Here is a 57,671-nt window from a genome sequence, read left to right on the forward strand (position 1 = left end):
ACCAACTAGTCTGTTCGCCTGAACATCCGGTCGCACGACCGTATTCTTCCTGCTTCTTTAAACGGGGCGGGGAGCTCGCAAGAGAAATCTTGCCAGCTTCCCGCCCCGTTTTTCTTAGTTATTTTTCATGTCAGTGCAACAATCGGGTAGGGTTTGTAAAAAGCCTCTAAAGCGCTTTTGAACCAAGGTTCGTCGTCTATTCACCCGGATGCGAGGCTGGCAGATAGTGTTTTCAAGCGTAACCATGATGTCAATCATGTTCATGATTATCGGTGCGATGTTGATCGTCGGCGGGGTCCTTGCCCTGTGGCGTTTCGCCAGCCTGCATGCAAAAGGTACTCCTGTTATTGCTCGTCGCCTTCCTGCAGGTGATGGCAGTCATTGGCGCCATGGTGTCATTGTTTATTCCGAGTCGACGTTGAAGATGTACAAGCTACGTTCGCTGCGTCCTGGCTGTGATGCCGAATTTGCCCGTCACGATGTCACTATTGTGGATCGCCGAGATCCGACTGACATCGAGGCGGGTTTTTTCGCGCCCGGGCTTCGGGTAGTCAGGATTAAAACGGGGAAAAATACCGAATGGGAGTTTGCCGTGGACTCGTCCTCGGACACTGCGCTGGTGGCGTGGGTGGAGTCGAAGCCGTCGTCACGCCAGACTCGTGAGTTTCCTACAGACATTGAGCGCCGTTTCCGTTCGGCTTATAACCGTGGCCGAGGAAGTCAGTATTAGCCTCGGACGACAGGCTATTGCTAAGGCTCTAGTGGGTATTGTTTTCTCCCGCGCGGCAGTCACGTTAGGGTAGGGGAATGCGCCTTGTGATTGCTGAATGCACCGTTGACTATGTCGGTCGCTTGAATGCCCATCTGCCTCATGCCCCGCGCTTGCTGTTGGTGAAAGCTGACGGTTCTGTTTCTGTGCATGCCGACGACCGTGCATATAAGCCTCTGAACTGGATGACACCGCCGTGCACGCTGACGGAGAAGGATATTCTCGACGAGTCGGGTGAAGACACTGGTGAAAAGCTCTGGGTCGTCGAGAATAAGAAGGGCGAGCAGCTTCGTATAACTATCGGCAAGGTGCTGGCTGATAGCACGTACGAACTGGGAGAGGACCCTGGCCTTGAGAAAGACGGGGTAGAAGCGCATCTACAGGAACTGCTTGCAGATCAGTTCACAACGTTTGGCGAGGGCTACACCCTGATTAGGCGCGAATACCCAACCCCGATCGGACCGGTGGATCTGCTTGGCCGCGATGAAAACGGCGCCACCGTTGCAGTCGAGGTTAAGCGTCGGGGCGGTATCGATGGTGTTGAGCAGCTAACCCGTTACTTGGAGATGCTGAACCGCGATGAGCTGCTGGCACCGGTGGAAGGGATTTTTGCTGCCCAGGAGATTAAGCCACAGGCCAAGACTCTGGCAGAGGATCGTGGGATTCGCTGTGTGACCGTGGATTACGACGCCCTGCGTGGCCTGGAGTCCAATGAGTTGCGGTTGTTCTAGCCATGCCTAGGCGAAACCACAAGCGGCGCGGTAATCAACGAGGTAATCAACGCGGCGGGCGTAATAACCACGGCCAGAATCGCGGCAGCCTGCCCGCATTTGGCAGTTCTTTCCAAAACACTCGCACTGAATCTGGGCCTGCCGGTTGGCAGGACGTGGACTTTGCGGTGCGTAACATCAGCGCTGGCCAGTCGAACAAGGTTTATCGCTGTCCGGGGTGCGACCAGGAAATCATGCCCGGGACCTCGCACATCGTGGCATGGCCGCAGGATTATGGTGCAGGCGCCGATGACCGGCGCCATTGGCACACCAACTGCTGGCGCAATAGAGCTCACCGCACTATCACGCGCCGCTGGGGATAGATTTACTTAGCCGGCTCAACGAGCTCCAGCAGGACGCCACCGGCATCCTTCGGGTGGATGAAGTTGATGCGCGAGCCTGCGGTGCCGATCTTCGGCTCCGGGTACAGCACGCGGGTGCCCTGCTCCTTCAGGTGCGCCATCAGCGCTTCCAGGTCAGTGACGCGAACGGCGTACTGCTGGATTCCTGGCCCCTTCTTGTCCAGGTACTTTGCAATCGTGGACTGGTCATTCAGCGGCGCGAGAATCTGAACGAGAGTGCCACCTTCAACCTTGTCAGCCGGGCCGACCATGGCCTCGTGGACACCCTGCTCTTCATTGACTTCATCGTGGTAGTTGATGAAACCAAGGTTTGCGCGGTACCACTCAATAGCGGCATCAAAATCCGGGACTGCGACGCCGACGTGATCAACAGCGACTACGTACTTATGGGGAACGGGAATCTGTGTCTCACTCATAGTTCCCAGGGTACTCGCTATTATCGGCGCCATGATTGTCGCATTTTCTGTTGCCCCCACTTTCTCCGATCCTGAGCAGGGAATGGCTGAGGCTGTTGCTGAAGCCGTGCGTGTTGTGCGCGAATCTGGCCTGCCCAACGAGACCAATGCCATGTTCACCCTTGTTGAAGGCGAATGGGATGAGGTGATGGATGTCATTAAGCGAGCCACGGAAGCAGTCAGCCGTGTCAGTCCGCGTACTTCTCTGGTCATCAAAGCGGACATTCGCAACGGATATACCGGGCAGCTGCGTGCGAAAGTGGATGCGGTCGAGGATGCGCTGAAAGCCACCGACTAGTCTCTTGTTCGGATTGGACACGTAGGCTCTACATAGGTCTTTACATAGGCTTTACGACGACACTGGAGAGGAACCCCTTTGACGATGCCAGCTGGACATGGTCACGCACATGGCCATTCTCATGGTCACTCGCATGGAGCACACGGTCACCGCGAGTGCTCGACTCCGCCGCCACCACCCGGCACGGTTGATTTGGAGCAGCTCCACCAGCGCGCCGAAGCCGAACGTAAGCGCCGAGAGGAGATCGAGCGGGCAACCAGTGATCAGGGAAATGGGCTTCCTCCTGTAGTTGAGATTGTCCCGCAGACCCTTGAGGCAGAAGTCGTTCTGCGCTCGGAGCAGGTCCCGGTTATTGTCTTGATCGGCATGGCTGGAGCAGCTGATTCGTTGCGTCTTCGGGCTGAGCTAGAAGGCATGGCCCGTGAGGCTAACTTGAACTGGATCCTGGCGTGGGCAGATGCTGAGGAGCATCCGCAGCTGGCCCAGGCATTCGGTGTGCAGGCAGTGCCGACAGTCACGGCTGTGGCTATGGGCAGTCCCATTGGCATGTTTGTCGGCGAGAAAACCAGGGATTGGCTGGAGCAGTGGCTGGCGCAGGTTATGGAGGCCACTCGGGGTCGTCTCAAGGGGTTGCCGGCGGGAACTCGTATGGCTGGGGAGGGCAGCGGGCCGGAGGCTCCGGAGCCGACTGACTTCTTCGGCAATCCCGTACCCACCGATGACCCGCGTTTGGAGCAGGCTGAAGAGTTGCTCGAGGAGGGCGATTTCGACGGAGCGTTGGAGCTGTATGACGCTATGCTGCAGTCCGAGCCCGCAAATCAGGGGCTGAAGCGCGCTCACGCGAATGTGTCCTTCTTCGCCCGCGCTGCCAAAATCGATCGCAGCGCAGATCCAATTGCAAAGGCCGACGCTGCGCCGAAGGACGTCGCGCTCGCCCTCGATGCCGCGGATGTCACGATGCTTGTCGACGATCCAGCGAAGGCGCTCGATCGTTTGTTGAAGTTGCTCCCGCAGGTGTTTGGCGATGACCGTGAGGCCATCAAGTCGCGTCTACTAGAGCTGCTTGTGCTATTCGATACCGCAGATCCAGTGGCATTGGATGCACGCCGGAGGATGGCTAGCGCACTGTACTAGGAGTACTGGACTAGGGGCACTGTACTAGGAGCCTGGAAAGCGCTCAGGCTCCTAGCTTGAAGCGTCGGTGTATGGCCAGTCATCCGGAGCCATGAAGTAGTAGACGCTGCCCATTACAGCGGCCATAAACGCCATTAGCAACAGGAAAAGTGTTGCTTTCATTGCCACATGACGCTCCGCATACCAGGCGTAAAAGGCGTCCAATTTTGCTGCCAACCAGATGTTCAGGCGACGTGTCGGCGGATGCACCAACGAGAGAATTCCCAGTGCAACAAAGATGCAGAGCCATCCGGGAGCAGGAGTTGGCAAAATGATAATGCCAACAATGAGCAATACGAAGCCTGCGACGAGAAGAACCGGGGAGAGTACCGGCCCATACCAGGTGTTGCGCATATGGGCATGGCGAATCTGCATGCGGTCCATCAAGCGATGTACCTTTTCCTTCATTGCGATTCACTTCCTCCGATTTTCGGTGCCGTGCGCTATTTCTAGCAGCGGTCTCGGACGAGGCATCGTTGAAGCATTAAGCATCAAATGTGCAGCTCAACTGCCTGGGTGCACCGTTGGACATTGATTCTTTTAATCATGTCTATATTTAATCCATTGTTGCACAAAAGCTGCGCCCCAGTGCAACGAGATTTTTCGGAAGGTGGTAATCTTCCAACAGTTCTCAGTGGTTTACAGCAGTTACCACTGCATCTCATCCACCTGTTCACCTCAGACAGTTCATACTGCGCTAGGTGCCTTTGGTCTTCAGTTTTCTGCAGCCAGGAGTTTTGCATGCGACTTCGCCCCAAAGCCCTTCGCGCTACTTCCGCCTCGGTCATTGTTGCGCTTTCGGCCTCGACTCTGTTGGCAGGGTGCACCATCGATGTCCCAAGCACCACCGGGTCCAAGGCCACCACTGCTACCACAAAACCTAATGCTCCAGATAACGGTTGGGATGCTTCCGAGGAAGTCACCTGGTCTGATGCACAGGACGTCCTCGATACTGCGGCTAAGAGTTTCTCCGACAACTATGGCATTGATTTAGGTGTCTATTTGCGTGTCATTGACGGTCCATACAAAGGGCTCACGGCGTCGGTAGGCGAGGATACGAAGGAGTACTCCGCATCGACCATCAAGGCTCCGTTAGTGGTTACTGCGCTGAAGAAATTCGGCGATGACCTAGACAAGACGGTGACGGTCGATTGGGACAATGGTGTTGGCGGAAGCGTGATTGGCCCTGGCCAATACACGCTCGACGGGCTGTTGCAGTACGTGATGCGGTATTCGGACAACACCGCGGCGAATGGGTTGATTGACGCTGTCGGTGGTTTCGACGAGGTCAACAAAACCATCAAGGAAGCCGGTGTTGATGACAAGCGCTACCACCTGGGCAACAAGTTCAACATCCCCAATCCCAGCGGTGATCGGTCCTGGTTTACTCCCTCTCAAGCTGCGCTGTTCATGGCACGTCTCCAGGAAGTGGCCGATGGCACCTCAAAGCACAACTTCATTACCAAGGACACGGCACAAACTGCATTGACCTACCTCACTTACGGTGGTTCGCAGAAGTTTGTGATGTACGTCGGCTCCGCGGTCCAGAAGACCGGTGACACTGCCGAGGGCGTTAATGACCACGGTATTTTGTACACCGCAGCCGGACCCATCGCTTACGCCATTACGACGCGCTTTGATGAGGTGCCGCTCAATGAGCTTACCGACGGACTGCTCGGCCAGCTGGGTTCCCAAATAGCCCCGCTTCTGCCGGATTACAATCGCCTTGGTAAGGATGGCAAGCCACTGACTGCCAAGCAGGCTGCGACGTGGAGCGCGGATGAGGATGGCGACGGCATTCCGGATCGTATCGGAACCGACAGCATGGATGGATCCGCGTACACCGATGATTCAGATTCTGCGAATTACAACGAATCTTTGGAACCTGACTGGTTCAATCCGTTCCGAGGATAGGACCTGGATACGCTCCCTAAAACAAAATTGCCCGTGAGTCAGGTTTTCAGGCCGAAACTCAGATCACTGAAAACCGTGCAGCACGGGCAATTCCTATGAGATTGTCTTTTGTTTGGCTTGATTCGGGACTAGCCCTGCCACTTCAGCCAAACGGCGGTGTTGGCCGGCAGCACCAAATCAATCGAGTGAGCCTGGCCGTTCCAACCGTGCTCAACCGCGGTCACAGTACCGTTTTCACCGTAGCCGGAGCCCTCGTAACGCGATGCGTTTGTGTTCAGGATCTCCGTCCATTGACCACCGCGCGGTACGCCAATCTTGTAGATTTCCTGCGTGGTTCCCGACAGGTTATAGACACAGGCGACGACCGATCCATCGGTGCCGTAACGGACAAAGGACACAACATTGTTTGTGGAATCATCCGCGTTAATCCACTGGAAGCCCTCTGGGCGGTCATCCTGGGTGTAGAACGCCGGGTTTTCCTTGTAGATGGCGTTGATGTCCTTAACCAGCAGCTGAATGCCGCGGTGGAATTCGCCGCTCCAACCTTCGAGGTTGTCCCAAGCCACGGACTCATCGTGGTTCCACTCGTGGTTCTGGCCAAGATCCTGACCCTGGAATAGAAGCTGCTTGCCCGGGTGTGCCCACATGAAGGTCAGGAAAGTACGTAGGCCTGCGGCCTTATCCCAATCGCCGCCCGGCATGCGCTCCCACAGCGAGCCCTTGCCGTGCACGACCTCGTCGTGGCTAATCGGCAGAATGAACTCTTCCGAGTAGGCGTAGACCATAGCGAAAGTGAGCTCATGGTGGTGGTAGGAGCGGTAAATCGGCTCCTTGCTGAAGTACTCCAGCGTGTCATTCATCCAGCCCATGTTCCACTTCATAGAGAAGCCCAAGCCACCGTGCTCGGTAGGTGCGGTCACACCCGGCCAAGAAGTGGATTCTTCGGCCACGGTGAGGAAGCCCGGGTTGTGCTTGTGTACCGTGGCGTTGAATTCCTGCAGGAACTGAACAGCATCGAGGTTTTCACGGCCACCGTACTGGTTCGGCAGCCACTCGCCTTCATTGCGGGAGTAGTCTAGGTACAGCATGGAAGCCACTGCGTCGACGCGCAGACCGTCGATGTGGAACTCTTCCGCCCAGTACAGTGCGTTGGCGTAGAGGAAGTTGCGTACCTCGTTGCGGCCGAAGTCGAAAACGTAGGTGCCCCAGTCGCGCTGCTCGCCGCGGCGCCAGTCCGGGTGCTCGTAGCAAGCCGTGCCATCGAAGCGGGCAAGTGCGAACTCGTCCTTCGGGAAGTGCCCCGGAACCCAGTCCATGATGACACCGATGCCAGCGGCGTGGAAGGCATCAACTAGACCGCGGAACTGATCTGGGGTGCCGAAGCGGCTGGTCGGAGCGTAGTAGCCGGAAACCTGATAACCCCAGGAACCGGTGAACGGGTGCTCACATACCGGCATGAACTCCACGTGGGTGTAGCCCATGTCGACCACGTAGCGCACCAGCTTCTCCGCCATAACTTCGTAGCTCAGGCCCTGCTTCCAGGAACCCAAGTGGACCTCGTAGATAGAGATGGGCTCTTCGGTCCAGTCAGTGTTGGCGCGCTTTTCCATCCACGCTTGGTCACCCCAGGCGTAGTCAGAGGTCGCAACAATCGACCCGGTAGCCGGTGGGAGCTCAGCAGCACGCGCCATAGGGTCGGCCTTATCGCGGCGCTGTCCCTCCGGTGTCGTGATCGCGAACTTGTAGATTTCGCCCTCACCCACACCCGGGATGAACAGCTCCCAGATACCTGCGCCACCCATAGAGCGCATTGGGTACTGCGCGCCGTTCCACATACAGAAGTCACCGACCACGGCGACGCCGCGTGCGTTCGGAGCCCAGACCGTAAACGAGGTGCCTTCGACCGTACCCAGCTCTGTGTCGTAACTGCGAAGGTGAGCACCGAGAACCTTCCACAGTTCCTCATGACGTCCCTCGCCGATTAGGTGTAGGTCACCAGCGCCGATAGTGGGGAGGAAACGGTAGCCGTCGGCACGCTCTACGGTCTCGCCGGAGTCCCACGTAATGCGCAGACGGTAGTCGAAGTCATCGCCGCCGGGGACGAGGGCGGTGAAGAAACCGTCGCCCAGGTTCTCCGCTTCAAACTCGCCGCGCGTGCTGACGACAGTAACTGCCTGAGCGCCGAAGACCCTCGTGCGAATAACCGTGTCACCGTCCACGACGTGTGCGCCGTAGATGCTGTGCGGATCGTGATGGGTGCAGTAGCGCAGGCGATCCATATCGCCGGAATCAATTGCGAGGCGGGGATCTGTGTGGGCTCCCATGGAAGGTCCTTCCGAAGCGTTTCTAGGTAGGTGAATGTGAAGTTGTTGAGTTCAGTTCTAAAGAATTAGAGGGAGGTAGGGGACAGTGGGCTGCTAACTCACCCGCCAGCCTAACGACGAATCGTTGCGACAGTGGTCAGGTCAGCGGCCCACTAACCCCGAAAGTTCCCAGCAAGCGTTCTAGCCCTCGTAGTCGGGTACGTCGCGCCAAGCCAACTTGTGGCGGAGCTTGACGTCGATTTCCGGCAGCTTGATGATGTGCGCAACGTTTTCCCACGGTGCCAGGCGGACGTAGTTGTCCTTGCCCCAGTTGAACTGGTTGCCGGTAATCAGGTCAGTGACATCCATGCGGTCGTGGTTGCGGAGCCCGATGCAATCCATGTCGAGGTGCACGGTAGCTTCCTGGGCATTCCACGGATCGAGGTTGAGAACAACGAGGATGGCATCGCCGGTGACCGGATCGAGCTTCGAGTAAGCCAGCAGGTTGTCATTGTCGATGTCGTGGAAGTGCAGGTTGCGCAGCTGCTGCAGAGCAGGGTGCTCCCGACGAATCTTGTTCAGCGTCGCAATGAACGGCTCCAGCGAGTTGCCGGTGGCCAGTGCCTGGTCGTAATCGCGGCTGCGGAGCTGGTACTTCTCGCTGTCGAGGTACTCCTCGGAGCCCTCCTTGACCGGAACGTTTTCAAACAGCTCGAAGCCGGAGTACATGCCCCACAGCGGAGACAGGGTTGAAGCCAGCGCGGCGCGGATGGCGAAGGCGCCACGGCCGCCCTTGACCAGGAAGTCATGCAGAATATCGGGGGTATTGACCCATAGGGATGGGCGAGCGATGTCCGCATGGCGGGTAATCTCCTTGCCGAATTCGGTCAGCTCTTCCTTCGTAGTCTTCCACGGGAAGTAGATGTAGGACTGAGTGAAGCCAGCCTTGGCCAGGCCGTAGAGGCGGGCCGGGGCGGTGAAGGCCTCGGCGAGGAAGATGACCTCCGGGTTGGTTTCGTGAACGGTTTCAATCAGCCATTCCCAGAAGTTGCCCGGCTTGGTGTGGGGGTTATCCACGCGGAAGACCTTGACTCCACGCTTGACCCAAAACTTCACTACACGCAGAACCTCTGCGTACAGGCCCTTGGCATCGTTGTCGAAGTTCAGCGGGTAGATGTCCTGGTACTTCTTCGGCGGATTCTCGGCGTAGGCAATGGTGCCGTCCGGCAGCACGGTGAACCACTCCGGGTGAGCCTTAGCCCAGGGGTGGTCCGGTGCACACTGGAGCGCTAGGTCGATAGCGACCTCGAGGTCGCGCTCCTTAGCAGCCTTGATGAATTCCTTGAAGTCCTTTTCGTCACCGAGGCTCGGGTGGATGGCGTCGTGGCCACCTTCTGCGGAGCCGATAGCCCACGGAGATCCGACATCGCCCGGTTCCGGGGTCAGGGTGTTGTTGCGACCCTTGCGATTGATTTCACCGATTGGGTGAATCGGGGGCAGATAGACCGTGTCGAAGCCCATGCGCTGAGCGCGATCAAGCTGTGCAACCGCAGTCTTGAATGTGCCGTGCAGCAGCTCGCCATTTTCGCCGTAACCACCGTTGGAACGGGGGAAGAACTCATACCAAGAGGAGTACAGGGCTTCGCGGCGGTCAACCTTGATCTTGCGGGTCTTTCCGCGGGTCAAAAGGTCGCGCACCGGGTGCGCCTGCAAAATGGCGCGGGTCTCGTCGGAAAGCGCGGCTGCAATGCGGGCGCGAAGATCGCCGTCGCCGCGCAGACCTGCGGCGATGGAGCGTAGGTGGTTGCGGTGGATAGCAGCGGCACCAGCGGCGGCGCGGTCGAAGAGAGCGGCGCCAATTTCTAGATCATTAGCGAGTTCAGCTTCGCTCTGACCGGCCTCGAACTTCTTGGTGATAGCGTTGCGCCACGTTGCCATCGGGTCGGACCAGGCATCAATGCGAATGGTCCACAGCCCCGGAACGTCTGGGACGAAGGTGGCATTGACCTGATTTGGATCATGGTCAGAAAAGTGCATTGGAATGCGCTGTGAGCGGGAAGCAAAAGCTGATTCCTTCGGCCCCTTGACGTTGAGCGTGGCGTTCATCGCGTCATGGCCTTCTCGCCAAATGACGGCAAAGGTTGGGACGACTTCACCCACTACGGCCTTCGATGGAGTTGCACCACCGTTGATTTGAGGACGGATGTCATCAATACCGATTCGACCAGTCATAAAAGACGTTCTCCTAATTGTCGGCGAGCTAGGTGAAAATCGAAGCAAAACCATCTCGAGTGAACTCGATTTGCTCTCTACCGAGGATAGATGAGAATGTCCAAGCGCACATTTGGGCAAAGTTAGGGCACCATGGATGTGTGGCTGAATTGGAAGAAGACTTTAACGAAGATTTGCTACTCGACTTTCGCGACGTAAACCTCATCCGTGGTGGCCGTACGCTGGTCGGGCCGGTCGATTGGCAAGTAGAACTTGACGAACGCTGGGTCATCATGGGGCCGAACGGTGCAGGCAAAACTTCTTTGATGCGCATTGCTGCAGCGGAGGAGTTCCCGTCTTCAGGGGTGGCCCATGTGATGGGCGAGCAGATTGGGCGCACCGACATGCGTGATCTGCGCACCATGATTGGTTTGACATCATCGTCGTTTGCTCACCGCATTCCCAATGACGAAAAGGTCGCGGACCTTGTTATTTCCGCCAGTTACTCCGTCCTGGGGCGCTGGCGTGAGACCTATGAAGAGATGGATTTCGAACAGCTCTCCGAGATTCTCGAGCGCATGGGTGCTGAGCATCTTGCAGACCGCACCTGGGGCACTCTCAGTGAGGGAGAGCGCAAGCGCGTGCTCATCGCACGAGCCATGATGGTCAACCCCGAATTGCTGCTTCTCGACGAGCCGGGAGCCGGACTCGACCTCGGCGGTCGCGAGGACCTCGTCGGTTACTTAGGCGAACTCGCACTCGACCCGGATGCGCCGGCGATGGTGATGATTACGCACCACCCGGAAGAAATTCCGTACGGCTTCACCCATGCGATGCTCCTCGACGAAGGCAATGTCATCGCACAGGGGCTTATTGACGACGTCCTGACCAGTGAGAACCTGACCAAGGCTTTCCACCAGGAAATCGTCGTCGATCGCATCGATGATCGCTACTTTGCGCGCCGGGCACGGCCTGCTGGAAAGCACCGGAAGAAGTAGACGCTCATGGCGGTTCCGACACCTGAAACCCCGAATACGCCCGCGTCGCCGAAACTGGCAGCGACCGTGTTGCTGCTCCGCGACACCCACTGCGGGCTCGAGGTCTACGTTCAAGAACGCGTATCCTCAATGCGCTTTGCGGCCAACATGACCGTGTTTCCTGGCGGTGGAGTAGACCGGCGTGATTTCCGAGCTGTCGCGAATGAGGTCATGGCCGTGACCGGACCGTCGGAAGCCGACCCCGAGTCGCGGATCGCGCAGGCTTTTAACGTCGGTCGCGCGCGGGCGCACGCGCTCACCTGCGCGGCCGTGCGTGAGACCTTTGAGGAAACAGGCACTCTGCTGGTTCGCGATGCTGGCGGTGAGATTGTCGCAGATGGCCACCGCTTCCACCGTCAGCGACGACAGTTGGAAGCCCACGAGTTGTCGTTGACGGATTTCCTTAGCAATGAAAATCTGGCGCTCGATGCCGAACTCGTCAGTCCTTGGGCTAACTGGGTGACACCCGAATCCAACCCCATTCGTTACGACACCTATTTCTTCCTCGCCGCGCTTCCCGACGGTCAAAGGGCCGACGGTGACACCTCTGAGGCATCATCTTCAGGTTGGTTCCGACCGACTACGATTTTGGATGGATGGCGCCGTGGGCTACTTGGCCTCATGCCTCCGACCTGGGCGCAACTGACTCGCTTGGACCGTGTCAGTACTGTGGCGGAGGCTCTCGAGGCGGCCAGAAACACTCCGGTGCGACGCACAAGTAGTGACTTCCTCGGGGAACCTTTTATGGATGAGTACTTTGCCGTTGCCACCCACATGGGGCATTTGCGCAAAGGTATGAATCGTTAGCCGACTACTCACCCCCCCGTTAACCGGCTGATCCCTAGTTGGAAGGAGATAACGAGTGTCCCTGTCCGCTGCAGAGGTGGCCGCTGTTGCTGCTCATCCGGAGTGGCTAGATGAGGCCGACCAGCTCGCGCTCACTAAAAAGTCTCTGATTGCAGACTCCGCGCATCTACGCCAACACTGTGGCGAGTTTGGTCGCGCGGTCATTGAAGTCGCGGCAGCTCGGCGTTCTGCGGTCAGCAAACTGCCAGGGGACTGGATCTTCTCTTCCGAAGCAGCGCAACAGGCCACGCCCTTTGTCGTCGCGCTGGCTCGCGCTCGTAGGCTTGCGCATCTCGGTGTCGAAGCAGTGGCCGATGTGACCTGCTCCATCGGTACTGAGGTGGCAGCAATTGACCACGAGGGCCTGACCGTTGTCGGGTCTGATCTCGACCTTGCGCGGCTGGCCATGGCGCGGCATAACGTCGGCAAGAACATTTTCGCGCAGGCCGATGCTTTGCAACCGGCCTTTGACGCACCCGTCATTGTCGCTGACCCTGCACGCCGCGCCGGTGGTCGCAGGATCACCAACCCGGAGGACTTGCTCCCGTCGCTGCCGGCGCTCATAGCCGCCTGGCCCGACAAAGAACTAGCTATCAAATGTGCGCCGGGCCTCGACTTCAGCGAGTGGAGCGGGGAAGTGGCTGTCACTTCGGTGGACGGTGCGGTCAAGGAGGCATGTCTATATACGCCGGGGCTGGTCGGAGTTACCGATGGGCAATCCGTAACGCGATCGGCGATGGTTATCCAGACCGTCGATAAGCACAGGCCGTTAGAGTTGTCGGCGGTGGACGTGCAGACATACGACGACACCATGCCTGACGACGTCGATGTGCGCGCTGCCGGCCGGTACATCATTGATCCGGATGGGGCGATTGTGCGCGCCGGGCTGGTGCGGCATTTTGCGGCGGCGCATGGGCTCTGGCAGCTCGATGAGCGGATTGCGCACGTCAGTGGCGATGTTTTGCCGCAGGGGATTGCCGGGTTCGAAGTTATTGAGCAAGTGGGGTTGAAGCAGGTTCGCAAGGCACTGGCAGCGTTGGATTGCGGATCGGTGGAGATTCTCGTGCGCGGCGTAGACGTCAACCCCGACGCGTTGCGCAAGCAGTGGAAACTTAAGGGCTCCAGGGCATTGGCGGTGGTTGTCACGCGCATCGGACGGAGCGCGACGGCGTTTATCTGTCAGCCCCGGGAGATCGGTTAAGGACCGCTTTACGACGGAAAACTGGTGGGGGTAGCCCGTTGGGGATCGGTGTTTGCTGTCGGCGAATACTGCGGAGACAGCTGCAGTTGATTGCGTACTATTAACGTCTGACATGCGGAAATGGCATGTTGGCGGGCAGGCTGTGCTCGTGGTGTAGAAAAAAATTTAAAAAAATAACGACATTGTTATCTGGATCACCTTCGCATTGGCGATAGGTTCTGTTATCTTCAACACAGACGACCTAGAGCGTGGCCTGGTTCACTTTATTGTGAGGCGGCTTGCGAAGTAAGGTCAGATAAACGTTCACCAGTAATCAACCAGTAAGGACGACAGAAAAATGCCGAACATCGTGGTTCTGGTCAAGCAGGTTCCGGACACCTGGTCCGAGCGTAAGCTCACCGATGACAAGTTTGTCCTCGATCGTGAGTCTGCAGACGCAGTTCTCGACGAAATTAATGAGAACGCTGTTGAGGCTGCCCTGCAGCTGAAGGAAGAGCACGGCGGAAACGTTACCGTCGCAACTGTTGGCCCGGATCGTGCCATCGAGGCACTGCGCAAGGCTCTGTCCATGGGTGCAGACGACGCCGTCATTCTTTCGGACGACGCACTTGAAGGTTCCGACGCTGTTCAGACCGCATGGGCTCTGTCCAACGTCATCGACACTCTCGAGGATGTTGACCTCATCGTCACCGGCAATGCCTCCACTGACGGTGGCACCGGCTCCGTCCCGGCTATCCTCGGTGTCTACCGCGACCTGCCGGTTCTGACTCACCTGCGCTCTGTCGCTATCGAAGGTGACTCCATCACCGGTGAGCGTGAGGTCGAAGACGGCATCTACCAGCTCAAGGCATCCCTGCCGGCAGTCGTCTCCGTCACTGAGAAGGCTAATAGCCCGCGCTTCGCATCCTTCAAGGGCATCATGGCCGCTAAGAAGAAGCCGGTCACCGAGCTGACTCTGGACGATGTTGCTGCTGAGGCAGAGCAGGTTGGTCTCGAAAACGCTGCTACCGGTGTCACTGGCTCCACTCCGAAGCCGGCTAAGACCGCTGGTGAGCGCATTAACGATGAGGGAGACGGCGGCGCCAAGCTGGCCGAGTACCTCAAGGCTCAGAAGTTCATCTAAGGCGCTTGACGCGAATAGAAGACAAATAGAGATACAAGTAGGAGAAAGATCACTATGACCGACGTCCTCGTTCTCGTCGAGCACGCAAATGGCGAGCTGAAGAACACCACCGCTGAACTGCTGACCGCTGCTTCCGCATTCGGCACCCCGGCCGCAGTTGTCGTGGGTACCCCGGGTACCGCTGCTGGCTTCGCAGACACCCTGGCCTCCTACGGCGCTGGCGAGATTCTCGCTGCTGAGTCCGACGATGCCGACAAGTACCTGATCACCCCTGAGGTTGACGTTCTCGTCGGCCTGGCCTCCGAGCGTGAGGTTCCGGTGCTGGTTTCCGCTTCCGCAACCGGCAAGGAAATCGCTGGCCGCGTCGCTGCGCTGACCGGTTCCGGTCTGCTGTCCGACGTTGTTGCTATCAACGATGACGCTTCCGTTAAGTACTCCATCTTCGGTGGCGAGTACATCGTTGACGGTGTCGGCTACGGCGCATCCCCGGTCTACGCTCTGCGTCCGGGCTCCGTTGACCCGGAGGAGAAGTCCGGTTCCGCTGACGTTACCGAGATTGCATTCCCAGAGATCGGCAACAACGCTGTCGAGATCGTTTCCTTCGCACCGGCTGAGGGCGGCGACCGTCCGGAGCTGACCGAGGCTAAGCTGGTTGTTTCCGGTGGCCGCGGTGTCGCATCCGAGGATGGCTTCAAGAACGTTGTTGAGCCGCTGGCAGACGTTCTCGGCGCAGCTGTTGGTGCTTCCCGTGCTGCTGTTGACGCTGGCTACTACCCGGGTCAGTTCCAGGTTGGCCAGACCGGTAAGACCGTTTCCCCGGACCTCTACGTTGCTCTGGGTATTTCCGGTGCTATCCAGCACAAGGCAGGTATGCAGACCTCCAAGACCATCGTTGTGGTCAACAAGGACGAAGAGGCTCCGCTGTTCGAGATTGCTGACTTCGGTGTCGTCGGTGACCTGTTCGACGTTGTCCCGCAGGCTATCGAGAACCTGAAGTAATACGCACTTGCCTTAAGGCTGCTAGTTGCGTAAGGCTGCTGGCCGAGAGTCAACTCGGCTAGCAACTACCCGCTCGGGGTGGGCACAGATTTCCTGTCTGTTCCCGCCCCGAGCATTTTTTTGGTCCTACTCATCTGTTCGTGCAGACAGTGAGGTTTAACTATGGCGGATAGTGAGCATAAGGCGCACGCAGCGTTATACTGCCTGCATGCTTAATGACCACATCGTTGCCGCTCCGGACGAGAAGAGTGAAATGAAGTCTGCTGCGAAGACCCGTTACTTTGTGGATCATGCCGCGACTACACCATTGCGCCCAGAAGCGCGCACGGCAATGGTCGAGAACCTAGGTCTGGCCAACCCCTCGGGGCAGTACGCCACCGCACGCATTGCGAAAAAGGTTCTGGAAGAGTCCCGAGAAGAAATTGCAGAGCTGCTCAGTGCCGATCCCATCGAGGTAGTTTTTACTTCCGGTGGAACTGAGGCCGACAATCTAGCGATTTCAGGCCTGTACTTCAAGGCCTCTGGCTCGGACATTGTGGTTCCACCAATCGAGCACGATGCAGTGTTGAAGACATGTCACCATCTGGAAAAGGAACACTGGGCCAAGATTGTTGAGGCTCCTGTAGGTGCTGATGGTCGCGTTGACATGGTGCAGTTCCCGGAGATTAGTCGGCAGAACACCGCGCTGGTGACGTGCATGTGGGCGAACAATGAGACCGGCACCATCCAGCCGGTGGAGGAGATTGCCAAGCGGGCGAAGGAGGCTCGCGTGCCTTTCCATATCGATGCTGTGCAGGCAGCCGGACATCTGCCAATTGATTTCCACGCAAGTGGCGCCACTACAATGGCCATCTCCGCGCACAAGTTCGGCGGTCCCCGTGGGATTGGGGCGCTGCTTGTTCGTCGTGAAGCGAAACTTACCCCGCATAACAACGGCGGCGGGCAGGAACGCGGACTGCGTTCGGGCACGCAGGACGTGGCGTCGGCGGCGGGCATGGCGGCAGGACTGCGCGCGGCGGTGGACGCGATGGCGGCGGACAATGAACGAATCCGCGGTCTGACGCAGCAGCTCATCAGGGCAATCGCGCACATCGACGGTGCGATTATCCACACCAGCGAGCTCGCTTTGCCGGGGCACGTCTACGCCAGCTTCCCGGGCGCGGAGGCCGATAGTTTGATCATGCTGTTCGATGCGGCGGGAATTGACTGCTCTACGGGATCGGCATGTAGCGCGGGCGTTAACCGTCCCTCGCACGTGCTGATGGCGATGGGCGTTTCGGAGCCGGAAGCGCGGTCGTCGATTCGTTTTACGCTGGGGTACACCTCGACGCAGGCGGATGTCGACGCCGTCATTTCGGCGCTGCCGGAAACGGTCGAGCGGGCGCGGCGTGCGGGCATGGCTTAGTTTTTGCCCCGTGGTGGTACGGTGACACGTGCACAAAATCTAGAGGGGAAAGGTTGCAACGCAATGCGAGTTCTTGCAGCAATGAGCGGTGGTGTGGATTCTTCCGTGGCTGCGGCGCGTGCATTGGCCGCAGGTCACGAGGTCGTCGGCGTGCACTTGGCGCTGTCGAAAGATCCGCAGTCCGTTCGCGCCGGATCCCGCGGCTGCTGTTCGCTAGAGGACTCCGGCGATGCCCGCCGCGTCTGCGATGAGCTGGGCATTCCTTTCTACGTCTGGGATTTCTCCGAGCGCTTCAAGGAAGAGGTCATGGATGACTTCTACGACTCCTACGAGCGCGGCGAGACGCCGAACCCATGCCTGCGCTGCAATGAACGCATCAAGTTCGCCGCTCTACTAGAGCGCGGCATCGCGCTCGGCTTCGACGCTGTGGTCACGGGGCACTACGCTTTGCTTGGCGACGACGGCCTGTTGCGCCGCGGCCGCGATGCGAAGAAGGACCAGTCCTATGTCCTGGGCGTGCTGGATCGCAAGCAGCTGCAGCGCTCGATGTTCCCGGTAGGAAACACCGAGAAGCCAGAGATTCGTGAAGAAGCCCGCGGGATGGGACTAGGCACCGCCAACAAGCCGGACTCTTACGACATCTGTTTCATCCCGGATGGCAATACCAAGGCGTTCCTGGGCGCGAAGATTGGCCGTCGCCCGGGCACCATTGTGGATAAGGAAACTGGCGACACCGTCGCTGAGCACGACGGTGTCTACGGTTTCACCATTGGTCAGCGCAAGGGGATTGGCCTGGCGGGGCCGATGCCGGATGGCAAGCCGCGCTATGTCACCGGCATTGATGCAGAGACCGGCACGGTGACAATCGGCACGGCTGCGGACTTGAATGTCAACGTGCTCGAGGCCGACCGTGCCATCTGGCTGGCCAACCCGGATGAGGTACTCGCTGCCTCGGAGGCCGGCAAGCTGCAGGTGCAGGTGCGTGCGCACGGTCGCCCCATCGACTGCCGCGTTGAAGTGCTGGCAGGACCTGACGATGACGTCACCGGACGCGGTGGCGCCTTCCGGCTGCACCTGAGCGGTCCGCTTCGTGGTGTCGCTCCTGGTCAGGCCGCTGTTTTGTACCACACTGACACCGCGGGCGACTACGTGCTGGGCTCCGGCACGATTGTCTCGACCGCCCGTGAAGAGGACTTGTCGTGACCTCCTTTGTCGGCCTTGGCCCGATGCCGGGCCGCAATCCACACGAGGCGGCAGAGATTATCATTGGCGAATGCCTGGAAGGCCACGTCACGCTACCGACGTTGCCCGCCCGTGGGTTCGGCGCCGATGCCGTCGGTCGCACGGCCGCCCTCATGGCTGACCTCGTCGTCGACAGGGGAGCGCGCTCCTGGAAAGTCGCCGACCGTCGTGGTCGCGCGAGTGCCTTGGCCACTGATTATCTCCACCGAGACATCGACGCGTGCGAGGAAGCGTGGGGACGCACCCCGCAGAAAATTCGCCTGACCGCTCTCGGCCCATGGACGATGGCGACTTCGGTGGAAAATGCCGCAGGCCATCTCATCGCCGTTGACCGCGGCGCCGTGAAGTACTTCGCGCAGTCGTTGGCCGCGGGATTGGCTTCCCACATCGCCGATGTCCGTCGGCGTTTCGACAGCGACATCGAAGTACTTCTGGCAGAACCCGCACTCGGCGCAGTCGTACAGGGCAAAATCAAGGCCCCGTCCATGCTGATGGGCAACGCGGGTTATCTCCCCGCCCAGGGGCACCGCGAGATCGCGGAGATCTTCCTTGAAGTCACAGGGCCGCTGCGTGACGACGAAATCGAAGTGACCATCGCGCTGTCGAGCCCCGATGGCCTGGCTGTTCAGGCCTTGGCGGATTCCGGTGCGGCCGGAGTGTGGCTACCTCGCAAAGAACTGACCACCACGCAGCAACTGGATTTTGCGGCTGCCGTGGTCGGTGCCGATATGTCCCTGGAGCTGGGTATTGTGCCAGTGACGGTCACGGAGCGAGAAGAGCACACGGGCGTCCCGGTGGCGACACCGGCTCGAGCACTCGCTGAGCAAGCAGCGCTGTTCTGGGATGAGCTGGGCTATTCGCGCCTACAGATTGCTGAGAGCCTGAATCTGGCGCCGATGGGCGGCTTTGCTGCCAGCTCCAATGAAGAAGCACAGGCGCAACTCGGCGCAGGCCGTAATGCCACGGAACTTCTTCGTCGGGCAGCCGGTGACTTGGCTCGCGACGAATAGCGACCTTATTCCACCAGCGTATTGAGGTAGTCGGCGAAGTAGGGAAGTGTGAATTCCACGTATCCCGTCGACGCTGACACAATCAACTCGCGGTAAATCAGGTCATGGCGAAGCTGTGAGATGCCAGAGAGTTTGCGTCCCATGGTCTCTGCGATGGCGCTCGTGGCCACGGGCTTTCCATTGGGGGAGAGGCGCGCCATCGCTTTGAGAAAATCAATCTGGCGAGGTGGCACTTTCCGCAGGCTGGGCGCATGAACTTGCAGCCCGATGCGGCGGATGGATTCCGCTGCGGCATCCGAGACATGCTGAGCGGTAATGGTGTCCGAGTGGGCCAACCTGGCCTTAGCCCAAGCGACTGAGCCAATGGTCTGTATGAGATACGGGTAGCCGTGGCTGAGTTCAGCGGCCAGCTCGACGGCATCCTCGGTCATCGCGCGTTCGCCGAGTTCTGCAGTTCTGCGAATGATGTCCTTGGTGGTCTCCAAGTCCAATCGGCCCAGAGACACGCGCTCGGCACGGCGTAAGAATGTTGCGCCCTCTAGCTGGAGCAAGTCTTCGATACCGCTGGGCAGCCCGGCTGCGACAAAGGCAATCTCCGCATCGTCGCGATTTAGGTCCTGGATTGCATGGGCAATTTCGTTGAGCTGTGCGGGGTCTGCACTTTGAACCTCGTCGAGAGTGAGCAAGATGCCGGATCCCTGTGGCATGAGGAGAGCCGAGAGATCCTGAAGTTGGCTGAGCAGATTCCTGCCGGGCTCGGGCTGAGAAGTGCTGACTTCCGTCTTAAACCCGCCAATGCCGGCGATGGACAGGCCGGTGAGGTGACGGCCCTTGCCCATCGGTGCACTGTCAATGGCACTGAAAGTGCGCGGAGTGTTGACATCGGTGAGTTCAGAAATCATTTCAGAGCCGATGTGAGCACGCAGCACAATCCATCCCAGTTGCTTTGCTGCGGCTTCAAACTCGTTGAGAAGTACCGTCTTACCGATTCCGCGGGTACCGGAAATTAGCGCGGTTCGCCAGGGATTACCGGGGCCTTCCGCCAGAGCCAGCTCAAACGAGTCCAGCTCGACATCGCGCCCACCGATGATGGCCGGGGATCGGCCGAATGTGGGGTGGAAAGGATTGCGTGGGATGGAGATGGCCTTGTCGCCGCGAGTGGTCACGCATCAATCATAGCAATGGATAATCCACATCAGCTTGGATAACTTGGATATTCCGCCGAATTTTGGATATTCGATTTCCATTGGATAATCACAAAACTCTGGATATTGGGAGAGCCGGGGAGGGTGAGGGGGCCGCTGCTCAGTCCATCGGCCACCCGAAGGTGAAGTCCGACGTATCCTTACCTTTTTCGGTCAGGTACTGCTGCAGGTTCTTCTTGTACTGGTAGTACGCGACGGCCTGCAGCTCCATCAGCTCTTCTCCCGATTTTTCGGTTAGCTCCCGGTAGTGGCGCGCCATCACCCATGCGATGCGCGCAGCCGCCAGAGCATCTTCGGTGGCATCATGTGCCCCGTCCAGGCGCACCTGATAATGGCGGGAGACATCAGTCAATGTGCGTTTTTCACGACGTTCCGGATCAAAATAGTGGTCCAGCACAAAGGGGTCGACGACGAGGCCGTCAACGGTAAAACTGGGATCCTGCGAGCGCAGTACCGTCAGATCATAAGCCGCGTTATAGGCCACTACGGTCAGACCATCGCGCCAGGCAGCTCGAAGGCCGGCAATGGTATCCGCTAGCACTTCATCGTGCGGGCGCCCCTCCGCGCGAGCTTTTTCAGTGGTGATGCCATGCACATCAGACGCAGCTTGCGGAATTTCGACACCGGGATTAGCGAGCATGATGGTGGAATCTTTGCCCTGCTCAGTCAGTCGGACCAGTGCGGAAGTGACAATCTTGCAGGTGCGAGGATCCGTGCCGGTAGTCTCCAGATCAAACGCGAGCATGCGTCGCGGATCGAAATTATGCATGTCTCAACTGTAGCGGAGAGTGCGGATTCGCTGAGGGGCAGGAACAAGGTCAAGAGAATTTCCGTGTCCCCCGGCGCATCCGGGCAATGACATAGAATGAGCGACGTGACTTCCTCGACCGATGAGAACTCCGACCTGTCAACCTCCGATTTGTCTTCGTTTTCCAGCGCCCCCGCCTCCGAGCCAGCGCCGGCGGACGTCCGGGAGAAGTGGCAAGATCTAGCAACTCGCATTCGTGAAAACGCTGCGCTGTACTACACCGCGCAGCCGGTTATCTCCGATGCTGAATACGACGAGATGTTCCGTCAACTGCAGCGGTTAGAGGAGCAGTGGCCCGATCTGGTGGTGCCGGACAGCCCCACGCAGCAGGTCGGTGCGCAGGTCGACACGCCTGCCGACGGGGAAGTGTTCGAGCCTGTTGAGCACCTCGAACGCCTTTACAGCTTGGACAATGTTTTCGATGAGCAGGAGTTGCGCGGCTGGCTGGCCCGCACCCCGGCCAGCACGTATCTGACCGAGCTGAAAATCGATGGCCTGTCTATCGATCTGGTCTATGAGAATGGCCGCCTTGTCCGGGCGGCCACCCGCGGAGACGGCCGCGTGGGGGAGAACGTCACCGCCAATGCGCGCACTATCGAAGATATTCCGCATGAAATCAGCGGCGAGAACATCCCCGACGTGCTCGAGGTGCGTGGTGAAGTCTTTATCTCGTTGGAAGAGTTCGAACGCATCAACGCCGATCGCGTCGAAGCGGGTCAGAAGCCGTTTGCCAACCCCCGTAACGCCGCCGCCGGTTCCCTGCGACAGAAGGATGTTGCAGAAGTGGCCAAGCGCCGGTTGTCCATGATTTGCCATGGAATTGGTCATATCGAGGGCTGGCGTCCACAGTCCCAGCACGAGGCATATCGTGCCTTGGACGAGTGGGGTTTCCACGTGTCGCCGTATACAAAGCAGGTTCATTCCGCGGATGACGTCGTTAAGCAGATGCAGTACTGGGGCGAGCACCGCCACGACGCCATCCACGAGATGGACGGGCTTGTGGTCAAGGTTGACTCCCTTTCCGAGCAGCGCGCGTTGGGCGCGACCTCGCGGGCGCCGCGCTGGGCGATTGCCTACAAGTATCCGCCAGAAGAGGTCACCACGGACCTGCTGGACATTCGAGTCTCCATCGGCCGAACTGGTCGTGCGACGCCATATGCCGTGATGAAGCCGGTCTTCGTGGCCGGGTCAACTGTCGAGATGGCGACGCTACACAACCCTTCCGAGGTGCACCGAAAGGGTGTGCTCATCGGGGACCGTGTGACCATCCGCAAGGCCGGTGACGTGATTCCAGAGGTACTCGGCCCCGTAGCCGATCTCCGAGATGGTAGCGAGCGAAAGTACATTTACCCGACTCTCTGCCCCGAGTGCGGTACTCGTTTGGCTCCGGCAAAGGACAGCGATGCCGATTGGCGTTGCCCCAATACCCGCTACTGTCCAGGTCAGCTGCGGCGTCGAATTGAATTCCTCGCCTCCCGCTCCGGGTTCGATATCGAAAACCTGGGGGAGAGGGGCGCTGCCGATTTGATTCATCGCGGCGTGCTTGCCGACGAGTCCCGCCTCTTCGACCTCACCGAGGAAGATTTGCTCGGCACTGAGGTCTACACTACGGCTTCGCGGAAAACCCTGAACGCCAATGGTAAGAAACTGTTGGCCAACATCGAGGCAGCTAAGGATAAAGAGCTGTGGCGCGTATTGGTCAGCCTGTCCATTCGTCATGTGGGTCCAACAGTGGCGCGGACCTTGGCACAGAAGTTCGGCTCGATGGAGGCGCTGCGCGCTGCGAGCCGCGAGGAGATTTCGGCCATCGATGGCATTGGCGAGATCATCGGCGATTCCGTGGCTGACTGGTTCGAGGTGGACTGGCACCGCGAGGTTGTCGAGCGCTGGGAAGCTGCCGGTGTGCGTATGGCCGATGAGGTCGCCGATCGTCCAGATCAGGTGCTAGAGGGATTGACCGTGGTAGTCACCGGCTCTTTGGAGGACTTCACTCGCGACAGCGCGAAGGAAGCCGTTATCTCCCGTGGCGGTAAGGCCGCAGGGTCGGTGTCGAAGAAGACCGACTACGTGGTGGTTGGCGAAAACGCCGGTTCCAAGGCCACAAAGGCCGAGGAGCTGGGCTTGCCCATCCTCGACGAGGATGGGTTCAAGCGATTGCTGGAAACTGGTCAGGCCTAGCTGGGGCTTGGCCCAGCCAGGATTTGACCCAGCCGGGGCCTAAATCTTGGTCTCTTCCAGCTTCCAGACCTCATTGGCGTAATCGCGGATGGTGCGGTCGGAGGAGAAGCGGCCCGAACGGATGATGTTCAGGAAGCACTTCTTGGCCCACGCCAGCTCGTCGCGGTAGTCCTCCGCCATGCGGTCGCGGGTTTCGCGGTAGTCAGCGAAGTCGCCGAGGACGTAGTAAACGTCGGCCGGCTCGTACCCGTTGGACTCCAGCAGCGAGAAGTGTAGGTCGTGGAACATTCCGCTGCCACCGTCAGCAAAAGTGCCGTCGACAAGCGAATCGACAGCGCGCTTGAGCCCCGGCACCGTTTCGTAAGTGCCACGCGGGCTGTAGGTGCGGCGCAGCTCCGGCAGTTCCTCTTCCAGCGCACCGAAGATGTAGGCGTTCTCTTCGCCGGCGGCGTCGACGATTTCGACGTTTGCGCCGTCCATGGTGCCCAGCGTCAGTGCGCCGTTCATCATGAACTTCATGTTCGAGGTACCCGAAGCCTCCTTACCGGCAGTGGAAATCTGCTCGGAGACGTCGGTGGCTGGGATGATGTGCTCTGCCGGGGTGACGTTGTAGTTCTCAACGAAGGCGACCTGCAGGCGACCGTCCATGTCCGGATCGTTGTTGACCTTGTCCGCGATAGCGTTGATGAACTTAATGATGGCCTTCGCGCGAACGTAGCCTGGGGCGGCCTTGGCACCGAAGATGAACACGCGCGGTGGCACGTCCAGCGCTGGGTCTTCCTTGATGCGGTAGTAGAGATCCAGGATGTAGAGCGCGTTGAGAAGCTGGCGCTTGTACTCGTGCAGACGCTTAATCTGGGTATCGAAGATGGCGTCCGGGTTCACCGAAATACCCTGGCGGTGTTCCAGCCAGGTGGCGAAGTCCTTCTTGTTCTCGTGCTTGATGTCGAGAATCTCACGCAACACGGCCTCGTCGTCAGCAAACTTTTCGAGCTCAGCGAGCTTGTCCAGGTCGGTGACCCAGGCGTCCGAACCCGACAGGCGAGTCAGCAGTGCCGACAGGCGCGGGTTGCACTGGTTGAGCCAGCGGCGCGGGGTGACTCCGTTGGTCTTGTTGTTGAAGCGCTCCGGCCAGATATCGTGCCAGTCCTTCAACGTTTCGCGCTTAATGATTTCCGTGTGCAGAGCGGCAACACCGTTGATGGAGTACGCGGCGTAGCAGGCAATCCATGCCATGTGGATACGCCCGTGGGAAATCGGCGCCATGTAGTCAATCTTGCCCTGGTCGAAGCCGCGCTCCGCGAGGTCTTCGCGGAAGCGGCGGTCGATCTCACGGGTGATCTCCAGAACGCGGCCGAAGAGACGGTCAAAAATGGAGTATTCCCAGGTCTCCAACGCTTCTGCCAGAACGGTGTGGTTGGTGTAGGCGAAGGTGTTGGACACGACGTTCCAGGCGTCGTCCCAGCTCATATCGTGCTCATCCAGGAGCAGACGCATCAGCTCTGGGATCGCGAGCACCGGGTGGGTGTCATTGAGCTGAATGGAGTTGTACTTGTGGAAATCGCGCAGGTCCTCGCCGTGATTCTCGATGTAAGAATCAATCATCGTCTGCAGCGAAGCCGAGACGAAGAAGTACTGCTGGCGAACGCGCAGGACCTTGCCGTCATAGGTCGAGTCATTCGGGTAGAGCACGCGGCACAGGTCATGGACGCGCTCCCGTTCGACAATGGCGTCGGTGAAACGCTGTGAGTTGAAGGCGTCATAGTCGAACTCACGCATTGGCTCCGAGTGCCACAGGCGCAGTGTGCCGACGTTATCGGTGCCATAGCCGGTAATTGGCATGTCATATGGAACAGCGCGCACGACCAGGTCATCAAAGGTGACAATCTTGGACAGTTCCTCGCGACGAATAACGAAGGGGTAGCCCTCTTCCATCCACGGATCCGGGTGCTCATCCTGGAAGCCGTTTTCAAAGCTCTGCTTGAACAGACCGTAGCGGTAGAGGATGCCATAACCGGTCACCGGCAGATTCTGCGTGGCACAGGAATCCAGGAAGCAGGCGGCCAGACGCCCCAGGCCACCGTTACCGAGAGCGGCGTCGTGTTCGGCCTCGAGCACGTCTGTCAGATTCTTGCCGTACTTTTCCACCGCAGCGGAGGCCTCATCCACGAGGCCTGCATTGAGCAGGTTGTTCAGCAGGGCGCGACCCATGAGGAACTCGGCGGAGAAGTAGTGCTGCTGGCGGGTAGCAGCGTATGCCTCCGTGGTGCGCTGCCAGTTGTCCGCTAGGTCATCGACAACAACCCGTGACAGACCGGACCAGAATTCCATCTCAGTGGACGACTGGGGGACACGGCCGGATTCGGCACGCACGTGGGATCCGACGAGGTCACTCAAGTTCGACATCAAAGAAGCTCCTTATTGACTGGTATCATTTCCAGACTTTACCGCTAAGCGTGAATCACTGCGCTCCATAGGGGAGGAGCCATAGGGTAAGAGCTTCGAGCAGAAGGGAGCAGCCCACAGAAGGGAGCAGCCCACTAGCCGCTGCTAGTCGATAATCGCACCGACAATCGTGCCAATACGTCCCAAGTGCTCAACCTCACTTGGCAGGAAGTCTGGCCCGCCGGGCCGGCCAATAACGAGAACGAGGCCCTTGCCCATTGGGGTAGCGGCAATGGAGGAGTCCATAACCGTCCAGTCCTCCGGAAGCCACGTTTCTTCGTCCGGATCCAGGTTTCGTGGCGAGTCAATCGGGGCTTCCGGCAGAGTCCGGCCGTTATCCTCTGGAGCAGCGGTAGAGGAAGCGCGACGTACCCACCGGCCATCGCTCTGTTCGCCGAGGACGATAGCCCAGCCGGCAGTCATAGTCTGAGGCAGGCCGTCGACGACATCTCCGAGGGCACGATCCAAATTCTTCGTGTGCTGTGAGAACTTGGCCAGCAGCGCAATCTGTCCGCGGCGGTCGACCGAGCCGGAAAAAGGCCTAATTGAATCGACTTCCACTCCGCTAATGGACTGAGCCGCCGTAATCAGTGTGTCTGGGAGCAGGCCCATGGGCAGGTCAACCACGATGTCGTCGACAACAACGCCATTAGCGCCGTAATCTACGACATCGACACTGCGAATATCACCCTCTACTTCGCCCAGGGCAGCCGCGACGTAGCCAAGTGCGCCTGGTTCGTCGGGAAGCTGGATGCGAAGGAGGTAACTCATGGCTGTGTGTACAACCTTTCGAATAATTGAGAGTGATTCTTGCGGTGTAACTATAGAAGTAGTGATTTAGGCTACAGGGTAAACCTTTGAAATGTAAGACCCTGCGGACAACTACTTGGCGACAACGACTACTGTTGGCAAGTACAGCCCGCTCGCGCGGTTCAAAATCAGTTTCAACTAAACTTCTGTGCACTAGCTTCGTACGAAGAAATGAAAGGGGTACTAGCGTGCCAGCTATCTCACGCGATGAGGTCGCACACCTAGCGCGATTGTCCCGTCTGGCTCTGACTGACGCGGAACTCGACGAGTTCGCCGGTCAGATCGACGGCATTATTAACCACGTCCAGGCCGTTCAAAAGGTGGCTGCGGATGATGTGGAACCGATGAGTCACCCCTCTTCGCTGTCCGGTGTGATGCGCGAGGACGTCGTCAAGCCGACGCTGACTGCGGAGCAGGCGCTGGACCAGGCGCCGTCGCAGGACCGCCAGCGCTTCGAAGTTCCCCAGATTCTCGGCGAGTAGGAGTACGTGGAAGAAATGATTGCAGCTAACCCGAACCTGCATGCCGCTGTTGCTGAGGACCCGATTCTGGGGCTGAGCGCTTTTGAGCTCGCACAGAAGATTCACGCTCGTGAGCTGACCTCGGTAGAGGTCACCCAGGCGTTCCTCGACCGTATCGCGGCAATTGATGAGGACATTCACGCATTCCTGCACGTCGGTGCCGAAGAGGCCCTGGCTGCAGCTCGCAAGGTCGATGAGTCGCTGGATGCTGGCGAGGAGCCAGCCTCCGCGCTGGCCGGTGTTCCGCTGGCACTGAAGGATGTCTTCACTACCACCGATGCGCCGACCACCTGCGCTTCCAAGATGCTCGAGGGCTACATGAGCCCTTACGACGCAACGGTTACTGCCAAGTTGCGTGCAGCTGGCATCCCAATCCTGGGTAAGACCAACATGGATGAGTTCGCGATGGGCTCGTCGACTGAGAACTCCGCTTACGGTCCGACTCACAACCCGTGGGATGTCGAGCGCACCGCAGGCGGTTCCGGTGGTGGCTCTTCCGCGGCGCTGGCCTCCGGTATGGCTCCGCTGGCTATTGGTACTGACACCGGTGGCTCGATTCGTCAGCCAGCAGCTCTGACCGCAACGGTCGGTGTGAAGCCGACCTACGGCACGGTATCCCGCTACGGCCTGGTCGCTTGTGCCTCCTCACTGGACCAGGGTGGCCCGACCGCGCGTACCGTTCTGGACACCGCGCTGCTGCACGAAATCATTGCTGGCCACGACGAGAACGACTCGACCTCCACGGAGCAGCCAATTGCCGATGTGGTTGCTGCTGCCAAGGAAGGTGCTACCGGTGACCTCACGGGGGTAAAGGTCGGCATCGTCAAGCAGTTTGACCGCACCGAGGGGTACCAGGCCGGCGTACTGGATAGCTTCCACGAGGCCGTCGACAAGCTTAAGGAAGCTGGCGCTGAGGTCGTCGAGGTCGATTGCCCGAACTTTGACCACGCTCTGAGCGCGTACTACCTGATTCTGCCGTGTGAGGTCAGCTCCAACCTGGCTCGTTTCGACGGCATGCGTTACGGCCAGCGTGTTGGTGATGACGGTACGCACTCCGCCGATGAGGTCATGGCTATGACCCGTGCCGCTGGTTTCGGCGATGAGGTTAAGCGACGCATCATCATTGGTACCTACGCGCTATCGGTCGGTTACTACGACGCCTACTACATCCAGGCACAGCGCGTCCGTACCCTGATTCAGCAGGACTTCGAGCGGGCCTTCGAACAGGTAGATGTCCTGATCTCGCCGACCACTCCGACCACTGCGTTTAAGTTGGGCGAGAAGGTTGACGACCCGCTGAGCATGTACATGTTCGACCTGTGTACTCTGCCGCTCAACCTGGCCGGCATGTGTGGCATGTCCGTGCCGTCGGGCCTGGCTGAAGACACGGGCCTGCCGGTAGGCCTGCAGATTATGGCTCCGCGCCACGGTGACGATCGTCTGTACAAGGTCGGCGCTGCCTACGAAAAGGTTCGCGGCTCGATTGCATAAAAGCGCTCAATAAGCGTTAGTCGGTTTTCTGCAACCGTCGTTTTCTCACTGAAGTGGGAGAGCGGCGGTTGTTGTCGCGTCACGGGAAGTTTCATGCATGCGCAGGAACGCAAACATGGAGAGAGTCAGAATTAAAAACCCACCACGATTTATGCCTTGGATCTATGGGCTGGTCATTGTCATAGCCATTGCCGTCAGTCTGGTCGCTGCGGTGGTCTTCGGCTCGGCGGATATCACCTGGTCCACCACGACACAGGTCATTTCGCATCACATCTTCGGTACTGAGCTCGATGAATCTGTGCCCGCCAGTTCGGACACCATCGTCTGGAATCTCCGCGCTCCCCGGGGTATTCTCGCAGCGATTGTAGGGGCGGGGCTAGCTGTCTCCGGTGTGGCTATGCAGACATTGGTCCGTAACCCGTTGGCAGACCCATATCTGCTAGGTATTTCCGCCGGCGCCGGTGCCGGTGCGACCGCGGTGATTATCTTTGGTGCTTTCTCCGGTAGCCCCATCGCGCCGCTGACATTCGGCGCACTCCTCGGTGCAGTCATGGCCACCCTCGCAGTCGGTGCTTTCGCCACTGCAGGCGGTGGGCTGACTCCGCTGCGCTTGGTGCTCTCTGGCGTTGTGCTCTCCGCTGCGTTTTCCGCGCTGAGTAGCTTCATGGTCTTCGCTGGGCCAGACCCGAGGGCCGCGCAGTCCGTGATGTTTTGGATGCTGGGCTCTGTTGCCGGTGCGACATGGCTGAAGACGCTGTTCCCGCTCATTGTCCTCATCGCAGTACTGTTGTTTTTCCTGGTCAAAGCCCGTCATCTGGACGCGCTGGCAACTGGTGAGAGCACCGCCGCGGCCGTAGGTATTGATGTTTCTCGGCTACGCACACAGGTATTTGTGCTCCAGGCTGTCCTCGTTGGCACGCTCGTTGCGGTCTCTGGCGGCATCGGGTTTGTCGGCCTGGTGATTCCACACTTGACCCGCATCTTGGTAGGGGCCACGCACCGCGTTGTCCTACCGGTTGCTGCACTCATGGGTGGACTGTTTCTCATCTGGGTGGACATCATCGCGCGCGTAGTGGGTGGAAGCCAGGAAATGCCGCTGGGAGTAGTCACGGGATTGGTTGGCGCACCACTTTTCCTCTACCTCATGAGCCGCTCGCACTACAGCTACGGAGGTGCCGAGTAAATGAGCGCTCTACAAAAATCTGTACTCGCCGCTAAAGATGTGCGCTGTGATATCGCTGGGCGCACGATTGTCAGCGGAGTCAACCTCAACTTCGGTGCAGAACCCATGACCGCCATCATTGGTGTTAACGGCGCGGGTAAATCCACGTTGCTGCGTGCGCTCGGTGGAATCACGAAACCGGCCACGGGCGAGGTCGAGATTAACGGCAAATCGATGAGCTCAATCAGCTCGAAGCACCGCGCCCGCGATTTGGCTTTCGTCGCGCAAAACGAGGTTCCACCCGCCGAAATGCGCGTGCGCGACTTTGTCTCCCTGGGGCGCTTGCCCTACCAGCGCCTTTTTGGTGGCAACACCGCCGAGGACAATTCCCACGTCGACCGTGCGCTGGAGCTCGTGGGGTTGGAAGCGGTTGCGCAACGCCTGTGTGGGCAACTCTCGGGTGGGCAACGTCGTCGCGTGTGTCTGGCGCGTGCCATCGCCCAGGACTCGCCAATCATGCTTCTCGACGAGCCCACTAACCACCTCGACGTGCGCCATCAACAATCCGTCCTCCGCCTGGCCCGCTCCAGCGGAGCGTGTGTCATTGCCGCGATCCACGACTTGGATCTGGTGATGAACCACTTCGACCGCGTCATCGTGGTCGCGGACGGCGGTATCGCGGCCGACGGCATTCCCGCAGAAGTGCTTACCCGCGACTTTGTCGCCCAAATCTTTCAGGTTGAATCCTGTCAGCTCAATTCCCCCGCTGGCCGCCGCCACCTCGCAATCGATAGCGAGCTGGATGCTGCCACCATCAACTAGGAGTACTCCCTTGAATAACGCACATGCTTTCCGACGTCCGCTTCGTGCCTCAGCAGCTGGTATCGCTGTGGCTGCTCTGGCATTCGGAGCCGCCGCCTGTGGCTCTGATGAGGGAACGCAGGCCTCGTCGTCAGGCCTTACCCTCACCAACTGCGGTGAAGAAGTCAGCTACCCGGGTGTAGCTAAAAAGCTGCTGATTAATGACGGCAATATTGCTTCGCTGGCGCTGGCTGTCGGTGCTGCGGATGAGATCACAGCGGTGAGCTCTATGGCCTCGCATCTGCCGGTGTTGACCGCAGCTTATGGCGATGCAATTGCGCAGAAGCCAGAAGTTGCGAAGGAATACCCGAATCTGGAGCAGGTCATTGCGGCCGAACCGGATGTGATGCTGACGGGCTGGGGCTATGGCTTTAGTGAAGACAAGGGCATTACCCCGGAATCGCTTTCCGAGCACGGTATCGGTGCCTACACCCTGACGGAATCTTGCCGTACTGGTGACGCAGCCTCGGCGGGCAAGGAAGGCAGTGGCGACCCGGGGCATACTCGTGGTCTGGTGGATCCGTGGGAAGCTGTCAAAATTGATTTGAAGAATATCGCTACCTTGACCGGACACGACGGTGAGGGCGACAAGGTTATTGCAGATATTGATAACCGACTGCAGGCCCTGGATGCCGCGCCAAAGGGAGATAAGAAGCCAGTGGGCTTCCTCTTTGATTCTGTCGGTGAAGCACCATTTACCTCGGGTTCCTTTGGCGCACCGCAGGGCATCCTGGAAAAGGCCGGTGCAATCAATGCGACCGAGTCGATTAAGGACACTTGGACTACGACCTCCTGGGAGCATGTCGCGGAGATGAATCCTGACTTCATCGCGCTTGTGGACTACCCAGGTCAGACCTTCGAAGAGAAAATCAAGGTTTTGCGCACGAATCCGGCAACGAAGGATCTCGAGGCGGTCAAGGAGAACCGCTTTATTAACCTGCCGATTGCATTGTGGACGGAGTCTCCGCTGAACGTCGATGCCGCAGAGTACGTGCGCAAGGCGCTCGAGGAATATGGTCTTGTGCCGGCGTCGGAGGTGACGACGAAGATGGAGCTACCGTCTGAGCTACCAGGGCAGGAGTACCTGCAGAAGTAGTTTCGACCAAGGCCGTCAAGCACGAACTGACTAACGCGACTAAGGTGGGCATCATGCGAATTGCGACCCTTACCTCCGGTGGAGATTGTCCCGGTCTGAATGCCGTTATCCGTGCAATTGTCCGTACCAGCTCGAGCGAGTACGGCTCAACCGTCGTCGGTTTTGAGGACGGTTGGATTGGTCTTATGGAAGACCGTAGGGTCCAGCTTTACGACGATGAGCGGATTGACCGTATGCTGCTGCGTGGCGGCACGATGCTGGGCACCGGCCGCGTGCATCCGGACATTCTCATGTCTAACCTCGACCGCATCAAGGAAAATCTCTCTGATGCGGGTATCGATGCCCTGATCCCAATCGGTGGCGAAGGTACGCTGAAGGCCGGCAAGTGGCTTTCGGACAATGGGGTGCCGGTCGTCGGTGTTCCGAAGACTATTGATAATGACGTCAACGGTACGGACTACACCTTCGGTTTCGACACGGCTGTGGCTGTTGCCACCGACGCGGTTGACCGTCTGCACACCACTGCGGAATCCCACCAGCGCGTCATGATTGTTGAGGTCATGGGTCGACACGTGGGCTGGATCGCTTTGCATGCGGGTATGGCCGGCGGTGCTCACCACATTGTCATTCCGGAAAAGCCATTCGACATCAACGAGATTGTGAAGTCGATGGAGCGCCGTTTCCAGATGGGTGAGAAGTACGGCATTATCGTCGTCGCTGAGGGCGCCACCCCGAAGCCGGGCACCATGGAGTACGAAGAGGGCGGTGTCGACCAGTTCGGCCACCAAACCTTCAACGGCATTGGTCAGGTTATTGGTGCGGAGATTAAGAAGCGCACCGGGTACGACGTTCGCACCACGGTGCTGGGTCACATTCAGCGTGGCGGTACGCCGACTGCGTACGACCGCGTGCTTGCTACCCGCTACGGTGTCCACGCCACCCGAGCAGTACACGAGGGGGACTTCGGCAAGATCGTCGCTCTGCACGGTGAGAACATCGAGCGTATCGACATCGACGATGCGGTTGCTGAGTTGAAGGTTGTGCCGGATGGCCGTTACCGCGCAGCTGCTGCGCTGTTTGGTTAAACGCGTCGGTTAAGCACGCGTTGCTAAACATTTAGGCACATCTTCGTAACAAAATAGGCTTACTGCCCGAGCTGGTGTATCAATCACCAGCTCGGGCAGTATGCTTTGTAAGGTTCCGGTTTTTGAAAAATAGACTTATATTTAGGATTTTCTCGTTATGTGGAAAAGAGCCACAACAATCGCGATGGCCTTTGTCGGCCTAACTGTCGGTGCCGGATTCGCATCCGGCCAGGAAATGATGCAGTACTTCGTGGCATTTGGCACTAACGGCTTGTGGGGCGTGGTACTTGCCTCCGTCGTGATGATTGCCAGTGGCCTGGCAGTGCTGTCAATTGCCAGCTACTTGCAGGCTGATGAGCACTCCGAGGTCTTCGACGTAATCACCCGCAGTTGGGTTTCGAAGATTTTGGATATCGCCGTGATGATCACGCTGTTCTGTACCGGCTTCGTCATGTTCGCCGGTGCCGGTGCGAACTTGAACCAGCAGTTCGGACTTGAGGTGTGGATCGGCGCCGTCATCATGGTTGCCCTGACTTTGGGTGTAGGCATGCTGGATGCCGACAAGGTCAGCCGCGTGATTGGCATGATCACTCCATTCATTATCGTGTTCCTGCTTGGAGCCGGTATCTACACTTTGTTCACCACCGACACGTCGATGTCGGAGGCCGCGCAGTACACCAATGAACTGTCGACATCGCTGCCACACTGGTCTATTTCTGCCCTGAACTATGTCGGTTTCTGTGTGATGGTGGCCGTATCGATGTCGATTGTCATCGGCGGTAGCTACCTGAATCCGCGTGAAGCTGGCATCGGTGGTCTCATGGGCGGGAGCATCTATGCAGGTCTGCTGACGCTGGTGACCTTTGCCCTCTTCTTCAAGGTCAAGGATGTTGGCCACGAAGATATGCCGACCCTGGCAATCGTCAATGACATCCACCCGGTCCTGGGTACCGTGATGGCAATCATCATCTACGCCATGATTTTTAACACGGCCATTGGCATGTTCTACGCGCTGGGCCGCCGCCTAACACGCAATACCCCGCACCGTTTCCGCCTGGTATTCATCGTGACCGTGCTGATTGGCTTTGGCCTAAGTTTCTTTGGGTTCAAGGCTCTGGTTGGCTCCATTTACCCGGCACTAGGCTATGTCGGTATCGCCCTAATCGTGATTCTGTGCGGTGCGTACCTGGCAGGACGCAACAAGCTGATGGAGGAGTCGAAGCGCCGCGGTCGTATCCGGAAGCTCGCACGCCGGAAGATGCATCCGAACAAGAAGTTCACCACCGCCGATCAGAAGAAGCTCGACCGCGCTTTGGCCAACTCCAACATTTCCAACGTCGATCTTCAGGAGAGCGTCCGCGACGACATCGTCGAGGAACTGGTCAGCGACGATAATGTTGAATTCACCGAGGATGACGCCGAGCGCATCGTAGAAAAGGATAATGAGCGCCTGGAGAAACTTTCCGAAATCGAGGAAGCCTCCGATGATGACAATCCTCGCGAGACCGCGAGGGACTCCTTCCCAGGCGAGGCCACAGCCACTGCGCCGAAGAAGCTTGCCGGACAGACTAAGAATGCATTCAAGCGCGTGGCTCACCCTAAGCCGAAGAAAGAAAAGTAACTAGCGCGACTAGGCAGCTCGAATATTTAGGCAGCTTGAAAATAGAAGGCATCGCACCGGTAGGGAAGGGCGATGCCTTCTTCGTATGTGTGCCCCAAGTGTTCGTGGAGATACCAATGCAAGTTCGCCTCCACCTTGGCGCGAGTGGCGGGCTTGGAACGAAGCCAATAGGAACGGGTTCGTGCCAGCAGCACGATGTCCTCGATGGTCAGTGTCTGCTCCCAGGCCAGACGCACCTCATCGACTAGCTCCAGCTCCGGGTCAACCTCGGGGTAGAAGCCGGGACGCAACACGTCGCCGGCGTGCATTATGCGGCTGAGCCGATGCACCCACGGTACGGAAACATCCAAGGTGTTCCACACCAACATAGCCACGCCATCCGCGCGTAGCACCCGAGTGAGTTCTTTACCTGCAGCTGTCGGGTCCACCCAGTGCCATGTCTGCGCACATGTTGCTACATCGACGCTGTTGGGCTCCAGTCCCGTGCGCTCCGCAGTGCCTTCCAGGCATTCCGCCGCTGGCACATTGTGCATCAGTGCTTGCCGCATCGCGGTGGAGGGATCGAGTGCCAGCAGGGTGGCATCGCGGTAGACGTCGGCAAGCGAGGCGGTGAGCTTCCCAGTGCCGGCGCCGATATCGGCGACTACCTGTGGGTGCGGTGCGAGACGGGTAAGCGCTTCGATGACGGTTGGAGGATATCCGGGGCGCACGCGGTGGTAGCCCGTGGCTCCGTCGGCGCTTTCCTGCAGGTCGTTGTCGAAAGTAGCGCCTGCGCGGTGGCGGTCAGCGGCGTCGCGAAACGTTGGCGTATCGCGTGCTGACGTCGGTGGAATCGGTGGGTGTTCGTTAACTCCGGGCACGACTTATACCCTAGGGCACGCGTGCGGGGCCATCGCTAGTAGACTCTACAAACATGACCGCTGCATACGCTGATGACTTGATGGACTTTGATGAGGTCCTCGAACGTTTTGACCCGGTAATGGGCATGGAGGTTCACGTCGAGCTCTCGACGAATACCAAGATGTTCTCCTCCTCCTCGGCGCACTTTGGTGCCGAGCCGAATAGCAACGTCGATCCCTGCAGCCTCGGCCTACCTGGCGCGCTGCCTGTGGTTAACCGTCAGGGCGTTGAGTGGGCCATCAAGATTGGCCTGGCGCTGAACTGCGAGATTGCTGAGTCCTCCCGCTTCGCGCGCAAGAACTACTTCTACCCGGACCAGCCGAAGAACTACCAGATTTCGCAGTACGACGAACCAATCGCCTACGACGGATATCTTGACGTTCAGCTTGACGACGGCACGGAGTTCCGTGTCGAAATCGAGCGCGCTCACATGGAAGAAGACACCGGCAAGCTGACGCACTTGGGCGGTGCCGATGGTCGTATTCACGGCGCCACGCGTTCGCTGGTGGACTGCAACCGCGCAGGTATTCCGCTGATTGAGATCGTTACTAAGCCAATTCTCGGTGCAGGGGAGCGTGCCCCAGAGGTTGCTCGTGCGTACGTTTCTGCGCTGCGTGACCTGGTGAAGTCCCTCGGTGTCTCCGATGCCCGCATGGACCAGGGCTCGATGCGTGTGGACTCCAACGTTTCCCTGCGCCCAATCGGCCAGGAGGAGTTCGGCACTCGTACTGAGACTAAGAACATCAACTCCCTGAAGTCGGTTGAACAGGCTGTTCGCTACGAGATGCAGCGCCAGGCTGCTGCGATTACTAATGGCGAGGAGATCGTTCAGGAAACCCGCCACTACCAGGAGACCGACGGCACGACCTCCAAGGGCCGCCCGAAGGAATCGCAGTCGGATTACCGCTACTTCAACGACCCGGATCTGCCACCTGTGATTGCGCCGCGTGAGTGGGTGGAGGAAATCCGCGCAACTCTGCCGGAGCTGCCGTGGGTGCGTCGTGCCCGTATTCAGGAAGAGTGGGGTCTGAAGGACGAGGAAATGCGCGACTTGGTTAACGCCGGCGCTCTCGACCTGATTGTCGACACCGTTGAGGCTGGTGCCGGCCCGGCTGAGGCTCGTTCCTGGTGGGTCGCTTACCTGGCACAGAAGGCCAACGAGGCAGGCGTGGAGCTGGCTGAGCTCGCGATTACCCCGGCACAGGTTGCACGTGTGATTGCACTGATTGAAGAGGGCAAGCTGACCAACAAGCTGGCCCGTAAGGCCGTCGACGGCGTGCTCGCAGGCGAGGGCGATGTTGATGAGGTCGTTGCTGCCCGTGGCCTGGAGGTCGTTCGCGACGACGGTGCTATTGAGAAGGCCGTCGACGATGCACTGGCTGCTAACCCGGACATCGTCGAGAAGTACCGAGCTGGCAACAAGAAGGTCGTCGGTGCCATCGTGGGGCAGGTCATGAAGGCCACCCGTGGCAAGGCAGACCCGGCTCAGGTCAACCAGCTGATTGCGAAGAAGCTGAGCTAGCCTCCCTGAAAGCTAATCCGGGGAACCGCCGGCGGCACCATCGCTCGGCAGTCTGACGACGCGTTCGTCGGACTCCGACGGTTGTGCCCCGGCGGTTTTGTTGGTCGTGGCACCCCAAACTTCAATACCCTGATTCGCTGCGACAGCCGCTACATACGAGATGTGGCCGAAGTCGCCGTCGACAAGCACTTCAGGGGAACCCTTGACCTCCCACGCCGCGTCGGGCCCACTTGACTTCGGACCCACCGGCATGGAGATGACCTTCTGCGCGTCTGGGATGGCAATGACCACGCGGTCACCCATCACTGCGCATCCACCGATGGAATCGTTCAGGTCCACACCGCCGAGGGGGTTAATCACAGGGCCGGTGAGCTGAACCAGCTGTGGGGTGCCGTCGAGAATGGCGGTTGCCAACGGCGGCATTCCGTCCGGACCATGGCAGAACTGCTGAAACTCAATGCCTGGATCTCCCACGAGCAATTTGCGCGGGGACAGGGTGTCCGAAGTTCGGTCAAAATAGATTCCGAGAATGCCAGGCTCGCTGAGGTCCGGAAGTTCGCGCACATCGGCGGTGCCGCCCTCTACGAGGGTGACGCGCGCAATGGTGTCGTCGTTACGCAAAACAAAGACCTGACGGTCCTCTTCAACCGAGGGACTGGGCAGCAGTTGTTTTGCAGGGGCGCCGAGCCGTGCGACCTCACGCGGTCTCTTACCCGGTGCGACAACGGTGAGCGCACCGTCGTCGGTGGCGACGAGAGCCTCCCCAGGGCCGGTTGAGGCTAGCGCGGTGGTAAGCGGTAGGCAGGCCGCGAGAGTGACATCGTCGAGGTCGCAGGGACCTTTGTCTTTGGCTTTGCTTTCCGTGGTCGGGACCGGGGTAGAGGGCAAATCAGGGGAGGAAAACTTCGGCATGGCAATGCCTGTCGGTTCTGACTTGTCTTCAGTAAACGGCAACTCAAGCGCGCTCGAGGCACTCATGCAGCCGGAAAGAGAGACCATCCCGACAACACCAGCAGCGAGTGCAGCACGACGATGCCGCCCGCGAGCGCGAGCCTGTGCACTGCTGGTGTGGACGAGGTGGAATCCCATAGGCATACACAATACAGTCTCGTTTCACGGCCACGCCTGCGACCAAAAGTGAGGCAGTAGTTTTAATGTGGACGATGTGAGCGACTCAGAGAAGTACCCGAACGACCGCGCCCTCGAGAATGTGGAGGACGGATTCGATGACGATCTCGACGTCCCGACCTACCGCAAGCTCGCTGAGCCAATGAACGAAGAAACAAACCGTGACGACAGCGACAACACCGCAACGCAGATTTTTCCGGGTGTGCCGGAAAAGCGCGTAGAGGAGGAGTCGGAGGCGGAGGTAGACCAAGAAAACCTGCCGCCGGAAGCCGAGACCGATAGCGGTGCTGAAGCCGAGGCGGAAACCGAGTCTGAAACAGAAACAGTGACCGAGCCGAGCCCCGAGCCGGAGCCTGAAGTTCAGGAAGCCCCGAAGAAGCGCTACGACGCCTACGCCGCTGCAGGCCGCACGGCACCTCAGGTGATTAGCCCTGCCGGTAAGCCTTCGCCACAGGATGAACAGGTCGAAACTGAATTGGCACCCGAGGCCGATAAAGAGTCGGAGGTAGCCCCGGAGTCGGAGGCGACCGAAATCTTTGAGCAGCCGGCCCGTAGCGAGCGCGTCGATTCAGATGAGGATTTCAGTCAGCCGACGCAAGCCTTCTCGGCTTCTGAAGCGGCAGCCGCGTCCGCAGCGGGAACTGCCGCAAATAAGTCGGAAGCACAGTCAGCATTCGACGATGAGGCGGAGTCAACCTATGGCTCTGCACGCAATTCCGCAGCTGAGACTCAGTATTTCGATGAATCGGATTTCGCTGAACCGGCTGCCTCTCGCGATACCGCTGGTGCCGCTGGTGTTGCAGGAGCAGGCGTAGGGGCCGCCGGGGCAACTGCTGCTACGACTACCGCCGCTGCTGACGACGATGAAGACACGGACTTTTACGACGACAACGAACCGGAGCACCGTCGCGGCACCACCGATTTCGGCCTTCTGCTGCTGCGTCTTGGATTGGGTGCGCTGTTGTTGGTCCATGGCCTGACAACGCTGCTCGGCTGGGGTAACTCCGGTGGCACCACTGCGCTGGAGACACAGTTTAGCCAGAACAACTTCGCCCTCGGCCCTGTGATGGCCACTGCCATCCCAACGGTTCAGCTCATCGCGGGTGCCCTGCTCATCTTAGGGCTTGCGACACCGCTGGCCGCAGCATTGGCGCTGGCATTGTCCGCCTACCTCAGCATGTTTGATGTGGCTACCTCTGCCAATGGCGTGAATATCGTCGGCCAAGATTCCAGCAACCTTCAGCTACAACTGTTGATGACCGCCATGGCACTTGGCTTGCAGTTCACCGGTCCGGGCCGCATTGGTATCGACTTCGGACGCGGCTGGGCTCGTCGCCCACTGGCATCGTCTTGGATCTTCGGAATTCTGTCCATCGCTGCAGCAATTGGCCTGTGGTGGCTGACGACCAGCACGCTGCCGTTTGTTGGCTAAGGCAGCTCGCAGCTACACAAACAGTCGAGCGGCCTAAACTAGGTTCTCGGTTAGGGGCGGGGTACAATGCCCCCTATGCCAAAGTCGAGACACGCACTAAAGACCACCCTCGCGGTGGTCTTTTTCATGTCTTCGATAGGCGCGACAACGTCGATCCACTCACCGTCGGCAGCTGCTGCCGACGAGCACAGTGAGGTTGCAGTCTCCGTCTCGTCGGCAAGCGTCTGGCCGACACATCAGGTGAGTCTGCCACGCATGGACCTCAACGCCGAAGGGTTGATTGAGACTGACCCACGCACGCAAATGGCGGTGAGCTACGAGCCGGTGGGCGTGGGGTACAGCAGCCAGGCATCGCAACGCCCGCTGCCGGCGCTATCCCTGATTAAGTTGTATATCGGTCAGTATGTGCTCGAACACGGCACTGCCGACGATGCCGAGCGCGTCGAAAAGATGATTTCGCGTTCCGACGACGATTTGGCAGCCGACTTCTACCGGAAGTACCCGGAATCAGTCGATTCCGTTGCGACCGAGTACGGCCTGTTCAACACCTCCGGCGGAGAAAAGTGGGGAGTATCGAGGACCACCGCGGACGATGTGGTGTCTTTTATTTCCCAGCTTCGTCTGAAGCATCCTAATTCTGAGGTGCTTGAGGCGATGCGACACTGGTCGCCGATTGCTGCCGATGGCTATCGACAGAATTTTGGTCTTGCCGGCCTGCCCGGTTCTGAAGGCGCGAAGATGGGCTGGTCCAACCGGCGTTCGTGGCACTCTTCCGTTGTTTTTGGCCCCGGATATGTAATGGCGGCCATTACCGAGGGCGGCAAATATGCACATACCGAGGACGTCGCTGAGGGGATTGCTGACGTCGAGTACCGGGATTTGGTGAAGCCCACGCGGAAGACTGGGCGCAAAGCTACCCTAGAAACGCCAAAGGCCCGTGCGGTAAGCACAGGCCTTTAAGCGGATTTGATCTAGCTAGTCGACAATGCGGACCGCGCCCTTATCCGCACTGGACGCCATCTTGGCGTATGCGCGTAGCGCCTTGGACACCTTGCGCGGACGCGGCTTGTGCGGAGTAAACGGCTTGTCGCGCTTGAGCTCCTCATCGCGGCGAGCGGCCAGCTCCTCGTCGGACACCTGAATCTCGAGGCGTCGTTCAGCGACATCGATGTACACCGGGTCGCCGTTGCGGACGAGACCGATTGCACCGCCGGCAGCGGCCTCCGGGGAAACGTGGCCGATAGACAGTCCGGAGGAACCGCCGGAGAAGCGACCATCGGTGACCAGTGCACAGACCTTACCCAGGCCAGCGCCCTTGATGAATGCGGTCGGGTGCAGCATCTCCTGCATGCCCGGGCCACCGGAAGGACCCTCGTAGATGACAAAGAGAACTTCGCCCGGCTGCAAGGTGCGGTTCAAGATGACCGAGACAGCCTCTTCCTGGCTCTCTACGACACGAGCGGTGCCTTCGAAGTGGAACTGATCCTCGCCGATACCCGCGGTCTTCAGGACAGCACCGTCTTCGGCGATGTTGCCGCGCAGGACACACAGACCGCCTTCCTTCGTGTAGGCGTGGTCGAAGTCGCGAATGCAACCATTTACGGAGTCCGTATCTAGGCTCTCCCAGCGGTTGGACGTGGAGAACGGCTCGGTGGTGCGGACACCGCCAGGGGCTGCGTGGAACAGCTCAATCGCCTCGTCAGTGGCCTTGCCGCCGCGGATATCCCAGTTGTCCAGGTGTTCCTCCAGAGATGGGGAGTGAACGGAGCGGACATTCATTTGCAGCAGGCCCGCGCGGCGCAGTTCGCCGAGGATGGCTGGAATACCGCCGGCGCGGTGGACGTCCTCCATGTAGTAGTCCGAGTTCGGTGCCACCTTGGACAGACAAGGCACGCGGCGGGAAATGGCGTCGATGTCAGAGAGATTGAAGTCGATCTCGCCCTCCTGTGCGGCAGCGAGAATGTGCAGCACGGTGTTGGTGGAACCGCCCATGGCAACGTCGAGCGTCATTGCGTTGACAAAGGCATCGCGGTTGGCGATGTTGCGCGGCAGCACGGACTCGTCACCATCGTGGTAGTAGCTCTTCGCCAAGTCCACAATCAGTTCACCGGCGCGGGTGAACAAATCGCGACGGGCCTGCTGAGTCGCCAAGGTAGAACCGTTGCCCGGCAGGGACAGGCCGAGGGCCTCGGTCAGGCAGTTCATCGAGTTTGCGGTGAACATACCCGAGCACGATCCGCAGGTCGGGCACGCCGAGCGCTCGATGTCGAGCAGATTCTTGTCATCGACCTTGTCGTTCGCGGATGCAGAAATAGCCGAGATGAGGTCAGAGCCGGGCTTGACGACGCCATCGATAACAACCGAAGATCCCGATTCCATCGGCCCGCCGGAAACGAAGACCACCGGGATATTCAGACGCAGAGCCGCATTGAGCATGCCCGGCGTGATCTTGTCACAGTTGGAAATACAGACCAATGCGTCAGCGGTGTGAGCGTTGACCATGTACTCCACAGAGTCAGCAATAATCTCACGGGACGGCAGCGAGTAGAGCATGCCGTCGTGCCCCATCGCAATTCCGTCATCGACAGCAATGGTGTTGAACTCACGGGGGACACCGCCTGCTGCGGTCACAGCTTCTGCGACGATGTCGCCAACGTCCTTCAGGTGCACGTGCCCCGGAACGAACTGAGTGTAAGAGTTTGCAATTGCGATAATCGGCTTGCCGAAGTCGCTATCGGTCATGCCAGTTGCGCGCCATAGGGAACGCGCACCTGCAGCATTACGGCCGGCAGTGGTGACTTTAGAGCGAAGGGGAATCATGGGGGCTGCCCTTCCTAGATAGGGTGCAAGGTAATTAATTATCCATATTAATCACAAAAAGCCCCTAATGTCTCATTTCGTGGTCACTAGTGTCCGCATAATGAGATTTAGGGGCTTTGTGGACTGCTTATATGTTACTCGGCAGTGGTGTCACTTTTAGGCTTGGCACCTTTGGCTTTAGCGCTTTTAGCCTTGGCATCGGCCTCAACCTCACTGACCTTCTTCATTACCGAGTAGCCATCGCGGTCGAAAACCTCGACCTTGTCATTTTCCGCCATGCGAGCCGAAGCAATCGGATCTGGAATCAGACCGCCGGTGGCTTCCTTCAACTCCGGTAGCGAATTAAAAGAGATGGCCGGCAGGGCGATGCGCTCATCGGACTTGGTCACTGCAAAGGCGCGACCGCCCTTGTTGAAGAAGATGCCCGCAAATTCGCTCCAGGGCACCGAGCGGCGCTTGGCCAATAGGTACACCGCGGTGATACCGCGTGGTCCCACAGTGGTGCGTACTCGGAAAATCCAAAGCGTATAAATCAACGGTGCCAGGAAGGTAACGGCCAGCCACGGGGCAAAACCGGTGGCAATTACACACAGCACGAGCATGAACGCAACGATGAACAGATGCGTCTTCTGTGGGCGAAATCGCTGCGTCGCAATTTTTGGCTGTGGAGTCGAGTCAGTCATGGCCTTTGATTGTAGCGGGTAGTTCGGATTCGCCAATGCACGGTGGGCGGTTGCGCGTTATTGCGTATCAGCGGAGTTCGGTTCCGCGTTGTTAGTGGAGTCTGTCGACTGTGATCCGCCAGAGCTCTCGTTGTCGGTGTTGCTCTGGTCAGAGTCCGGCTCGGTGGAGGTGGCGGTCGAAGGTGCGCGGTTCTGCGTGCTCTGAGGCTGCTGTGAAGTCTCGGACGGCTGATTCTGTGGCGTCTGAGTCTGCTGCGAAGTCTCGGTGGGCTGCACACTCTGTGTAGTGCTAGTCGGCTGGTTCGATGACTGCGGAGCTGACGACTCTTCCGGGTCCTCTTCCTGTGTCGTTACCCGATCGCTCCACCTGCTCGGTGCCAACCATCCAGATGGGCCGTCCTCAGTTTCGACTGTCATCAGGTTCAAAACGCCGAGGACAATTAGGGTTGCCAAGAGCATGATTGTCGAAACGCGAGCACGTCCACCTGCAGAGAGGATTCGCCGGATTTTCTGGCGCGTCGTGAGCGTCTTCCAGTCAGGGTGGCTAACCAGCTTGCGGATGGCGTTGTTGCTTCCGCTGTCCTCTTGCTCGCGTCGAGCATCATCGAGGTCAGCACCCGCATGCGGCAGGTCGGATCGCTCGTTCCCGTCTTGCTTATCGACGGTCTGAGTTTCCATCAGTTTGGTTTCTGCGGTATCCGGCTGGGCAGTAGTGTCCGCTACCGCTTCGACAACTTCGGTTGGAGCGCTGTCGCCGTCGTCAAGCTGTTGTTTTTTCTCTTGCTTAGCATCGGCCTGCCTGAGCTGTTCGATCATCGTGTCATCGCGGACATGACCGGTGATTTCTTCGGCGGGAGCAAACGGGGTCTGTTGGGCGCGCTCGCCGTAGTCATCCCACCAAGTGTCGATGACTGCGGCGCGGATGGCGCGCTCGATGAGCCATTGGTCGCCCGGTTTGCAGTCGACAATCAAGCGCATAGTGACGGTCCACGGCAGGCCCATAACCGTCGGCGGATTGAGCTCCGTGGAGGACTGCAGCTTGATCTCGGAGAGAACTGCATCCTTGACGGAGTCCAGTGCGATGGCACTCTTGGCGGCGGCGACAGTGCGCTCTTCCAGGTCCTTAATGGAGCCACCGGCGGTCATCGGTACGGGAACTTCAACAACAGCACGGGACCACTGTGAGGAGTAGTTGATACACATGCGTGCCTCGGAGTTCGGCACGATGATTTCCTCGCCGTTGAGGGTTCGGATCGTGGTGGCGCGCAATGTCATATTGACTACGTCACCTTGGACAGTGCCCGAAGGGGAGTGAAACTCTACCCAGTCTCCGATGCCGTACTGCTTCTCGGCGATGATGAACAGTCCGCCAAGGAAGTCGGCGATGACTCCCTGTGCGCCAAAACCAACAGCGGCGGAAACAACCGTCGCGGGGATAGCGGCGGCGGTCAGTGAGATTCCGAATTTCGACAGAATCGCGATGATTAAGACGAAGTATGCAATGACTTCGACGATGTAAACCACAGCGCCAATCAGTGCGCGCCGTCCCTTGGACTGCTCCTCTGAAGAGGAGATGTTTCCGTCCGCAATTGCCAGAACGAAACGTCGGATACGGGGAACAAGAATTAGCAGAATGGCCAGACATGCGATGGCAAGGCCGTTATTGGCCACCCATTGCCATGTCCGTAACAACATGTATTGCAAGAATTCCATGCCATCCACCGTAGGTCGTTCGCCTTAATATGCGCTGAGTTTAAAGGTAAAGAATTATGCATAAAGACGAGCTTTGGACTTGGGGCTTGCGGGGCTCGGGCGTGTAGGGCTCGGGTGTGCAGGCTTGGGTGTCCCCGGGGTCGTGGTCGGGGAGTTTCTGGGTAGAGTGATTCCCAAAGTTGGGGCGGGGTTCTCGTTGGAATCGGGTGGGTGCTCGGGGTGTGATACGGGTGGCGTGTCCAATTGACGGGATTGACTTCTCACTATGTGGACGTTAGGGTTGTAGCCAACGCCACATTCGTAGCTTCTTTGCGTGAATGTGTGTTGAGTAGTTGCCCACCATGATCCAGGAGCGAAATCGTGAACGCGCACGAGCAGCACACCCCATCGCCCGCCCAATTCGCGGCTAAGGCGCGCACCAGCGCCCCCGAGCGAATTTCTGGTGCACAAGCCATTGTCCGATCCCTTGAAGAGCTCGGCGTCGAGGTAGCCTTCGGTATTCCCGGTGGTGCAGTGCTTCCGCTCTACGATCCGATTTATGACTCGGAAAAGCTCCGCCACGTCCTGGTGCGCCACGAGCAGGGAGCTGGCCACGCTGCCACTGGTTACGCGCAGGTTTCCGGCAAGGTTGGTGTCTGTATCGCGACTTCCGGCCCGGGTGCTACTAACCTGGTGACCCCGCTCGCGGATGCTCAGATGGACTCCGTTCCGGTTGTCGCTATCACTGGTCAGGTCGGTCGCCCGCTGCTGGGTACTGACGCTTTCCAGGAGGCTGACATCCGCGGTGTGACCATGCCGATTACGAAGCACAACTTCATGGTCACCGAAGCTGAGGACATCCCGCGCGCGCTCGCTGAGGCATTCCACCTGGCTTCTTCTGGTCGTCCAGGTCCGGTTCTGGTCGATGTCCCGAAGGACCTCCAGAACACGATGATCGACTTCACCTGGCCACCGGAGATCAACCTGCCGGGTTACCGTCCGGTGACAACCCCGCACCAGCGACAGATCGACGAAGCCGCTGAGATGATTGCTGCGGCAAAGCGTCCGGTGCTCTACATCGGTGGTGGCGTCATTAAGGCCGATGCTTCCAAGGAGCTGGTCGAGTTCGCCGAGCAGACTGGGGTTCCGGTCGTGACCACGCTGATGGCTCGCGGCGCATTCCCGGACTCGCACCCGCTGCACATGGGTATGCCGGGCATGCACGGCAAGGTGTCAGCCGTCGCTGCTCTGCAGAAGTCCGACCTGCTCATCACTATCGGCGCGCGTTTCGACGACCGTGTTACCGGTGATCTGAATTCCTTCGCGCCGAACGCGAAGGTAATCCACGCCGACATTGACCCGGCAGAGATTGGCAAGCTCCGCGAAGTTGATGTTCCCATCGTCGGCGATGCCCGCGAGGTCCTTGCCGCACTTAGCGAGTCCTACACCAAGCTCGGTCTTAGTCGCCCGCAGATTGCCGACTGGCTGAAGCTTCTCGACGGTCTCCGCGACGAGTTCCCCCTCGGGTGGGAAGAGCCCGCTGATGGTGCAATCGCTCCGCAGTTTGTAATTCAGACTCTGTCCGACATCGTTGGTCCAGAGGCCATCTATGCCGCTGGCGTCGGCCAGCACCAGATGTGGGCAGCGCAGTTCGTCCAGTACGAGAACCCGCGCACCTGGCTTAACTCCGGTGGTGCCGGCACGATGGGCTACTCAATCCCGGCTGCGATGGGTGCCAAGGCGGCTGCTCCAGAAAAGGAAGTCTGGGCCATCGACGGTGATGGTTGCTTCCAGATGACCAATCAAGAGCTGACCACCTGTGCAATGGAAGGTTTTCCCATCAAGGTTGCCTTGATTAACAACGGTAATCTGGGCATGGTTCGTCAGTGGCAGACGCTGTTCTACGATCAGCGCTACTCCAACACCAAGCTGCGCCCGGAGGATAACTCCTACCTGCCGGACTTCGTCCAGCTCTCCGAGGGGCTTGGCTGCGTGGCGATCCGCGTGACCAAGAAGGAAGATGTCGCGGCGGCGATTAAGAAGGCACGCGAGATTAATGACCGACCGGTGGTTATTGACTTCATTGTCGGTGAGGATGCTCAGGTGTGGCCGATGGTGGCAGCTGGCAAGTCCAATGATGAGGTCGAATACGCCCGCGGTCTGCGCCCGCTGTTCAACGATGAGAATTCAGCAGCTGAGGCCCCGGCTGACATCCACGGCACTGTTGTGGACAACGCCGAGGACGCCGCGAAGCAGCCCGACGCTAACCACCCGTCCATGAAGACCCGCTAATCGGGATCCGAAGCAACAGGAAGTGAGTCCCAAAATGGCTGAACTGCACACTCTATCCGTGTTGACCCTCGATGAGCCGGGTATTCTGGTCCGCATTGCGGGCATGTTCACCCGTCGAGGTTTCAGCATCCAGTCGATTACCTCGGGTGAAACTGAGACCGAGGGAGTCAACCGCATCACCGTCGTGGTTGAGACGGAGACGCTGCCGATCGAACAGATCACTAAGCAGCTGAACAAGCTGGTGCCCGTGCTGAAAGTGGTCCGCCAGCCCCCAGAGACCATGGTGTCGCGCGGACTGCTGATGGTGAAGGTTTCCTGCGACAACACCAATCGTCCGCAGGTAGTCGATGCCGCCAATCTCTTCCGTGCCCGTGTGGTGGACGTTTCTCAAGAGTCTGTCATCATTGAGGCGACGGGTGAGCGCTCGAAGCTTGTAGCCCTGCTGGAGGTCCTCGAGCCGTTTGGTATCCGTGAGCTCATTCAGTCCGGTACCGTCGCAATGGCACGTGGGCCGAAGCCGATGCTCCAGGCCCGCTAACAACTAAACGCTAAGATTTTTAACGAATCCGATTCGAAAAGAGGCTAACTTTAATGGCTATTGAACTGCTGTACGACGACGATGCTGATCTGTCCATCATCCAGGGACGTAAGGTTGCCATCCTGGGCTACGGTTCCCAGGGCCACGCTCACGCTCAGAACCTGCGCGAGTCCGGTGTCGAGGTTGTTATCGGTCTGCGTGAAGGCTCCAAGTCCGCTGTGAAGGCTCGGGAAGCTGGCTTCGAGGTTAAGTCCAACGCAGATGCCGCTGCATGGGCAGACGTCATTATGGTGCTGGTTCCGGACACCACCCAGGCAAGGGTTTACAGCGAGGACATCGAGCCGAACTTGAAGGACGGCGACGCGCTGTTCTTCGGCCACGGTCTGAACATCCACTTCGACCTCATCAAGCCGGCTGACAACATCACCGTCGGTATGGTTGCTCCGAAGGGCCCGGGTCACCTGGTTCGTCGTCAGTTCGTCGATGGCAAGGGCGTTCCGTGCCTGATTGCCGTTGACCAGGACCCGAAGGGCGAGGGCCGCGACCTGGCTCTGTCCTACGCTGCAGCTATCGGTGGCGCCCGCGCTGGCGTTATCCCGACCACCTTCGAGGCAGAGACTGTGACCGACCTCTTCGGTGAGCAGGCTGTTCTCTGTGGTGGCACCGAGGAACTGGTCAAGGTCGGTTTCGAGGTTCTGGTTGAAGCTGGCTACGAGCCGGAGATGGCATACTTCGAGTGCCTGCACGAGCTGAAGCTGATTGTTGACCTGATGTTCGAGGGCGGTATTGCCAACATGAACTACTCGGTCTCCGACACCGCTGAGTTCGGTGGCTACCTGTCTGGCCCGCGCGTTATTACCGCTGATACCAAGCAGCACATGCGCGAGATTCTGTCTGACATTCAGGACGGCACCTTCACCAAGCGCCTGATTGCCAACGTCGAGGGCGGCAACAAGGAGCTCGAGGACCTGCGCGCTTCCTACAACAACCACCAGATTGAAGAGGTCGGCTCCAAGCTGCGCGACCTGATGAGCTGGGTTAAGGTCGACGCTCGCGCTGAGACTGCCTAAGTTTGTTGCTTAAGCGAATCCCTCGCTTGTTCGCGAAGTAGGGCTTCATCACTGAGCTTCACCGCCGTGATGAGGCCCTTTTCGTATCTCTCTCACTAGTATTCTTTCACTGAACCGTGTGGGGTAGACGTGTGGAATAAACGTCTGAGCCAAAAGCAACTACTGCCAAACGGGTGTAGCCCCAGTCCTATCCGGGGTTCTAATCTGGGTTGAAAGGTCTCCCTCAACAAAGACGTTCGATAGTCTAATCGTTGAAATCAAATCATTTCACGGAGGTAAATGTGCGAGTATCCGCAATGACGCGGCGCGTGACGGCAACCGTTGCCCTGACGGTCAGCCTGGCGTTGGGGTCAAGCGCCTTGGTCGCGTGTGGAAATTCCGACAGCGCTGTTTCCACGAAGAAGGTGGACGCTGAATCGACGGTGCTTAGCGACGACATCGCAGCGTCGGAAAGCCTGATCGACAGTTCGGAAGCGGTTGTCGTTTCCTCGGCAGGCTCTGCTGAGCAGCGTAGGGCGGCAGGCATCGCGGTTGCTGCTGGTCTGCCGATGCTAGTGGCTGGTTCTGCCGAAGATGCGGAAGATGACAGTACCGCCAAGAGCCCGAAGAAGGATGCTCGTGGCCGTGATACCGGCGCCGATATCGCCGATGTGGAAAAAGAGATTGACCGCCTGGGCGCAAAGACAGTCCTTACTGTGGGGGCAGTTGACCTGACTGGGGAAGAGGGCCGTCAGATCATTGCGGATCCGGGTACGACCGATGGCCTTAAGGAGCTCGTCGGTACCGAGTTTAAGGTTCTCAAGGAGACGGAGTCGAAGCCGACTCGCGCTGTCGTTGAGATGGATCCGGAGAAGCCAACTGTCGTCGAGGGCGATGCAACGAAGGATGGGGCAGCCAACCAGGAGGCTCAGGATCGCGCCAGCGATGGGCAGGACGACAAGGGACAGGAGAGCGTCACCCTGCCGAAGGGATCTCCGAAGGAGGTCAAGGACACATTGGCACTGGCCGCACCGGGTACCGGTTTGGCCTCCATTGCTACGGCCCGTGCCGCTGGCCTGAAGGTCAGTTGGTTGCCGGTGGGCGACGCGCGTGCTACCTCTGAGTCGATTTCCGCTGCTCGCGACGGCGAGTCCCTGATTGCTCTGGGTAAGGTTTTCGGCGATAAGGACAAGTTTGATCAGTCCATCGAGCTTGCCAAAGATGACAAGGTTAAGGAGCTGCCAGGTGGAGGCACACTGCTGTTCCCCGGTCGTCATCTGATTGCAACGTATGGTCACCCAGGTGTCGCTCCATTGGGCGTGATGGGCGAGGATGATCCGGAGGATGCCGTCGCACGTGCGAAGGACTACGTCAAGCAGTACGAGAAGTTCGCTGATGACCCGGTACTGCCGGCCTTCGAGATTATCGCTTCGGTCGCGCAGGCTGACCCGGGTCCACGCGGTGACTACTCCGAGCCAGCTCCGGTTGAGACTCTGAAGCCGTACGTCGAGGCCATGACCAAGGCCGGCGGCTACGTCATCATCGACCTGCAGCCGGGTAGTGCAGACTTCCTGGACCAGGCCAAGTTCTACGAAGAACTGCTGAAGATGCCAAACGTCGGTCTGGCGCTGGACCCGGAGTGGAAGATGGAACCGGGGCAGGTTCCGGCGACCCAGGTTGGTCACGTTAAGGCTGAAGAAGTCAACCGCGTTGCTGATTGGCTGGCTGAGCTAACTCGTAAGAACAACCTTCCGCAGAAGATGCTGATGCTGCACCAGTTCCAGCTACAGATGATTCGCGACCGTGAGACGCTGGATCTGTCGCACCCGGAGCTCGCATTCGTTCTGCATGCCGACGGCCATGGCACCGCGCAGGAGAAGTTTGAGACCTGGAACGTCATGCTGCAGGATTTGCAGCCGGAGATTTTCGAGGCGTGGAAGAACTTCATCGACGAGGATCAGCCGATGTTTACTCCTGAGGAGACCATGAACATCGAGCCGCGTCCGTGGTTGGTTACGTACCAGTAGGTTATAGACCAGCAGAAATAAAAATATAACGCGAAATATTTGCCGACTTGAATGTCGGGGGCAACGGCGCTTACTCCCTAAACAAAGGGTAGTAAGCGCCGTTTTGCTTAGGTAAGTCCCCCCGTGTCTCACCCCCAGAGTTTATGATGAGACGTAATGCGCGTGCACGCTTTAGTAGTTTTCTTAAGTGACACCGCACATACTGCATAAACTTTTCGAGACAAACCAGGAGATGCTTGTGAGCCAGAACGCTCGCCCCGTTGTCCTCATCGCCGACAAGCTGGCACAGTCCACTGTGGACGCATTGGGGGATTCCGTTGAGGTCCGTTGGGTAGATGGCCCGAACCGCGCTGAGCTCCTGGCTGCGGTTGGTGATGCTGACGCACTTCTCGTCCGCTCCGCTACCACCGTGGATCAGGAAGTCCTCGAGGCTGCTCCGAATCTGAAGATCGTCGGTCGCGCCGGCATTGGCCTGGATAACGTCGACATCGATACCGCTACCAAGCGCGGCGTCATGGTTGTCAACGCTCCGACCTCTAATATTCACTCTGCATGTGAGCACGCAATCGCACTGCTGCTGGCCACCGCTCGCCAGTTGCCGGCTGCGGACGCGTCCCTGCGTGAGGGAGAGTGGAAGCGCTCTTCCTTCAAGGGTGTCGAAATCTTCGGCAAGACCGTCGGTATCGTCGGTTTCGGTCACATCGGCCAGCTGTTTGCGCAGCGTCTCGCTGCTTTCGAGACCAACATCATTGCGTACGATCCGTACGCGAACCCGGCTCGTGCTGCTCAGCTCGGTGTTGAGCTGGTTGAGCTGGAAGACCTGATGGCTCGCGCTGATTTCGTGACCATCCACCTGCCGAAGACCAAGGAAACCGCTGGCATGTTCGATGCTGAGCTCCTGGGCAAGGCCAAGAAGGGCCAGATCATCATCAACGCTGCCCGCGGCGGTCTCGTCGACGAGCAGGCGCTTGCCGACGCGATCAAGGCAGGCAACATCCGCGGTGCTGGCTTCGACGTATACGCGACCGAGCCGTGCACGGATTCCCCGCTGTTTGGTCTGCCGGAAACTGTTTGTGCTCCGCACCTGGGTGCCTCCACCGTTGAGGCTCAGGACCGTGCGGGTACCGATGTCGCTAAGTCCGTGCTGCTGGCACTGGCTGGCGAGTTCGTCCCGGATGCTGTCAACGTTTCCGGTGGCGCTGTCGGTGAAGAGGTGGCCCTGTGGCTCGAGCTGGCTCGTGAGCTGGGGCTGGTTGCTGGCGGTCTGCTCGAGGGCGCTCCGGCCGCTGTTGAGGTCACCGCTCGCGGTGAGCTGCACACTGAGGACGTTAACGTTCTGGGTATGGCAGCAATCCGTGGACTGTTCTCCCTCATGGTGGAAGAGCCGGTCACTTTCGTCAACGCTCCGCGTATCGCAGAAGAGCGTGGTGTGACCTTCACTGTCGAGACCGAGCCGGAGTCCGTCTCCCACCGCTCCGTTCTCGAAGTCAAGGTCATCGGTGCTGATGGCTCCACCGCTACCGTCGTTGGTGCTCTCACTGGCCTGAACCGCGTCGAGAAGATTGTCCGTATCAATGGCCGCGGCATCGACATGCGTGCTCAGGGCCGTAACCTCTTCCTGCTGTACAAGGACGTTCCGGGCGCTCTGGGTTGCGTTGCTACCACCCTGGGTGAGTCCGGCATCAACATCGAGGCTGCTGCTCTGTCTCCGCAGGAAGCAGATCAGACTGCCATCCTGGTGCTGCGCGTTTCCAAGGAGGTTCCGGAGGAGCTCGTCGAAAAGATTACCGAGGAGATCTCCGCTACCCACGCTCTGCAGCTTGAGCTGGACTAGTTCTGAGCGCCTAGACGTTTTAGAGCTAGTCTCTAGCGCAGCTTCTACTGCATGAAAAATCCCCTCCGCATGGAGGGGATTTTTGTTTCCCAGCTGATCTATGCAGCCGTAGCCCTACTGCCTAGCCCTTCATCGAGCCCTTCTCAATCATGTTGACGTGGAAGTCGAAAGCAGTACGCAGATCGTGCGGGGTAGACATGCCCGGAGCGGTCTTCAGCGCGCGCTCGTAGTACTCCTCCAGCAGTGGCTGGTACTCCGGGTGTGCAACGGAAATCAACTTCGCCACGCGGTCACGTGGTGCCAGGCCACGCAGGTCAGCGAATCCACGCTCGGTGATGATGACCATGGCGTCGTGCTCGGTGTGGTCAATGTGCGAAGCGAACGGAACGATAGTCGAAATCGCACCGTCCTTCGCCAGCGACGGCGAGATGAACGAAGAAACGAAGGCGTTACGGGTGAAGTCACCGGAACCACCGATGCCGTTCATCATTCGGGAGCCGTTGATGTGGGTGGAGTTGACGTTGCCGTAGATGTCGGCCTCAATCATGCCGTTGGTGGCGATCAGGCCGACGCGACGGACAACCTCCGGGTGGTTAGAAATCTGCTGCGGGCGCAGAATGATGTTCTCGCGGTAGCGAGCAGCCTCGTTGTTCATACGCTCGGCAGCTTCCGGAGACAGGGAGAAGGAGGTAGCCGAAGCGACGGTCATCTTACCTGCGTCAATCAGGTCAATCATGCCGTCCTGAATAACCTCGGTGTAGGCCTTGATGTTCTCAAACTTGGAGTCCAACAGACCCGCCATCACGGCGTTCGGAACGTTACCGACGCCCGACTGCATGATGTACTGGTCGTAAGCCAGGCGACCCGCGCGAACTTCGCCCTCGAGGAAGTCGAGGAAGTGGCCGGCAATGGCCTTCGAGGTCTCATCCAACGGCTTGAACGGGGAGTTGCGGTCCGGCGCGTTGGTCTCGACAACTGCGACAACCTTGTCCAGGTTGATGTCGATGTAAGGGGTGCCAATGCGGTCACCCGGAGCGTTGATCGGCACCGGCGTGCGGTTAGGCAGGTGCTGAATGCGGTAGATGTCGTGCATGCCCTCGAGTTCCTCGGACTGCCACGAGTTGACCTCAATGATGATCTTGTCAGCGTTGTCCATCCACTCGACGTTGTTGCCAACGCTTGACGACGGAACGAGGTGTCCATCTTCCGTAATACGAGTGACCTCAACAATTGCGGCGTCAATCGGCAGGAAGCCCTGCTCGATGTACAGCGCGGAGTGGGAGAGATGGATGTCCTGGTACTTCGCCTTGCCCGAGTTGATGGACTTACGCAGTGCCGGATCGCCCTGGTACGGCATGCGGTAGCGGATGATGTCAGCTTCTGCCATCACGCCGTCACAGTCCGGGGCAGTGGAAGCGCCAGTGTAGATGTCGACAGCGAACTCTTCACCCTTGGCGTGGAGTTCCTTGCCGCGGTTTGCCAGCGCAGTCGGCAGAGCCTTCGGGTAGCCAGCACCGGTGAAGCCAGAGATGCCGAGGGCATCACCATGATTGATAAACTGTGCAGCCTCGTCGGCGGTCATTACCTTGCCGCGCAAACCGGCATGTGCGATGCGATCAGACATGTCATCTCCTAGATAGACTGTTCGACTTTAGTTTTGTCGCCTAACCTAGCATGCGCTAACAGTGTGTTGCCACACCCGCAGGTTGAGAAGTGATTTATGACACTCTGATCGCTTCAGCGGGTCGTTTATCGGCGCTCTTCCAGGGGCTTTGTTACAGCAATTCCCGCACTTCTTCGTCGGTCAGCATGGCATCCTCGAACGCTTGCAGTGTGGCCTCTGGGTTAAATTTCACACCGATGAGTACGACCTCATTGGATGGTGGGACATCGGTCTGCGCCCACATGACGGCAGGGGTGATTTTCAGGTTCGGCCCCGCCTGACTCCACACGTGGGCGACTTCGAGGCGGTCGGAAATCCAGCAGTGCCCCTTGGATCGTACGAGCCCCTTTGTGCCGCGGAGAGCCTTGATTAGTCGTTCGCGGTCGAAGGGTCGATTGCCTCGGAAAACAACCGAAGAAATGCCGTATTCTTCAGTCTCCGGCGTGTGGGGATTCGCAAGTTCTTCTGCATATCCGTGGAAAGTGGCCGCGGTACCTTCGTCGTAAAGCGATGCGTCGAGAATGGCAGAGGTGGCGATTTCGCCGTTAGTCACGCGGACGATGCGTGCGCGGGGGTTCATTGCGCGGATCGTTTCCTCGGTACCGCCGGTGAGCTTTTCGCCGGCGAGGTCGGATTTGGTGATGAGGATGAGATCGGCGAATTCCACCTGGTCGACGAGGAGGTCGGCGACCGTGCGTTCGTCGTCAGGCAGTGCGCGTCCCTGGCGGAGACTGTCGAGGAATGTAGAGGCGTCGACGAGCGTGACCATCGTGTCGATGGGGGCGATGTCGGCGAGGCGACGGCCGTCGTCGAATTCCCACTCGAAGGTAGCGGCGACTGGCATGGGCTCGGAGATGCCGGTGGATTCGATGACGATGTGCTCGAACTTGCCGCTGCGCGCGAGCTTGCCGACGTTTTCAACGAGGTCATCTCGCAGCGTGCAGCAGATGCAGCCGTTGGACATTTCGATGAAACGGTCCTCGCCGCGCTCGAGATATGTGCCTTGCTCGATGAGGGCGGCGTCGACGTTGACTTCCGAGAAGTCGTTGACGATGACCGCGATTTTGCGCCCCTGTGAGTTTGCCAGGAGGTTGTTGAGGAGGGTGGTCTTGCCGGCGCCCAGGAATCCGGACAGGACGGTGACGGGAGTGGTCTCGGTGGTGCTATCAGAAAATTCGGTAGAAGTCACCCGACAAGATTAGCGTACTGAAAATGATTATCAATAACTACTGCGCGAATTGAGCTAGGCGAGGGGTCGTAAATGTGTCGTACGGCTTATTGTCAGACAGTTGTGACGTAGGGCATAAAACGGTGTTGTAGTCGGCTTTAGTGTCGCGTGAAGTGTGCCTAAAATGGGGGCGCTTTCGGGCATCTGAATGAAAGGCACTAACCGCTTCGTTGATAGGGTTGGGGGTGTGCTTTGGTGTTCGAGGCACTACCCCCGATAGTCGCGTTGGGGGATATAGAAAGGTGAATTCATGTCAGATCGTATTGCCCATGCTGGTCTCAAATCCAAGGTGATGACCGCGCAGGAGGCGGCGCAGTTCATTAACCACGGAGACATGGTGGGCTTTGCCGGATTTACCGGTGCTGGCTACCCGAAGGTTGTCCCGCCGGCTCTCGCTGAGCGCATGGAGGCCGCTCACGAGCGTGGCGACGAGTTCAAGATTAAGGTCTTGACCGGCGCGTCTACCGCTCCGGAACTTGATGGTGCGCTGGCGAAGGCCAATGGTGTTGAGTGGCGTATGCCGTACCAGTCCGACCCGGGAATGCGTAACCGTATTAATGCAGGCGATGCCTTCTATAGTGATATTCACCTGTCGCACTCTGGCCCGATGACTGAGCAGGGCTTCTTTGGCCCGGTCAATGTTGCTGTGGTCGAAGCTGTTCGCATTAAGGCCGATGGATCCCTGATTCTTTCCTCTTCGGTTGGTAACAGCATTTCTTACTTGAATGCTGCAGAGAAGATCATTATTGAGGTCAACTCCTGGCAGTCCGAGGATCTCGAGGGTATGCACGACATCTACAGTGTTGGGCTGCCTCCGAACCGTAAGGAGATTCCGATTGTGAACCCGGGGGACCGCATCGGCACTCCGGATGTTCAGATCGATGTCGATAAGGTTGTCGCTGTCGTCGAGACGAACGCCGAGGACCGTAACTCGCCGTTCAAGCCGCTGGACGATGACTCTAAGGCCATTGCCGGCTACCTGCTCGACTTCCTCGATGGGGAGGTCAAGGCCGGTCGTCTGCCGGAGAACCTGCTGCCGATGCAGTCGGGTGTCGGTAACATTCCGAACGCTGTGCTCGCAGGCCTGCTCGACTCCAAGTATGAGAACCTGACCTCCTTCACTGAGGTTATCCAGGACGGCATGGTCGACCTGATGGATGCTGGCAAGCTGACCGTGGCTTCCGGTACCGCATTCTCGCTGTCCCCGGAGTACGCAGCTCGTATGAATGAGAATGCTGCTGACTACCGCGAGAAGATTGTTCTGCGTCCGCAGGACATCTCCAACAACCCGGGTCTGGTCCGCCGCATGGGGCTGATTACCACCAACGGCATGATTGAGGCTGACATCTACGGCAACGTCAACTCCACTCACGTGGCTGGCTCCCGCATGATGAACGGCATTGGCGGTTCCGGTGACTTCACCCGAAACGCCTACATCTCTACGTTTGTGTCCCCGTCGCTGGCTAAGAATGGCGATATTTCCGCAATCGTGCCGATGGTCTCTCATGTTGACCACACTGAGCATGACGTGATGGTCATCATCACTGAGCAGGGCCTGGCTGACCTCCGTGGGCTGGCGCCGCGTCAGCGTTCCCGCGTTGTCATTGAGAAGTGTGCGCACCCAATGTACAAGGAGGCGCTGCTCGAATACGTTGAGCGTGCTGAGAGGGCCACCCCGTACCTGCATACTCCGCATGACCTGGGTACTTCTTATGACTTCCACCGTCGTTTCCTCGAAAACGGTTCCATGAAGCCGGTCGACTAGGTTTCTAGTGCGGTTCCCGCTTTACGACGAAGTTTGCGTCGTAGGGCGGGATTTTCTTTCGGCTTTAGTTCGAAATAGTGTTCGAATAATGTGGAGATTTTTGGGGTGCGCAGCGGTTTGAATCCGGGGTGGGGGATATGGTGTGGGCGAATTGATAAAGAACTGTTCGTTAGGGGACCTCGTTAGGGAGGGGACAGTGCAATGTCAGAGTTGGAATCGTGTGGGGAATTTCGGTTCAGCCATGAGGTGAGGGCTCATTCGCTCGCTGAAGTGATGCGCGAGATTAATCGTCTGCAGATGGTTATCGCTCAGCGGGTCGCACCACCAGATGATGGCGATGTCGAAGCTCATTTGGCTTATTGGTCGGTGGTGCTTGGAATCTCACGCGCCGAAGTGAACAAATATATGGAAATTGGCTACATGCTTGGACGTATGCCGCAACTAGCGGAAATGTGTCAGGAGCGCGGGCATTTGTCGATGAGGCATTTAGCAATGCTTGGTAAACATACCCGACCTGTAGCCGATGACAAGGTTGACGCAGTGGAGTCGGGTCTCGTGGACGTCGTTAAGCCTAGGCGCGACGGGGAGGCACTCCGTGGCGTGCGTGCGATGGCAACGCGGGTGCAGCGAGTGATTGGTGAGTGTGCTCCGGAAGTGCGGCCACGTGATGTGGATGTCGCTGGGTTGCAGGCTGATA

48 protein-coding genes (2 of these 48 running past the window's edge) are annotated in these 57,671 nt (G+C 58.7%); 33 read left to right on the forward strand and 15 right to left on the reverse strand.

The window, feature by feature from the left end; translation table 11 throughout:
- From QP995_RS00760 to QP995_RS00775, 4 genes are all read left to right on the forward strand, one after another.
- Positions 1 to 9 carry the final stretch of a F0F1 ATP synthase subunit epsilon gene (locus QP995_RS00760; protein ID WP_049172054.1) on the forward strand. The gene continues 363 nt to the left of window position 1, outside the view, so 9 of the gene's 372 nt are visible here — the last part of the coding sequence; its start codon lies beyond the left edge, outside the window; its stop codon occupies positions 7 to 9.
- A 217-nt stretch (positions 10 to 226) separates the two neighbouring features.
- On the forward strand, positions 227 to 730 hold the full coding sequence (locus tag QP995_RS00765; RefSeq protein ID WP_016422460.1) for a DUF2550 domain-containing protein: 504 nt from the start codon (positions 227 to 229) through the stop codon (positions 728 to 730).
- A gap of 77 nt (positions 731 to 807) precedes the next feature.
- Positions 808 to 1,500 (forward strand): endonuclease NucS, encoded by a 693-nt coding sequence (gene nucS / locus QP995_RS00770; protein ID WP_005509457.1) that lies wholly within the window; start codon positions 808 to 810, stop codon positions 1,498 to 1,500.
- Positions 1,501 to 1,502: 2 nt separating this feature from the next.
- Complete coding sequence (locus tag QP995_RS00775; protein ID WP_088611476.1) at positions 1,503 to 1,862, forward strand: Rv1322 family protein; 360 nt, start codon at positions 1,503 to 1,505, stop codon at positions 1,860 to 1,862.
- A 2-nt stretch (positions 1,863 to 1,864) separates the two neighbouring features.
- Here the strand turns inward: QP995_RS00775 and mce are convergent, their stop codons facing one another.
- A complete protein-coding gene (gene mce, locus QP995_RS00780) occupies positions 1,865 to 2,317 on the reverse strand; it encodes a methylmalonyl-CoA epimerase (RefSeq protein ID WP_005509354.1) in 453 nt (150 codons plus the stop codon).
- Between the two features lie 31 nt (positions 2,318 to 2,348).
- Between mce and QP995_RS00785 the strand changes: the two genes are divergently transcribed.
- A complete protein-coding gene (locus QP995_RS00785) occupies positions 2,349 to 2,654 on the forward strand; it encodes a thiamine-binding protein (protein WP_049172056.1) in 306 nt (101 codons plus the stop codon).
- An 84-nt stretch (positions 2,655 to 2,738) separates the two neighbouring features.
- Positions 2,739 to 3,788 (forward strand): co-chaperone YbbN, encoded by a 1,050-nt coding sequence (locus QP995_RS00790; RefSeq protein WP_070595727.1) that lies wholly within the window; start codon positions 2,739 to 2,741, stop codon positions 3,786 to 3,788.
- Positions 3,789 to 3,839: 51 nt separating this feature from the next.
- On the opposite strand, the gene QP995_RS00795 is transcribed toward QP995_RS00790, so the two are convergent.
- Positions 3,840 to 4,235: a TIGR02611 family protein gene (locus tag QP995_RS00795; RefSeq protein ID WP_016422463.1), complete on the reverse strand. Its 396-nt coding sequence runs from the start codon at positions 4,233 to 4,235 to the stop codon at positions 3,840 to 3,842.
- Positions 4,236 to 4,568: 333 nt separating this feature from the next.
- On the opposite strand from QP995_RS00795, the gene QP995_RS00800 reads away from it, so the two are divergent.
- Positions 4,569 to 5,741, forward strand: a complete 1,173-nt coding sequence (locus tag QP995_RS00800; protein WP_088611478.1) for a serine hydrolase — start codon at positions 4,569 to 4,571, stop codon at positions 5,739 to 5,741.
- A gap of 128 nt (positions 5,742 to 5,869) precedes the next feature.
- Here QP995_RS00800 and glgB read toward each other — a convergent pair whose 3' ends face one another.
- Entirely contained in the window at positions 5,870 to 8,065 is a 2,196-nt protein-coding gene (glgB, locus tag QP995_RS00805; RefSeq protein ID WP_088611479.1) for a 1,4-alpha-glucan branching protein GlgB, read from the reverse strand.
- Between the two features lie 180 nt (positions 8,066 to 8,245).
- On the reverse strand, positions 8,246 to 10,276 hold the full coding sequence (locus QP995_RS00810; RefSeq protein ID WP_070595729.1) for an alpha-1,4-glucan--maltose-1-phosphate maltosyltransferase: 2,031 nt from the start codon (positions 10,274 to 10,276) through the stop codon (positions 8,246 to 8,248).
- Positions 10,277 to 10,416: 140 nt separating this feature from the next.
- Here QP995_RS00810 and QP995_RS00815 point away from each other — a divergent pair, with 140 nt between their 5' ends.
- The 8 genes from QP995_RS00815 to QP995_RS00850 all read left to right on the forward strand — a co-directional run bounded on the left by QP995_RS00815 (position 10,417) and on the right by QP995_RS00850 (position 19,118).
- Positions 10,417 to 11,253 carry an ABC transporter ATP-binding protein gene (locus tag QP995_RS00815; protein WP_284852810.1) on the forward strand — a complete coding sequence of 279 codons (837 nt, stop codon included), beginning with the start codon at positions 10,417 to 10,419 and terminating at the stop codon, positions 11,251 to 11,253.
- Between the two features lie 6 nt (positions 11,254 to 11,259).
- Positions 11,260 to 12,099 (forward strand): NUDIX hydrolase, encoded by an 840-nt coding sequence (locus QP995_RS00820; RefSeq protein WP_284852811.1) that lies wholly within the window; start codon positions 11,260 to 11,262, stop codon positions 12,097 to 12,099.
- Positions 12,100 to 12,154: 55 nt separating this feature from the next.
- A complete protein-coding gene (locus QP995_RS00825) occupies positions 12,155 to 13,339 on the forward strand; it encodes a THUMP-like domain-containing protein (RefSeq protein ID WP_284852812.1) in 1,185 nt (394 codons plus the stop codon).
- A gap of 337 nt (positions 13,340 to 13,676) precedes the next feature.
- Positions 13,677 to 14,462: an electron transfer flavoprotein subunit beta/FixA family protein gene (locus tag QP995_RS00830; protein ID WP_048735284.1), complete on the forward strand. Its 786-nt coding sequence runs from the start codon at positions 13,677 to 13,679 to the stop codon at positions 14,460 to 14,462.
- 54 nt (positions 14,463 to 14,516) lie between these two features.
- A complete protein-coding gene (locus QP995_RS00835) occupies positions 14,517 to 15,461 on the forward strand; it encodes an electron transfer flavoprotein subunit alpha/FixB family protein (protein ID WP_016422471.1) in 945 nt (314 codons plus the stop codon).
- A 253-nt stretch (positions 15,462 to 15,714) separates the two neighbouring features.
- Complete coding sequence (locus QP995_RS00840; protein WP_502869787.1) at positions 15,715 to 16,866, forward strand: cysteine desulfurase family protein; 1,152 nt, start codon at positions 15,715 to 15,717, stop codon at positions 16,864 to 16,866.
- 63 nt (positions 16,867 to 16,929) lie between these two features.
- A complete protein-coding gene (gene mnmA, locus QP995_RS00845) occupies positions 16,930 to 18,069 on the forward strand; it encodes a tRNA 2-thiouridine(34) synthase MnmA (protein ID WP_284852814.1) in 1,140 nt (379 codons plus the stop codon).
- Positions 18,066 to 19,118: a uroporphyrinogen decarboxylase/cobalamine-independent methonine synthase family protein gene (locus QP995_RS00850; protein WP_284852815.1), complete on the forward strand. Its 1,053-nt coding sequence runs from the start codon at positions 18,066 to 18,068 to the stop codon at positions 19,116 to 19,118. The genes mnmA and QP995_RS00850 overlap by 4 nt, the downstream gene beginning before the upstream one ends.
- 5 nt (positions 19,119 to 19,123) lie before the next feature.
- Here QP995_RS00850 and QP995_RS00855 read toward each other — a convergent pair whose 3' ends face one another.
- The gene (locus tag QP995_RS00855) at positions 19,124 to 20,284 is read right to left on the reverse strand and encodes an ATP-binding protein (RefSeq protein WP_284852816.1); all 1,161 of its coding nucleotides are present in this window, start codon (positions 20,282 to 20,284) and stop codon (positions 19,124 to 19,126) included.
- 139 nt (positions 20,285 to 20,423) lie between these two features.
- Positions 20,424 to 21,092, reverse strand: a complete 669-nt coding sequence (locus tag QP995_RS00860; protein WP_049194088.1) for a 3'-5' exonuclease — start codon at positions 21,090 to 21,092, stop codon at positions 20,424 to 20,426.
- Positions 21,093 to 21,188: 96 nt separating this feature from the next.
- Between QP995_RS00860 and ligA the strand changes: the two genes are divergently transcribed.
- Positions 21,189 to 23,309, forward strand: coding sequence for an NAD-dependent DNA ligase LigA (gene ligA / locus QP995_RS00865; RefSeq protein ID WP_101738712.1), 2,121 nt, complete (start codon positions 21,189 to 21,191; stop codon positions 23,307 to 23,309).
- A gap of 39 nt (positions 23,310 to 23,348) precedes the next feature.
- Here the strand turns inward: ligA and QP995_RS00870 are convergent, their stop codons facing one another.
- Together QP995_RS00870 and QP995_RS00875 are read right to left on the reverse strand one after the other, a co-directional pair.
- Positions 23,349 to 25,715, reverse strand: a complete 2,367-nt coding sequence (locus tag QP995_RS00870; RefSeq protein ID WP_049172083.1) for a glycogen/starch/alpha-glucan phosphorylase — start codon at positions 25,713 to 25,715, stop codon at positions 23,349 to 23,351.
- Positions 25,716 to 25,859: 144 nt separating this feature from the next.
- The gene (locus QP995_RS00875) at positions 25,860 to 26,525 is read right to left on the reverse strand and encodes an ACT domain-containing protein (protein WP_048735304.1); all 666 of its coding nucleotides are present in this window, start codon (positions 26,523 to 26,525) and stop codon (positions 25,860 to 25,862) included.
- 227 nt (positions 26,526 to 26,752) lie between these two features.
- Here QP995_RS00875 and gatC point away from each other — a divergent pair, with 227 nt between their 5' ends.
- The 7 genes from gatC to QP995_RS00910 all read left to right on the forward strand — a co-directional run bounded on the left by gatC (position 26,753) and on the right by QP995_RS00910 (position 34,401).
- Complete coding sequence (gene gatC, locus QP995_RS00880) at positions 26,753 to 27,046, forward strand: Asp-tRNA(Asn)/Glu-tRNA(Gln) amidotransferase subunit GatC (protein ID WP_005509328.1); 294 nt, start codon at positions 26,753 to 26,755, stop codon at positions 27,044 to 27,046.
- Between the two features lie 15 nt (positions 27,047 to 27,061).
- Positions 27,062 to 28,576 carry an Asp-tRNA(Asn)/Glu-tRNA(Gln) amidotransferase subunit GatA gene (gatA, locus tag QP995_RS00885; RefSeq protein ID WP_284852817.1) on the forward strand — a complete coding sequence of 505 codons (1,515 nt, stop codon included), beginning with the start codon at positions 27,062 to 27,064 and terminating at the stop codon, positions 28,574 to 28,576.
- Between the two features lie 115 nt (positions 28,577 to 28,691).
- On the forward strand, positions 28,692 to 29,759 hold the full coding sequence (locus tag QP995_RS00890; protein ID WP_080985638.1) for a FecCD family ABC transporter permease: 1,068 nt from the start codon (positions 28,692 to 28,694) through the stop codon (positions 29,757 to 29,759).
- Complete coding sequence (locus QP995_RS00895) at positions 29,760 to 30,560, forward strand: ABC transporter ATP-binding protein (protein WP_284852818.1); 801 nt, start codon at positions 29,760 to 29,762, stop codon at positions 30,558 to 30,560.
- Between the two features lie 10 nt (positions 30,561 to 30,570).
- Positions 30,571 to 31,695, forward strand: a complete 1,125-nt coding sequence (locus QP995_RS00900; RefSeq protein WP_284852819.1) for an ABC transporter substrate-binding protein — start codon at positions 30,571 to 30,573, stop codon at positions 31,693 to 31,695.
- Between the two features lie 53 nt (positions 31,696 to 31,748).
- The gene (locus QP995_RS00905) at positions 31,749 to 32,780 is read left to right on the forward strand and encodes an ATP-dependent 6-phosphofructokinase (RefSeq protein WP_038628534.1); all 1,032 of its coding nucleotides are present in this window, start codon (positions 31,749 to 31,751) and stop codon (positions 32,778 to 32,780) included.
- 157 nt (positions 32,781 to 32,937) lie between these two features.
- Complete coding sequence (locus QP995_RS00910; protein WP_069358815.1) at positions 32,938 to 34,401, forward strand: hypothetical protein; 1,464 nt, start codon at positions 32,938 to 32,940, stop codon at positions 34,399 to 34,401.
- A 26-nt stretch (positions 34,402 to 34,427) separates the two neighbouring features.
- Here the strand turns inward: QP995_RS00910 and QP995_RS00915 are convergent, their stop codons facing one another.
- Complete coding sequence (locus tag QP995_RS00915) at positions 34,428 to 35,261, reverse strand: class I SAM-dependent methyltransferase (RefSeq protein ID WP_069358814.1); 834 nt, start codon at positions 35,259 to 35,261, stop codon at positions 34,428 to 34,430.
- Between the two features lie 53 nt (positions 35,262 to 35,314).
- Here QP995_RS00915 and gatB point away from each other — a divergent pair, with 53 nt between their 5' ends.
- Positions 35,315 to 36,823: an Asp-tRNA(Asn)/Glu-tRNA(Gln) amidotransferase subunit GatB gene (gene gatB, locus QP995_RS00920; RefSeq protein WP_016422487.1), complete on the forward strand. Its 1,509-nt coding sequence runs from the start codon at positions 35,315 to 35,317 to the stop codon at positions 36,821 to 36,823.
- Between the two features lie 12 nt (positions 36,824 to 36,835).
- Here the strand turns inward: gatB and QP995_RS00925 are convergent, their stop codons facing one another.
- Positions 36,836 to 37,912 carry a glucose dehydrogenase gene (locus QP995_RS00925; RefSeq protein ID WP_284852820.1) on the reverse strand — a complete coding sequence of 359 codons (1,077 nt, stop codon included), beginning with the start codon at positions 37,910 to 37,912 and terminating at the stop codon, positions 36,836 to 36,838.
- A 76-nt stretch (positions 37,913 to 37,988) separates the two neighbouring features.
- Between QP995_RS00925 and QP995_RS00930 the strand changes: the two genes are divergently transcribed.
- Positions 37,989 to 39,383, forward strand: a complete 1,395-nt coding sequence (locus tag QP995_RS00930; protein ID WP_246822357.1) for a DoxX family membrane protein — start codon at positions 37,989 to 37,991, stop codon at positions 39,381 to 39,383.
- A 75-nt stretch (positions 39,384 to 39,458) separates the two neighbouring features.
- Entirely contained in the window at positions 39,459 to 40,343 is an 885-nt protein-coding gene (locus QP995_RS00935; protein ID WP_284852821.1) for a hypothetical protein, read from the forward strand.
- Positions 40,344 to 40,358: 15 nt separating this feature from the next.
- Here the strand turns inward: QP995_RS00935 and ilvD are convergent, their stop codons facing one another.
- The 3 genes from ilvD to QP995_RS00950 all read right to left on the reverse strand — a co-directional run bounded on the left by ilvD (position 40,359) and on the right by QP995_RS00950 (position 44,599).
- Positions 40,359 to 42,203 (reverse strand): dihydroxy-acid dehydratase, encoded by a 1,845-nt coding sequence (gene ilvD / locus QP995_RS00940; RefSeq protein ID WP_070546729.1) that lies wholly within the window; start codon positions 42,201 to 42,203, stop codon positions 40,359 to 40,361.
- Positions 42,204 to 42,337: 134 nt separating this feature from the next.
- Complete coding sequence (locus QP995_RS00945; protein ID WP_070437865.1) at positions 42,338 to 42,886, reverse strand: PH domain-containing protein; 549 nt, start codon at positions 42,884 to 42,886, stop codon at positions 42,338 to 42,340.
- A gap of 57 nt (positions 42,887 to 42,943) precedes the next feature.
- A complete protein-coding gene (locus QP995_RS00950; RefSeq protein ID WP_284852822.1) occupies positions 42,944 to 44,599 on the reverse strand; it encodes a mechanosensitive ion channel domain-containing protein in 1,656 nt (551 codons plus the stop codon).
- A gap of 360 nt (positions 44,600 to 44,959) precedes the next feature.
- On the opposite strand from QP995_RS00950, the gene QP995_RS00955 reads away from it, so the two are divergent.
- The 5 genes from QP995_RS00955 to serA all read left to right on the forward strand — a co-directional run bounded on the left by QP995_RS00955 (position 44,960) and on the right by serA (position 52,318).
- Positions 44,960 to 46,870, forward strand: a complete 1,911-nt coding sequence (locus tag QP995_RS00955) for an acetolactate synthase large subunit (RefSeq protein ID WP_069358810.1) — start codon at positions 44,960 to 44,962, stop codon at positions 46,868 to 46,870.
- Between the two features lie 34 nt (positions 46,871 to 46,904).
- A complete protein-coding gene (ilvN, locus tag QP995_RS00960) occupies positions 46,905 to 47,408 on the forward strand; it encodes an acetolactate synthase small subunit (protein ID WP_048735338.1) in 504 nt (167 codons plus the stop codon).
- A 53-nt stretch (positions 47,409 to 47,461) separates the two neighbouring features.
- Positions 47,462 to 48,478 (forward strand): ketol-acid reductoisomerase, encoded by a 1,017-nt coding sequence (gene ilvC / locus QP995_RS00965; protein ID WP_049194075.1) that lies wholly within the window; start codon positions 47,462 to 47,464, stop codon positions 48,476 to 48,478.
- Between the two features lie 281 nt (positions 48,479 to 48,759).
- On the forward strand, positions 48,760 to 50,484 hold the full coding sequence (locus QP995_RS00970) for a hypothetical protein (protein WP_049194074.1): 1,725 nt from the start codon (positions 48,760 to 48,762) through the stop codon (positions 50,482 to 50,484).
- 238 nt (positions 50,485 to 50,722) lie between these two features.
- Positions 50,723 to 52,318 carry a phosphoglycerate dehydrogenase gene (serA, locus tag QP995_RS00975; protein ID WP_284852823.1) on the forward strand — a complete coding sequence of 532 codons (1,596 nt, stop codon included), beginning with the start codon at positions 50,723 to 50,725 and terminating at the stop codon, positions 52,316 to 52,318.
- Positions 52,319 to 52,439: 121 nt separating this feature from the next.
- Here the strand turns inward: serA and scpC (QP995_RS00980) are convergent, their stop codons facing one another.
- Both scpC (QP995_RS00980) and QP995_RS00985 read right to left on the reverse strand, forming a co-directional pair.
- A complete protein-coding gene (gene scpC / locus QP995_RS00980) occupies positions 52,440 to 53,942 on the reverse strand; it encodes a succinyl-CoA:acetate CoA-transferase ScpC (protein WP_049172105.1) in 1,503 nt (500 codons plus the stop codon).
- Between the two features lie 151 nt (positions 53,943 to 54,093).
- Positions 54,094 to 55,170 (reverse strand): GTP-binding protein, encoded by a 1,077-nt coding sequence (locus QP995_RS00985; RefSeq protein ID WP_049172106.1) that lies wholly within the window; start codon positions 55,168 to 55,170, stop codon positions 54,094 to 54,096.
- A 289-nt stretch (positions 55,171 to 55,459) separates the two neighbouring features.
- Here QP995_RS00985 and scpC (QP995_RS00990) point away from each other — a divergent pair, with 289 nt between their 5' ends.
- Complete coding sequence (gene scpC / locus QP995_RS00990) at positions 55,460 to 56,974, forward strand: succinyl-CoA:acetate CoA-transferase ScpC (protein ID WP_070429316.1); 1,515 nt, start codon at positions 55,460 to 55,462, stop codon at positions 56,972 to 56,974.
- A 201-nt stretch (positions 56,975 to 57,175) separates the two neighbouring features.
- On the forward strand, positions 57,176 to 57,671 hold the start of the coding sequence (locus QP995_RS00995) for an HNH endonuclease signature motif containing protein (protein ID WP_049190127.1). The gene runs 1,034 nt beyond the window's last position; only the first 496 of its 1,530 coding nucleotides appear in the window; the start codon lies at positions 57,176 to 57,178; its stop codon lies off the right edge, out of view.

Source organism: Corynebacterium sp. MSK032, assembly GCF_030232065.1.
In the GTDB taxonomy this organism is placed as follows: Bacteria; Actinomycetota; Actinomycetes; order Mycobacteriales; family Mycobacteriaceae; genus Corynebacterium; species Corynebacterium jeikeium_D.

Bases quoted from the DNA above. Each gene is read 5' to 3' on its own strand.
- nucS (WP_005509457.1), top strand. From the start codon at position 808: ATGCGCCTTGTGATTGCTGAATGCACCGTTGACTATGTCGGTCGCTTG.
- QP995_RS00775 (WP_088611476.1), top strand. From the start codon at position 1,503: ATGCCTAGGCGAAACCACAAGCGGCGCGGTAATCAACGAGGTAATCAA.
- mce (WP_005509354.1), bottom strand. From the start codon at position 2,317: ATGAGTGAGACACAGATTCCCGTTCCCCATAAGTACGTAGTCGCTGTT.
- QP995_RS00785 (WP_049172056.1), top strand. From the start codon at position 2,349: ATGATTGTCGCATTTTCTGTTGCCCCCACTTTCTCCGATCCTGAGCAG.
- QP995_RS00790 (WP_070595727.1), top strand. From the start codon at position 2,739: ATGCCAGCTGGACATGGTCACGCACATGGCCATTCTCATGGTCACTCG.
- QP995_RS00795 (WP_016422463.1), bottom strand. From the start codon at position 4,235: ATGAAGGAAAAGGTACATCGCTTGATGGACCGCATGCAGATTCGCCAT.
- QP995_RS00800 (WP_088611478.1), top strand. From the start codon at position 4,569: ATGCGACTTCGCCCCAAAGCCCTTCGCGCTACTTCCGCCTCGGTCATT.
- glgB (WP_088611479.1), bottom strand. From the start codon at position 8,065: ATGGGAGCCCACACAGATCCCCGCCTCGCAATTGATTCCGGCGATATG.
- QP995_RS00810 (WP_070595729.1), bottom strand. From the start codon at position 10,276: ATGACTGGTCGAATCGGTATTGATGACATCCGTCCTCAAATCAACGGT.
- QP995_RS00820 (WP_284852811.1), top strand. From the start codon at position 11,260: ATGGCGGTTCCGACACCTGAAACCCCGAATACGCCCGCGTCGCCGAAA.
- QP995_RS00830 (WP_048735284.1), top strand. From the start codon at position 13,677: ATGCCGAACATCGTGGTTCTGGTCAAGCAGGTTCCGGACACCTGGTCC.
- QP995_RS00835 (WP_016422471.1), top strand. From the start codon at position 14,517: ATGACCGACGTCCTCGTTCTCGTCGAGCACGCAAATGGCGAGCTGAAG.
- QP995_RS00840 (WP_502869787.1), top strand. From the start codon at position 15,715: ATGAAGTCTGCTGCGAAGACCCGTTACTTTGTGGATCATGCCGCGACT.
- mnmA (WP_284852814.1), top strand. From the start codon at position 16,930: ATGCGAGTTCTTGCAGCAATGAGCGGTGGTGTGGATTCTTCCGTGGCT.
- QP995_RS00860 (WP_049194088.1), bottom strand. From the start codon at position 21,092: ATGCATAATTTCGATCCGCGACGCATGCTCGCGTTTGATCTGGAGACT.
- ligA (WP_101738712.1), top strand. From the start codon at position 21,189: ATGAGCGACGTGACTTCCTCGACCGATGAGAACTCCGACCTGTCAACC.
- QP995_RS00870 (WP_049172083.1), bottom strand. From the start codon at position 25,715: ATGTCGAACTTGAGTGACCTCGTCGGATCCCACGTGCGTGCCGAATCC.
- QP995_RS00875 (WP_048735304.1), bottom strand. From the start codon at position 26,525: ATGAGTTACCTCCTTCGCATCCAGCTTCCCGACGAACCAGGCGCACTT.
- gatA (WP_284852817.1), top strand. From the start codon at position 27,062: ATGATTGCAGCTAACCCGAACCTGCATGCCGCTGTTGCTGAGGACCCG.
- QP995_RS00890 (WP_080985638.1), top strand. From the start codon at position 28,692: ATGGAGAGAGTCAGAATTAAAAACCCACCACGATTTATGCCTTGGATC.
- QP995_RS00895 (WP_284852818.1), top strand. From the start codon at position 29,760: ATGAGCGCTCTACAAAAATCTGTACTCGCCGCTAAAGATGTGCGCTGT.
- QP995_RS00905 (WP_038628534.1), top strand. From the start codon at position 31,749: ATGCGAATTGCGACCCTTACCTCCGGTGGAGATTGTCCCGGTCTGAAT.
- QP995_RS00910 (WP_069358815.1), top strand. From the start codon at position 32,938: ATGTGGAAAAGAGCCACAACAATCGCGATGGCCTTTGTCGGCCTAACT.
- gatB (WP_016422487.1), top strand. From the start codon at position 35,315: ATGACCGCTGCATACGCTGATGACTTGATGGACTTTGATGAGGTCCTC.
- QP995_RS00925 (WP_284852820.1), bottom strand. From the start codon at position 37,912: ATGGGATTCCACCTCGTCCACACCAGCAGTGCACAGGCTCGCGCTCGC.
- QP995_RS00935 (WP_284852821.1), top strand. From the start codon at position 39,459: ATGCCAAAGTCGAGACACGCACTAAAGACCACCCTCGCGGTGGTCTTT.
- ilvD (WP_070546729.1), bottom strand. From the start codon at position 42,203: ATGATTCCCCTTCGCTCTAAAGTCACCACTGCCGGCCGTAATGCTGCA.
- QP995_RS00945 (WP_070437865.1), bottom strand. From the start codon at position 42,886: ATGACTGACTCGACTCCACAGCCAAAAATTGCGACGCAGCGATTTCGC.
- QP995_RS00950 (WP_284852822.1), bottom strand. From the start codon at position 44,599: ATGGAATTCTTGCAATACATGTTGTTACGGACATGGCAATGGGTGGCC.
- ilvN (WP_048735338.1), top strand. From the start codon at position 46,905: ATGGCTGAACTGCACACTCTATCCGTGTTGACCCTCGATGAGCCGGGT.
- ilvC (WP_049194075.1), top strand. From the start codon at position 47,462: ATGGCTATTGAACTGCTGTACGACGACGATGCTGATCTGTCCATCATC.
- scpC (WP_049172105.1), bottom strand. From the start codon at position 53,942: ATGTCTGATCGCATCGCACATGCCGGTTTGCGCGGCAAGGTAATGACC.
- scpC (WP_070429316.1), top strand. From the start codon at position 55,460: ATGTCAGATCGTATTGCCCATGCTGGTCTCAAATCCAAGGTGATGACC.